This window comes from Streptomyces sp. NBC_00028, assembly GCF_045041065.1.
Lineage (GTDB): Bacteria > Actinomycetota > Actinomycetes > Streptomycetales > Streptomycetaceae > Streptomyces.
Window position 1 is genome coordinate 9252893 of record NZ_CP108293.1, and the last position, 55870, is coordinate 9308762.

Annotated in this window: 53 protein-coding genes and 1 pseudogene (2 of these 54 cut by a window edge); 19 read left to right on the forward strand and 35 right to left on the reverse strand. The window is 72.6% G+C overall.

Annotated features, from left to right (window positions below):
* From OG885_RS41940 to OG885_RS41950, 3 genes and pseudogenes are all read right to left on the reverse strand, one after another.
* Positions 1-410: the 5' portion of a maleylpyruvate isomerase family mycothiol-dependent enzyme gene (locus tag OG885_RS41940; RefSeq protein WP_405741691.1), read on the reverse strand. Its footprint begins 67 nt before the window's first position; 410 of the gene's 477 nt are visible here — the first part of the coding sequence; its start codon is at positions 408-410; its stop codon lies off the left edge, out of view.
* A pseudogene (locus tag OG885_RS41945) lies at positions 395-694 on the reverse strand (maleylpyruvate isomerase N-terminal domain-containing protein); the annotation flags it as partial. The pseudogene OG885_RS41945 and the gene OG885_RS41940, both read right to left, overlap by 16 nt.
* 202 nt (positions 695-896) lie before the next feature.
* Positions 897-1373, reverse strand: coding sequence for an ArsI/CadI family heavy metal resistance metalloenzyme (locus tag OG885_RS41950; RefSeq protein ID WP_405741694.1), 477 nt, complete (start codon positions 1371-1373; stop codon positions 897-899).
* A gap of 79 nt (positions 1374-1452) precedes the next feature.
* Here OG885_RS41950 and OG885_RS41955 point away from each other — a divergent pair, with 79 nt between their 5' ends.
* From OG885_RS41955 to OG885_RS41980, 6 genes are all read left to right on the forward strand, one after another.
* Positions 1453-1833, forward strand: coding sequence for an ArsR/SmtB family transcription factor (locus OG885_RS41955; protein WP_405741697.1), 381 nt, complete (start codon positions 1453-1455; stop codon positions 1831-1833).
* A complete protein-coding gene (locus OG885_RS41960) occupies positions 1830-2573 on the forward strand; it encodes an aquaporin (RefSeq protein WP_405741700.1) in 744 nt (247 codons plus the stop codon). Before OG885_RS41955 ends, OG885_RS41960 begins: the two co-directional genes overlap by 4 nt.
* 29 nt (positions 2574-2602) lie before the next feature.
* Complete coding sequence (locus OG885_RS41965; protein ID WP_405741703.1) at positions 2603-3019, forward strand: arsenate reductase ArsC; 417 nt, start codon at positions 2603-2605, stop codon at positions 3017-3019.
* 2 nt (positions 3020-3021) lie between these two features.
* Positions 3022-3528 (forward strand): GNAT family N-acetyltransferase, encoded by a 507-nt coding sequence (locus OG885_RS41970; protein WP_405741706.1) that lies wholly within the window; start codon positions 3022-3024, stop codon positions 3526-3528.
* 49 nt (positions 3529-3577) lie between these two features.
* On the forward strand, positions 3578-3727 hold the full coding sequence (locus tag OG885_RS41975; RefSeq protein WP_405741709.1) for a hypothetical protein: 150 nt from the start codon (positions 3578-3580) through the stop codon (positions 3725-3727).
* A gap of 114 nt (positions 3728-3841) precedes the next feature.
* On the forward strand, positions 3842-4597 hold the full coding sequence (locus tag OG885_RS41980; RefSeq protein WP_405741712.1) for a hypothetical protein: 756 nt from the start codon (positions 3842-3844) through the stop codon (positions 4595-4597).
* A 49-nt stretch (positions 4598-4646) separates the two neighbouring features.
* Here the strand turns inward: OG885_RS41980 and OG885_RS41985 are convergent, their stop codons facing one another.
* The 3 genes from OG885_RS41985 to OG885_RS41995 form a co-directional block, all read right to left on the reverse strand.
* Positions 4647-5393 (reverse strand): SDR family oxidoreductase, encoded by a 747-nt coding sequence (locus OG885_RS41985; protein ID WP_405741715.1) that lies wholly within the window; start codon positions 5391-5393, stop codon positions 4647-4649.
* A 132-nt stretch (positions 5394-5525) separates the two neighbouring features.
* Positions 5526-6422 (reverse strand): RNA polymerase sigma-70 factor, encoded by an 897-nt coding sequence (locus OG885_RS41990; RefSeq protein ID WP_405741718.1) that lies wholly within the window; start codon positions 6420-6422, stop codon positions 5526-5528.
* A 64-nt stretch (positions 6423-6486) separates the two neighbouring features.
* Positions 6487-7605, reverse strand: coding sequence for an ABC transporter substrate-binding protein (locus OG885_RS41995; protein ID WP_405741721.1), 1119 nt, complete (start codon positions 7603-7605; stop codon positions 6487-6489).
* Between the two features lie 169 nt (positions 7606-7774).
* On the opposite strand from OG885_RS41995, the gene OG885_RS42000 reads away from it, so the two are divergent.
* The 5 genes from OG885_RS42000 to OG885_RS42020 all read left to right on the forward strand — a co-directional run bounded on the left by OG885_RS42000 (position 7775) and on the right by OG885_RS42020 (position 12644).
* Complete coding sequence (locus OG885_RS42000) at positions 7775-8701, forward strand: peptidoglycan-binding protein (protein WP_405741724.1); 927 nt, start codon at positions 7775-7777, stop codon at positions 8699-8701.
* 45 nt (positions 8702-8746) lie between these two features.
* The gene (locus tag OG885_RS42005) at positions 8747-10696 is read left to right on the forward strand and encodes an SMI1/KNR4 family protein (protein WP_405741727.1); all 1950 of its coding nucleotides are present in this window, start codon (positions 8747-8749) and stop codon (positions 10694-10696) included.
* 161 nt (positions 10697-10857) lie between these two features.
* Positions 10858-11403, forward strand: a complete 546-nt coding sequence (locus tag OG885_RS42010) for a SigE family RNA polymerase sigma factor (RefSeq protein ID WP_405741730.1) — start codon at positions 10858-10860, stop codon at positions 11401-11403.
* Between the two features lie 4 nt (positions 11404-11407).
* The gene (locus tag OG885_RS42015; RefSeq protein WP_405741732.1) at positions 11408-12148 is read left to right on the forward strand and encodes a hypothetical protein; all 741 of its coding nucleotides are present in this window, start codon (positions 11408-11410) and stop codon (positions 12146-12148) included.
* Positions 12149-12209: 61 nt separating this feature from the next.
* Entirely contained in the window at positions 12210-12644 is a 435-nt protein-coding gene (locus tag OG885_RS42020; protein WP_405741735.1) for an OsmC family protein, read from the forward strand.
* Between the two features lie 71 nt (positions 12645-12715).
* Here the strand turns inward: OG885_RS42020 and OG885_RS42025 are convergent, their stop codons facing one another.
* The 10 genes from OG885_RS42025 to OG885_RS42070 form a co-directional block, all read right to left on the reverse strand.
* Positions 12716-13105, reverse strand: a complete 390-nt coding sequence (locus OG885_RS42025) for a VOC family protein (RefSeq protein ID WP_405741738.1) — start codon at positions 13103-13105, stop codon at positions 12716-12718.
* Positions 13106-13202: 97 nt separating this feature from the next.
* Positions 13203-15008 (reverse strand): RICIN domain-containing protein, encoded by a 1806-nt coding sequence (locus OG885_RS42030; protein ID WP_405741741.1) that lies wholly within the window; start codon positions 15006-15008, stop codon positions 13203-13205.
* A gap of 31 nt (positions 15009-15039) precedes the next feature.
* Positions 15040-17166, reverse strand: a complete 2127-nt coding sequence (locus OG885_RS42035; RefSeq protein ID WP_405741743.1) for a beta-galactosidase — start codon at positions 17164-17166, stop codon at positions 15040-15042.
* A 30-nt stretch (positions 17167-17196) separates the two neighbouring features.
* On the reverse strand, positions 17197-18126 hold the full coding sequence (locus OG885_RS42040) for a carbohydrate ABC transporter permease (RefSeq protein ID WP_405741746.1): 930 nt from the start codon (positions 18124-18126) through the stop codon (positions 17197-17199).
* The gene (locus OG885_RS42045; RefSeq protein WP_405741749.1) at positions 18123-19001 is read right to left on the reverse strand and encodes a carbohydrate ABC transporter permease; all 879 of its coding nucleotides are present in this window, start codon (positions 18999-19001) and stop codon (positions 18123-18125) included. The genes OG885_RS42040 and OG885_RS42045 overlap by 4 nt, the downstream gene beginning before the upstream one ends.
* 1 nt (position 19002) lies before the next feature.
* The gene (locus tag OG885_RS42050; protein ID WP_405741752.1) at positions 19003-20394 is read right to left on the reverse strand and encodes an ABC transporter substrate-binding protein; all 1392 of its coding nucleotides are present in this window, start codon (positions 20392-20394) and stop codon (positions 19003-19005) included.
* A 328-nt stretch (positions 20395-20722) separates the two neighbouring features.
* Entirely contained in the window at positions 20723-21790 is a 1068-nt protein-coding gene (locus tag OG885_RS42055) for a LacI family DNA-binding transcriptional regulator (RefSeq protein ID WP_405741755.1), read from the reverse strand.
* A gap of 190 nt (positions 21791-21980) precedes the next feature.
* Positions 21981-22487: a DinB family protein gene (locus tag OG885_RS42060; RefSeq protein ID WP_405741757.1), complete on the reverse strand. Its 507-nt coding sequence runs from the start codon at positions 22485-22487 to the stop codon at positions 21981-21983.
* On the reverse strand, positions 22484-23128 hold the full coding sequence (locus OG885_RS42065; RefSeq protein ID WP_405741760.1) for a dihydrofolate reductase family protein: 645 nt from the start codon (positions 23126-23128) through the stop codon (positions 22484-22486). Before OG885_RS42065 ends, OG885_RS42060 begins: the two co-directional genes overlap by 4 nt.
* Before the next feature lie 95 nt (positions 23129-23223).
* Positions 23224-24156, reverse strand: coding sequence for a LysR substrate-binding domain-containing protein (locus tag OG885_RS42070; protein WP_405741763.1), 933 nt, complete (start codon positions 24154-24156; stop codon positions 23224-23226).
* Between the two features lie 159 nt (positions 24157-24315).
* On the opposite strand from OG885_RS42070, the gene OG885_RS42075 reads away from it, so the two are divergent.
* Positions 24316-26019, forward strand: coding sequence for an NAD-dependent malic enzyme (locus tag OG885_RS42075; protein ID WP_405741767.1), 1704 nt, complete (start codon positions 24316-24318; stop codon positions 26017-26019).
* Between the two features lie 39 nt (positions 26020-26058).
* Here OG885_RS42075 and OG885_RS42080 read toward each other — a convergent pair whose 3' ends face one another.
* From OG885_RS42080 to OG885_RS42140, 13 genes are all read right to left on the reverse strand, one after another.
* Complete coding sequence (locus OG885_RS42080) at positions 26059-26799, reverse strand: metallophosphoesterase (protein ID WP_405741769.1); 741 nt, start codon at positions 26797-26799, stop codon at positions 26059-26061.
* Positions 26796-27053 (reverse strand): BON domain-containing protein, encoded by a 258-nt coding sequence (locus OG885_RS42085; RefSeq protein WP_405741772.1) that lies wholly within the window; start codon positions 27051-27053, stop codon positions 26796-26798. The genes OG885_RS42080 and OG885_RS42085 overlap by 4 nt, the downstream gene beginning before the upstream one ends.
* Positions 27050-27772: a nucleotidyltransferase family protein gene (locus OG885_RS42090; RefSeq protein ID WP_405741775.1), complete on the reverse strand. Its 723-nt coding sequence runs from the start codon at positions 27770-27772 to the stop codon at positions 27050-27052. Before OG885_RS42090 ends, OG885_RS42085 begins: the two co-directional genes overlap by 4 nt.
* 63 nt (positions 27773-27835) lie before the next feature.
* Positions 27836-28063 (reverse strand): DUF6480 family protein, encoded by a 228-nt coding sequence (locus tag OG885_RS42095; protein WP_405741778.1) that lies wholly within the window; start codon positions 28061-28063, stop codon positions 27836-27838.
* A gap of 3 nt (positions 28064-28066) precedes the next feature.
* Positions 28067-28267, reverse strand: a complete 201-nt coding sequence (locus tag OG885_RS42100; protein WP_405741781.1) for a hypothetical protein — start codon at positions 28265-28267, stop codon at positions 28067-28069.
* 170 nt (positions 28268-28437) lie between these two features.
* Positions 28438-30339 carry a hypothetical protein gene (locus tag OG885_RS42105; RefSeq protein WP_405741784.1) on the reverse strand — a complete coding sequence of 634 codons (1902 nt, stop codon included), beginning with the start codon at positions 30337-30339 and terminating at the stop codon, positions 28438-28440.
* Complete coding sequence (locus OG885_RS42110) at positions 30336-33857, reverse strand: vWA domain-containing protein (RefSeq protein WP_405741787.1); 3522 nt, start codon at positions 33855-33857, stop codon at positions 30336-30338. Before OG885_RS42110 ends, OG885_RS42105 begins: the two co-directional genes overlap by 4 nt.
* On the reverse strand, positions 33854-35014 hold the full coding sequence (locus OG885_RS42115; protein WP_405741790.1) for an AAA family ATPase: 1161 nt from the start codon (positions 35012-35014) through the stop codon (positions 33854-33856). The genes OG885_RS42110 and OG885_RS42115 overlap by 4 nt, the downstream gene beginning before the upstream one ends.
* 135 nt (positions 35015-35149) lie before the next feature.
* A complete protein-coding gene (locus OG885_RS42120) occupies positions 35150-40057 on the reverse strand; it encodes a DNA-binding protein (protein WP_405741793.1) in 4908 nt (1635 codons plus the stop codon).
* Positions 40054-40920: a DUF4132 domain-containing protein gene (locus OG885_RS42125; RefSeq protein ID WP_405741796.1), complete on the reverse strand. Its 867-nt coding sequence runs from the start codon at positions 40918-40920 to the stop codon at positions 40054-40056. The genes OG885_RS42120 and OG885_RS42125 overlap by 4 nt, the downstream gene beginning before the upstream one ends.
* Before the next feature lie 290 nt (positions 40921-41210).
* Positions 41211-41702: a hypothetical protein gene (locus OG885_RS42130; RefSeq protein WP_405741799.1), complete on the reverse strand. Its 492-nt coding sequence runs from the start codon at positions 41700-41702 to the stop codon at positions 41211-41213.
* 86 nt (positions 41703-41788) lie between these two features.
* Positions 41789-43834: a DUF1996 domain-containing protein gene (locus OG885_RS42135; protein ID WP_405743134.1), complete on the reverse strand. Its 2046-nt coding sequence runs from the start codon at positions 43832-43834 to the stop codon at positions 41789-41791.
* Between the two features lie 200 nt (positions 43835-44034).
* A complete protein-coding gene (locus OG885_RS42140) occupies positions 44035-45120 on the reverse strand; it encodes a DUF5937 family protein (RefSeq protein WP_405741801.1) in 1086 nt (361 codons plus the stop codon).
* A 98-nt stretch (positions 45121-45218) separates the two neighbouring features.
* Between OG885_RS42140 and OG885_RS42145 the strand changes: the two genes are divergently transcribed.
* From OG885_RS42145 to OG885_RS42155, 3 genes are all read left to right on the forward strand, one after another.
* Positions 45219-46526, forward strand: a complete 1308-nt coding sequence (locus tag OG885_RS42145) for an MFS transporter (protein WP_405741804.1) — start codon at positions 45219-45221, stop codon at positions 46524-46526.
* On the forward strand, positions 46516-47004 hold the full coding sequence (locus tag OG885_RS42150; protein ID WP_405741807.1) for a DUF5709 domain-containing protein: 489 nt from the start codon (positions 46516-46518) through the stop codon (positions 47002-47004). Before OG885_RS42145 ends, OG885_RS42150 begins: the two co-directional genes overlap by 11 nt.
* Positions 47005-47283: 279 nt before the next feature.
* On the forward strand, positions 47284-48537 hold the full coding sequence (locus OG885_RS42155) for a sulfite oxidase (RefSeq protein WP_405741810.1): 1254 nt from the start codon (positions 47284-47286) through the stop codon (positions 48535-48537).
* Between the two features lie 17 nt (positions 48538-48554).
* Here OG885_RS42155 and OG885_RS42160 read toward each other — a convergent pair whose 3' ends face one another.
* Positions 48555-49625 (reverse strand): Glu/Leu/Phe/Val dehydrogenase dimerization domain-containing protein, encoded by a 1071-nt coding sequence (locus OG885_RS42160; protein ID WP_405741812.1) that lies wholly within the window; start codon positions 49623-49625, stop codon positions 48555-48557.
* 79 nt (positions 49626-49704) lie between these two features.
* On the opposite strand from OG885_RS42160, the gene OG885_RS42165 reads away from it, so the two are divergent.
* Complete coding sequence (locus tag OG885_RS42165) at positions 49705-50160, forward strand: Lrp/AsnC family transcriptional regulator (RefSeq protein WP_399962355.1); 456 nt, start codon at positions 49705-49707, stop codon at positions 50158-50160.
* 4 nt (positions 50161-50164) lie between these two features.
* Here OG885_RS42165 and OG885_RS42170 read toward each other — a convergent pair whose 3' ends face one another.
* Positions 50165-51085 carry a glycoside hydrolase family 16 protein gene (locus OG885_RS42170; protein ID WP_405741815.1) on the reverse strand — a complete coding sequence of 307 codons (921 nt, stop codon included), beginning with the start codon at positions 51083-51085 and terminating at the stop codon, positions 50165-50167.
* Between the two features lie 178 nt (positions 51086-51263).
* Here OG885_RS42170 and OG885_RS42175 point away from each other — a divergent pair, with 178 nt between their 5' ends.
* Positions 51264-52421 (forward strand): aromatic acid exporter family protein, encoded by a 1158-nt coding sequence (locus OG885_RS42175; protein WP_405741817.1) that lies wholly within the window; start codon positions 51264-51266, stop codon positions 52419-52421.
* A gap of 79 nt (positions 52422-52500) precedes the next feature.
* On the opposite strand, the gene OG885_RS42180 is transcribed toward OG885_RS42175, so the two are convergent.
* On the reverse strand, positions 52501-52926 hold the full coding sequence (locus tag OG885_RS42180) for a hypothetical protein (protein ID WP_405741819.1): 426 nt from the start codon (positions 52924-52926) through the stop codon (positions 52501-52503).
* Here OG885_RS42180 and OG885_RS42185 point away from each other — a divergent pair.
* Together OG885_RS42185 and OG885_RS42190 are read left to right on the forward strand one after the other, a co-directional pair.
* Complete coding sequence (locus OG885_RS42185; protein ID WP_405741822.1) at positions 52925-53170, forward strand: hypothetical protein; 246 nt, start codon at positions 52925-52927, stop codon at positions 53168-53170. The genes OG885_RS42180 and OG885_RS42185 overlap by 2 nt on opposite strands.
* A gap of 79 nt (positions 53171-53249) precedes the next feature.
* Positions 53250-53684, forward strand: coding sequence for a VOC family protein (locus OG885_RS42190; protein WP_405741825.1), 435 nt, complete (start codon positions 53250-53252; stop codon positions 53682-53684).
* A gap of 6 nt (positions 53685-53690) precedes the next feature.
* Here OG885_RS42190 and OG885_RS42195 read toward each other — a convergent pair whose 3' ends face one another.
* From OG885_RS42195 to OG885_RS42205, 3 genes are all read right to left on the reverse strand, one after another.
* Positions 53691-54539 (reverse strand): YhjD/YihY/BrkB family envelope integrity protein, encoded by an 849-nt coding sequence (locus tag OG885_RS42195; protein WP_405741828.1) that lies wholly within the window; start codon positions 54537-54539, stop codon positions 53691-53693.
* A gap of 128 nt (positions 54540-54667) precedes the next feature.
* Positions 54668-55513 carry an alpha/beta hydrolase gene (locus tag OG885_RS42200; RefSeq protein WP_405741831.1) on the reverse strand — a complete coding sequence of 282 codons (846 nt, stop codon included), beginning with the start codon at positions 55511-55513 and terminating at the stop codon, positions 54668-54670.
* Between the two features lie 48 nt (positions 55514-55561).
* On the reverse strand, positions 55562-55870 hold the end of the coding sequence (locus OG885_RS42205; protein WP_405741834.1) for a phosphotransferase family protein. The gene runs 345 nt beyond the window's last position; the window shows 309 of its 654 coding nt (coding positions 346-654); its start codon lies beyond the right edge, outside the window; its stop codon occupies positions 55562-55564.

The following is a 55870-nucleotide window of genomic DNA, read 5'->3' on the forward strand; positions in this document are numbered from 1 at the left end:
TTCAGCGTGAGGCGGCCCCAGACGAAGAGGAGCAGCTGCTCGGCCGTGCCGGTGGCCGAAGCGGAGGCGGGCGCGGCGCCGTCCGTGAGGGGTGCGGGCCAGGCGCCGGTGTCGTCCAGGGTGAGGAGCCAGGAGCGGCCCTCGGTGGCGTGGTAGTGGATGGTGGCGGGTTCGTGCGGCCAGGCCGCCTGGGTGGAGTCGCAGGTGTCGAGAAACTCGGCCACGCCGTCGATCGCGACATCCGCGGGCATCGGCTGGACGGCGTCTGCGGTGAGCTGGGCGTCGTAGGTGTGCACCAGCACCTCGTGCACCCGGCGCCGGGCAACGCCCCAGGCATTCGCCGGGGAGACGCCGGCGCGCCACCACGCCCAGCACTCGCGCTCCGGGCCGGCCTCGCGCAGCGCACGCACAGCAGCTCGTTCGACTCGGCGTACCAGGCCACCAGCGCCTCGACCTCGCGCGGCGCCTCCGCGGCATCCTTGGCCGGCGGAGCCTCGGCCGGGCCCGCGGCGACAATCGCGGCCCACCAGCGCTGGCCCGTACCCAGGTGCTGCACCAGGTCGAACAACGTCCACTCGGGGCAGGACGGCACCGGCGCGTCAAGGCTGGGCGCGGCGGCAACCGCACTTCGGAACGCGGCGGACCGCTCGTCGATCAGTTGCGGCAGGGCGGAATACTCAAGACTCTCTGTCACATCGCCTGCCTGGCACCCCAGTTCAGCCGACCGGACCCTGTTTCCAGGCCGTCAGTTGAGGGAGATCGGGGCACCTGGCTTCTTGACGACCTGACCTCAGGCTTGCACGCGATAGGCCAGGCAGCCGAGCGGTCATCGTTGGTGGCGTGGTGGTGCGTGCCCGCCGAGCACTCAAGCCGGGGCCCGGGTTCGCATGACGCGATCAGCCGCAGCCGCATCCCGCGGTGGTGGAGGTCGCTTCCGAGTCGGTGGCCTGGCCGGTGCAGCAGCCATCGCCGGTGGTGTCCGGGTCGGCGCTCCTGTCGAGAGTGTCGGCATCGGCCTTGACGACGTACACCTCCCACGGCTCCTGACCGGGACCGTGGACCCACACCTTGTCCTGGACGGCGTAGCAACAGGAGGTGTCGTTCTCGGCGAAGGTGGCCAGTCCGGCGTCCTTCAATCGGGCGGTGGCGGCGTTGACCTGCTCGGTGGACTCGACTTCGACGCCGAGGTGGTCCAGGCGGGTGTCCTCGCCGGCCTCGCCCTCGATCAGGACGAGCTTGAGCGGAGGCTCGGTGAGGGCGAAGTTGGCGTAGCCGGCGCGTCGCTTGGCCGGTTCGGTGCCGAAGAGCTTGGAGTAGAAGGCGACCGACGCTTCCAGGTCACTGACGCGCAGGGCTAGCTGGGCACGGGACATGGCACATTCCCATCTGCTTGCATTGATGTCTGTCGATACAGAGCTTGCGCCCTGAATCGAGAAACGTCAATATAGAAGAATGTCGAAGCACGAGCTTGTGGTCCTTGGCCAGGATGATCTGTCCGCGGCCTGCTGCCCGGAACCGGTCGTGGTGCCCCTGGGCGATGACCAGGCGGCCGAACTGGCGAAGATCTTCAAGGCCTTGGGCGACCCGGTCCGGCTGCGCCTGCTCTCAATGATCGCCACGGGGGCAGGTGGAGAGGTGTGCGTGTGTGACCTGACCCCGGCATTCGATCTGTCTCAGCCGACGATCTCGCATCACCTCAAGCTGCTCCGACTGGCGGGTCTGATCGATTGCGAGCGTCGGGGGACGTGGGTCTACTACTGGGTGCTGCCTGCCGTCCTGGAGCGGTTGTCCACGTTTCTGACCGCCGCGCAGAAGGTGGAGGCGGCCGGGTGAGCGCATCACTCCTGCGCCGGGTTCTCGCCGAGTCGCTGGGGTCGGCCGCCCTTGTCGCGGTGGTGGTCGGCTCCGGCATCCAGGCCACCCAGCTGACCGATGACATCGGTGTGCAACTGCTCGCCAACTCCCTCGCGACCGTCTTCGGCCTGGGCGTGCTCATCGCCCTGCTCGGTCCGGTCTCCGGCGCTCACTTCAACCCGGTCGTCACGCTCGCGGTGTGGTTCACCGGCCGGCGTGCCCACGACGGGCCGACCCTTCGGGACGTGGCCGCGTACCTCCCCGCGCAGACGGTCGGGGCGATCGGCGGTGCTGTCCTGGCCGACGCCATGTTCGCCAGGCCATTGGTGCATTGGTCGACCCATGACCGGTCCGCCGGTCACCTGTGGCTCGGCGAAGTCGTCGCGACAGCAGGGATCGTCTTCCTGATCCTCGGGCTCGCCCGCACCGGCCGGGCCCACTTCACGTCAGTGGCCGTGGCGTCCTACATAGGAGCGGCGTACTGGTTCACGTCCTCCACGTCGTTCGCCAACCCGGCCGTCACCATCGGCCGCGCCTTCACCGACACCTTCGCGGGGATAGCCCCTGCCTCCGTCGCGCCCTTCGTCGCGGCACAGATCGCCGGTGCCGCACTCGGCTCGGGCCTCGTGTCCGCCGTGTTCGCCCGGCCCGCACCTGCAGCGACCGAGGACGGCGCCGTCCAGGGCGAGCCCGAACTCACCGCCCCAGCCATCTCCTGACACTCACCGCGCCCAGAAGGACACTCGCCATGCCCACACCCGCCGAGCGCCCGTCCGTCCTGTTCGTCTGCGTCCACAACGCCGGGCGCTCACAGATGGCCGCCGCCTTCCTCACCCACCTGGCTGGCGATCACGTCCAGGTGCGCTCCGCCGGCTCCGCTCCCGCCGCCACCGTGAATGCCGTCGCCGTCGACGCCCTCGCTGAGGTGGGCATCGACATCTCCGCCGAGGTCCCCAAGGTTCTCACCGTGGAGGCGGTCCAGGCATCGGACGTCGTCATCACGATGGGCTGCGGGGACACCTGCCCGGTCTTCCCCGGCAAGCGTTACCTGGACTGGGAGCTTCCCGACCCCGCCGGGCAAGGACTCGACGCCGTCCGCCCGATCCGTGACGAGATCGAGAAGCGCGTCCGTGAGCTTGTCGACGAGATGACCCGGGTGAGTTGACCATGAGTCCGGCTGACGGGATCCGCATCGCTGCGATGGCGGCCGAGCACGCGGACGAGGTGCTGACGATCTACCGACTCGGCATCGACGAGGGCAACGCCACCTTTGAGACCGCGGCTCCCACATGGGAGGAGTTCGACACGGCCAAGCTGTCCCGGCACCGTTACGTCGCCCTTGCCGAGACCGGCAGCGTGCTGGGCTGGGTTGCGGCGGTGCCGGTCTCGGATCGGTGCGTGTACGCCGGGGTCGTCGAACATTCGGTGTACGTCCATCCCGGTGCTCGCGGCCGAGGAATGGGTAGCGCATTGCTCGACGCCTTCATCATCTCGACCGAGGCGGCGGGCATCTGGACCATCCAGTCAGGCGTCTTCCCCGAGAACAAGGGCAGCCTTGCGCTGCATCTCGCGGCAGGATTCCGCGTCATCGGCACGCGCGAACGCATTGGTCGTCATCATGGAGTGTGGCGAGACGTCGTCATGATCGAACGTCGCAGTCGCGTCGTCCCATGACCGCCGACTGCTGAACAGCAACCGCACGAAATCACCGACCGGCCCCACCGTGTCGAGCGCCTTCGGCACCGACAACGCCCTGCTCAGCCGCCTCCCGCGCAACCTGGAGCGGGCCGAGCGAAACAACCTTGTCAAGAAGCCCACCGACGCCACCTCGCTGTGCGAACAGCGCGCCCCGGGGCGTCACCCACCTTCGTGACGACACCTCGGGAGGGGCCGCCTACCGGGACTACCGGGCGCGGGCGGGCTCGTACCGCTTCGACGCCTGACACCCGCGGACCAGGGGCGTGGCCGGGCCGGTCATACTTCCCGGATGACGACGCAAGCCATGGAGGACGCGCGGCGCTGGCTGGGCGAGCGGGGTGTGCGGCAGGCCGGCGACGGGTGGATCCGCGCCGAGGCGCCCGGTCAGCCGCTCACCGCCGGTCAGGTCGCGCACTCCTGGGCCGAGGAGGTGTTCGCCGACGACGATCTGGACGCGGCCGGTCAGGTGCGGCTGGCGTTCGGACTGCTGGACCTCCTCGACGAGTACTGGGTGACGTGCGAGATCCGTTTCGCCCACCAGGGCCCGGACGGCCCGCTGCCCGCCGACGCGCTGTGGGACGGCTACCGTCGGCGGCTGGAGGCCGAGCGGGACGCCGAGACGGTCACGTACTCGCTGTGGGTCGACTGGTTCGAGGACCGCGCCACCGTCGAGACGGCCTTCGCCGAAGTGCTCGGCAACGATGTCGAGCGGGTGGTGGTGGAAGGTTCGGACGCCCTGGTCCGCCGGGCCCGTCGGGTCCTCGCGTGCTCGGGTCCGGTGCCGTGGCCGGTGAAGGAGAACGCCTACGACACCGCCGTACGCCTTCCCGCCCTGCACCCGGCGCTCTTCGAGGGACTGCTGGCCGGGTACCACGACGTCTACGGCGCTCTGGAACCCGCCGCCGCGCTGGTCCTCCTGGAGCGACTGCGACTGCCCGCGGACACCCCGCACGTCCAGGAGCTGCGGTTCGTCCTCGCCGGGGGACAGGCGAACCACCGGCAGGATCCGGGTGTCTGGGACGCTGCCGTGCAGGCCTGTTCCTGACACGTGGGCGGCAGGCCCCCGCCTCCCGGCAGGGGCCGACCGCGGGGGATCATGCCTGCTGGGCGAGCCAGTCCGCGAACCGGGTCTCGGCGAGGCGGGCGCCCGAGCCCGGCAGGAGGGTGTTCTCCCGCAGCTCGGCGCCCCAGTACGTCGCCTTCGGGTCCGTCACGATCGTGCGCGGGTCGTTCTGGGCGGCGAGCCCCATGCGGATGAACTCCTCCAGCTGGAACACCTCGGGTCCGGCGGTCTCGACCACGCCGTTCACCGGGTCGCCGACCGAGGCGCGGGCGACGGCCGCGGCCACGTCGTCGGAGACCATGGGCTGGATCCTGGCATCGGGCAGACGGACGGTGTCCCCGTCGGTCATGCCGTCGGCGAGGCCCTTCGCGAACTCGAAGAACTGCGTGGCGTGGACGATGGTGTGCGCCACGTCGGACGCCTTGATCAACTCCTCCTGGACCTGCTTGGCACGGAAGTAGCCGCTGGCCTGGAGGCGGTCGGTGCCGACGACGGACAGGGCCACGTGATGGGCCACTCCGGCCTCGGACTCCGCCTTGAGGAGGTTGGCGGTGGAGGTGCGGAAGAACTCCAGGACCGCCGCGTCCTCGAAGGAGGGGGAGTTGGACACGTCGACGACGACCGATGCGCCCTTGAGGACATCGGCCAGCCCCTCGCCCGTGAGGGTGTTGACTCCGGTGCTGGGCGCTGCCGCGACCGCCTCGTGCCCGTGCTCCTCGAGCCGGCCGATCAGCTTGGAGCCGATGAGCCCGGTGCCACCGATCACTACGACCTTCATGACGGAATTCCTTCCGGTGCTGTGCGTGAATGCGTTCTGCACCAGACAAGACCGGACAGCCCTTCCGCCTGTGACACGGTTGCGCCGGACTGGCTGCGCAGAACTTCGGTCACCGGTGACGCGGTGGGTGCCTCAGCCGTCCAGGGAGGCCACGAACGGGGCCAGCTTCGCCGGGTTCAGGACCCACAGGAGGCGCTCGATGCCGCGCTCCGACACCTCGGCGGTGACCAGGGCCAGCACCTTGTCGCCGGCGGTGACGAGGACGGCGGGCCGGCCGTTGGCCTCGACCCAGCGCTCCTCGGTACCCGGCCAGAAGCGCGGCGCGAAGGCGACGATGAACTTGGAGACGTGCGGACGCCCGATGACCGGGATCCTGGAGGCTCCGCGCATCCCGCCGCCGTCGGTGTAGCTGACGACGTCCATGGTGAGGACCTCCTCCAGGACCGACAGCTCACCGGTCCGCGCGGCGGAGAGGAACACCTCCAGCAATCTGCGGTGGGCGGCGGGGCTCACCGGCTCCCGGCGCTCCGCCGCCAGGTGCCTGCGGGCCCGGCTGACCAGCTGCCGGGCGTTGGCGTCGCTGGTCTCCAGCATCTCCGCGATGCGCTGGTAGGGGTAGTCGAAGGCCTCTCTGAGCACGTACGCGGCTCGTTCCACCGGGTTCAGCTTCTCCAGCAGGAACAGCACCGCCAGATCGACCGCCTCCGCCCGCTCCGCGCCCACCTGCGGATCCGCGCTCGTCTCCACCGGCTCCGGCAGCCAGGGCCCGACGTACGCCTCCCGTCGCTTGGGCGCGGACCGGGCGAGGTTGATGGCCAGCCGGGAGGTGACCGTGGCCAGGAACGCGGCCGGGTCCTGGATCTCGGCGTGGTCGGTGTTCTGCCAGCGCAGCCACGCCTCCTGGACGATGTCCTCGGCCTCCACGACGCTCCCCAGCATGCGGTAGGCGATGCCGAAGAGCCGTGGGCGTGCGGTCAGGAACTCGCTGGTGGCCTGGTCGAGAGAGTCCGCGTCGTCTCGGGCGCGCATGCTGTCCTCCGGAAGTGGATCACCATGCTACAAGCCGACGCGCGGACGCGGAGGCGAGGGCCGTTCAGCCGTTGCGCAGGACCCGGAAGCGATCGGGGCGTGCCGGGTCGCGGTCGACGACCTGGATCGATGCCCAGGCCCATTGCCAGACGTCGGTGCCGGGTGTCCGGGAGAACCGGATCAGGCCGCGGGTGCCTTCCACCGCGACGCTCGGCCAGGACGCGGCGATCCGTGCCCGCTCCGTGCCGTGGGCGCGCAGCACCTCGGCGAGGACGACGATCGTGTCGTAGCCCTCGAAGGCGACGAACGAGGGCGCGGCGGCCAGCCGCTCGCGCAGGAGCGTCTCGACCCGGGCCCCCAGGGGCGTGAGGCGCTCGGGCAGATAGCGCAGGAAGGGGATCGCGGTGCCTTCGTCCCCCAGCAGTGCCGCCCATTCGGCGAACTCCGGCTGTCCGGCCGGGGCACCGATCAGGAGGCCGGCGAGGCGTTCGTCGCGGCGGACCGACCGGACGATCGGCACGGCCGGTTCCGGATGGCCGGCCAGCAGCAGGAGCGCTGTCGCGCGCCGGTCGAGGAGTGCGTCGCGGACGGCGGCGGGGGTCAGCTCGCTCAGGTCGAGTTCGGTGACCGTGCCGCCCCGCGCGGCGAAGTGGTCGCGCAGGACGCGGGTCCCGGTCGCCCAGTAGACACTCGGCTGCGTGGCCACGGCGATGCGACGGTGGCCCGCGTCGAGCAGATGGTCCGCGTAGACCCGCCAGCCGCGCGACTGCGGCGGGGAGAGGCGCGCGACCCAGTCCGTCGGCCCCTCGGTGAGCGCGTCGAGCACGGCCGACGAGCACAGGTACGGCAGCCCGAGGGCATCGGCCCGGCCGGCCGCGGCGCGCGCGACCACGCTGTGATACTCCCCGACCAGGGCGGCCACTCCCCGGTCCGCCAGTTCCGTCACGGCCGCCGCGGCCTTCTCAGGGTCGGCCGCGGTGTCCCGGACCACGAGTTCGAGCGGCCTTCCGACGATTCCACCGGCGTCGTTGACCTCGCGAACGGCCAACTCGATCCCCGCGAGCAGATGGTGGCCCGCCTCGGTCCAGCCGGGCCGGGTCAGCGGGGCGAGGACGCCGATCCGGACGGCCGACCCGTCGTGCGGCTCCGCCACGGCCGACGAGGGCGTGGTCTCGGACTTCATACGCAGGCTTCCTCCCCCGAGCGGCTCACGCCGAAGAACCTACCCCGCCCGGCCCCGGTGGCTGAATCCCGGCCGTGCGGACGCCGGGATTCCGATCCTCGAACTGTTGTGCAGGTTGTGTGTGCCATTTCTGTCTAGACTCTGGACCTCGTACGAAGAGGGAGCACGTGTGAGTGAACAGGCAGGCCCTGTCTGCCCGGAGTGCGGAACGGCTCGCGCCGCGGACGGCACCCCGGCGTGCCCCTGCGCTCGCCGTGCGTCCGACGCCCACCGTGCCGAACGCAGCGCTGCGGCAGCGGCCGCGGAGGACTTCGATCCCGTACGCATCCGGCCGTTCGTGGAGGTCGGCACTCCCACCGCGTCACCCGAGACTCCCGTGGCCGCCACCGAGGGCGACCCGACGGCGGAACCGGCCGACGGCGCACGGGAGTTACCGTCGCCGCCCCTCGCACCGGACGACCCCGCCCCGGCGCCGCGTCACCCCACCCCGGACGACACCGCGCGGCAGCGCCGACGCCGACGGGCCCTGCTGACCGCGGGCTGGGGCGGTGCCACGGCCGCCGTGCTCACGGGATGCGTCGTAGGCGGGCTCTACTGGTACGACGGCCCCGACCGCGACGGTTCCCTGCCCGGCGGTGTGCGTGCGAGCCTCCCGGACCCGCGGACCTCCGACGACCGCCCCGCGCCCTCGGCAGGTTCGCCGACGACGCCACCCCCGCGACCGCCCGCCTCGGCCGACGGTTCGGCGGACGCCTCCACCACCGCGAGCCCGACCACCCCGCCCGACACCGCCACCCCGACGCGGACGGCGTCCGGCGCGGCTCCCACCGCCACGGGCGGCACTCCCACACCGAGTTCCTCCGCCGGCCAGGCTCCCGTCCTGCGCCCCGGCGACCAGGGACCGGAAGTCGTCGAGCTCCAACTCCGGCTGCGCCAGGCAGGTTTCTACAGCGGCGACGCCGACGGCACCTACGACAGCCAGGTCGAGAGCGCCGTCCGCGGCTACCAGGTGACCCGGGTGGTCGTGGCGGACGAGTCGGGGGTCTACGGCCCGCGGACCCGCGCCGCCCTCGAAGCAGAGACCTCGGAGCCCTGACGTCCGTGGCTCCCTTTGTCAGTGGCGGCTGGCAGCATCGGCGTCATGGCAGACATGATCGAGGACTGGGGGCCGTTCCTCGCACGGTGGAGCCAGGAGTGGGCGGACGCACAGCAGTTGGCGCTCCCGCCCGGCGAGCGGAACACGGCCGACGACGAACCCGTGCGCGCGCGATGGCTGGGGTTCCCGGGCGCGTCCGAGGAGCGCATCCGCGAGCTGGAGGAGCGCCTCGGGCACCGACTGCCGCCCTCCTACCGTGAGTTCCTGGCGGTGACCGACGGATGGCGGCACGCGGGCGGGTTCGTCTGGCTGCTCGCCGGGACCGGTCAGGTGCGCCGGCACCAGGACGCGGCGGGCCTGTCCGAGTACTTCCCCGGAGAGGTGGACCACCCCACACCGGAGGACGAGATGCTCGCCGGGATGTGGGGGCGGGCCCTGCAACTCGACGTGGAGTCGGACGCCGTGTACCTCCTGCTGGACCCGGGGGACGTGGACGACGACGGCGAGTGGGCCGTGTACACGTACGCGTCGTGGCGGGCGAGCCCACCCGAACGGTACGCCTCGTTCCGGCTGTTCATGCAGGACATGTACCGGGAGTTCCACCGCCTGCAGATGGACCGCTCGCGGCGGGCCGGGACGGAGTTCGCCAACGCCACCACGCGGGCGCTGGACGCGTCGGTCGAGTCGGCCCGCCTGGACGCCCTGTCCGGCCGGTACGAGGAGGCCGCGGCGGCGCTTTCGGAGGCGGTCGCGTACGGCAGACCCCGGGCGGCGGGGCTGCGCGACCAGATCCGTCGGCTCCTGGGGGAGACCTATCTGGTGTCCTTCCACGAACTGGTGGCCGACCCGCGGTACGCGCTGGAGGCCGTGCCGGTGCTGGCCGCCGAGGACGTCCGGATGAACCGCGAGGACAGGACACTGGCGCAACGCCTGGGGGACGCCACCGAACCGGAGCGCGCCGCGGTCGAGGAGGCCGTGCGCCAGGTGTGGGCCGGGACGTACCGCTACACGCCCGAGGGCCCCTTCGGCGCCGCGGTGGACCAGGCGCGGGAGCACGCCCGCTGGGGCCGGACGGACGAGGCCTGGCACACGCTGCGCGCCGCACTGCCCCGGTGGCGGCCCCTCGGCCCGGAGCACCTCGCCCCCTTCGGCCTGTACGCCGACCCGTTGCTCGGCCCCCTGATCACACCGGAACGGGGCCGGGAGCTACTGGCCACACCGAGAGCCGGTCACAGCGGCAGCGCCCCCGCCCCCACCCCCGACCTGGACCCGCCCGGCCTCGCGTGGCTGGCGGACTCACAGCCCGGCAATGTCCTGACGTCGTACCGCTTCCTCCTCGTCGAGGGCGTGGAACCGGCCGAACTCCCGGGCCGGATCGGCGCCGAAGGCACCACCGCCCTGGACGAGCCGGCGATGGTGTGGGAGTCGCGGACGCGGCCGCGCGGCGGCCACGGCGGCGAGCCGTGGGCCGACGAACCGCAGGTCTCCGTCGGCCACGCGGGCGAGGGGTGGAGCTTCGCCCTCCAGGCCCACCCGGGTGCCTCCTTGGACGAGCGGTGGTTCGTCTCCCCGGGCATCGCGGCCTCCCGCAGCATCGCCGCGTCCCAGGGCACGGCCGCCTCTCCGGGCACCCGGGTGGTGACGGTGTGGAGCGAACCCTTCGACGGACAGCGCCCCGGCGTCTTCCACGTGTCGGTCGCCGAGAACGGCGAGGAGTCGTACGCCTTCACCGTTCGACCGACCACGACCAGCAGACGAGGCCCCGTGCCGAGCGGCCTGGACCCGGATCTGCTCTTCCGACCGGACGCACCGCGCGACGGACGCCAGGGCGAGCGGCACGCCCTCGACGCCGTCGCGGCCGAATTCGGCGTCCGGCTCCCGCGGTTCGCCCTCACCCAGGGACGACTGCACACCGTCCGCACCCGCTCCTGGCGTCGACCACCGGGGCCGGGCGAGGGATACGTGACCATCGGCGTGGTGGGGCGACGACCCTAGCGGTCGCCCCTGGGCCGCGAGCACGCATCCGGATCCGTGGCGCAGGCAACCTGAGGTCTCCGCGCGGGGTGTTACTGGGAGAAGCTCACGCGCGCCTGACCTGCGCGCGGCAGCGGAAGGAATCGGGGGAACTCAGGGTGCGCGCGATCACCAGCCCATGTATGGGAGGGCGCTACGAAGGCGAGCCACCGCAGGACGATCTTCGGGACTTCGAGACGTACGCCGCCGTCCGGTGGCCACGGCTGGTACGCACCGCGTATCTGCTGACCAACGGCGACCATCACGAGGCGGAGGACCTCGTCCAGGTGACGCTGGCGAAGGTTTATCTGCGCTGGCATCACATACAGACCCTGGACGCGCCCGACCAGTACGTGCGACGGGCGCTCATCAACAACAACACGACCCGGCAGCGCAAACGACGGGTCGTACAGCTTCTGACCCCTCACCTGCCCGAGCAGCGCGGCCCGTCCGGGTGCGAGAACTACGAGACGCGCTCGGAGCTGTTCGACGCGCTCGCCACGCTGCCGCCCCGCCAGCGGGCCATCGTCGTGCTCCGCTACTGGGAATGCCAGAGCGAACAGCAGACGGCGGACCTCCTCGGCTGCTCCGTCGGCACCGTGAAGAGCCAGGCCAGCCGGGCGCTGAAGAAGCTGCGCTCCAGCGCGGCCCTGTCCGAGTACGCCGCCACCATGACCCACGGGGAGTAGGGGAGTGTCCGACATGCAGGCCGACCTCTCGCCACAGCCGCCGGGGCCCGAGCTGTGGCGGGCGCTGGACGAGGCCGCGCGGGGCTGCGCCCCCACGCCGTTCCCGAGGGACCGCGTCGTACGCCGGGCCGCGACCATCAGACGGCGTCGCAGGCTGGTGACCGTCGCTCTGGCCGCGCTGCTGCTGACCCCCGCGGCCGGCGAACTGGCCCTCGACCAGGAGTCCACCTCCTCCCACGCGGTCACCGGAACCGACAGGCAGCAGTCCCCGCGGCCCTCCGCCTCACCCGGGACGGCCGACGTCCGGTCCCCGGTACGGGTCGTCCGGCCCGGAGAGCGGATCGATGTCGGACTCGGCGTCTGGTACCTGCTGAAGCCGCGGGAGTTCTGCCCGAAGCACCCGATCGACAGGAAACCGAGCTGCGTGGGCCCGCTGGACCGGCAGCAGCCGGGCGACATACCCATGACCCTCAACTGGTACCCCTTCCCCAAGGGAGTGGTGACCGTCCTCGCCTACACAGGGAAGACGCCTGCCGCCCGCATCACGATGACGGACCACGGCCGCACCACCGTGCTCCCCGTCGTGCGGCTGTCCGGAGACCCCGCCTATGTGAGTTCCTACGCCATCAGCTCTCCCGTCGAAGGGAGCTACGAGAACAGCCCCGAGGGCTCGAGGTCGTTGAACCTCCCTGTCTTCCGCGCGTACGGCGCCGACGGCGAGGAACTGGCGGAAATCGGGGGATGAGCGGCCACGGACGTGTGCGCGGCTGCCAGGACATCCGGGCCGTGCCCTTAATGTCGACGGCATGACCGACAACCCCGTGCGTACCGTCACCGTCGAACGAATCAGTACCGGCCACTTCACCGCGACCAACACCCGCGGCGGCACCGTCAGCTTCGGTACCGGTGCCGACGGCGACACCGAATTCACCCCCGTCGAGCTGCTGCTGGCGGCACTCGGCGGCTGTACGGCCGTGGACGTGGACATCGCGACCAGCCGCCACGCGGAGCCCGCCGGGTTCTCCGTGACGGTCGTCGGCAACAAGGTCGGCGACGACCTCGGCAACCGGCTGACCGACCTCACGGTCACCTTCCAGGTCACGTTCCCGGACGGCGAGGGCGCCGACCGGGCGCGGGCGATTCTTCCCCGGGCGGTCAAGACCTCCCACGACCGGCTCTGCACGGTCAGCCGCACGGTGGAGATCGGCACGCCCGTGACGGCGACGGTCGAGGACGCCTGACCCGGACCTGAGGCGTCCGGATGCCGAAGGGCCGCACCCCGAGTACGGGGTGCGGCCCTCGACGCGTGCGGTTACTCGCCCCAGCCGCCGTAGGGAACGGTGATGAGTTCCATGGCGTGGCCCGACGGGTCCATGAAGTACACGCCGCGGCCACCGTCGTGATGGTTGATGGTTCCGGGCTGCTGCCGCATGGGGTCGGCGTAGTGCTCGATGCCGCGCTCGCGGATCTTCGCGTACGCCGCGTCGAACTCCTCCTCGGAGATCAGGAACGCGTAGTGCTGGGAGGTGATCTTCTCCGCGGGGATCGTGGCGAAGTCCAGCGTGACGCCGTTGCTCAGGGCGATCGCGATGAACGGGCCCCACTCGGTGGTGATCTCAAGGCCCAGCAGGGCGGCGAAGAACTCGGCCGACTCCCGGTTGTCCCGGGCGTGCACGATGGTGTGGTTCAACTGAACTGACAAGGAATGCCTCCGAAGGCATCTCCTGACACCTCCATGCCTCACCCAGCCGGTGACCGACACGCGATGTCGGCGTAGATCGTAGCCGATGCGGGAGGGGCTATTCGATGAGTTCCCAGTCCTGTGAACCGTCCGAAGCGGCGCTCTGCAGGGTGAGCGGGGCGCCGGCGGAGGCGCCGGTCAGATACAGGCTGTGGTTCTTGACCGACTGGAGTTGGTAGAAACCGTCGGCGGTCCTGACGAGGTTCCAGCTGCCGGTGGAGCTGTTGTCGACCCACTGGCCGATCCGCTGTCCGGCCGTGGCGTTGCCGGTCCAGATCGCCGCCGCGCGGCCTCCCGACTTGTTCAGCAGACTGACGCCGCCGTTCGGCTCGGTCACCACGTGCCAGAACTGGGTGTCCGGGTTGCCGGCGGACCCGGCGTCCTCCAGCCGGACGTCGGGCACGTCCCCGTTCCCGAGGTTGGCGTCGTTGGTCTTGTCACCGGTGCCGATCACCTGGTCGGTCCTGCGGTTCACCAACTGGAAGTAGGCGCCCGCGGAGTGGCCGAGGTCGACTTCCGCGAAGGCGATGGTCGACGTGCCCTGGTTGTTGAGGATCGCGACCCGGCCCGTGCCGTCCACGTACTGGAGGTCGCGGCTGTAGCCCGCCTGAGACGTGGTCTGGTACTCCTTCCAGACGCCGTCGCCGCGACCGCCGTCGTTGACCCAGACGCTGCCGCTGCCGGCCGCGTTGTAGACCAGCCGCCCGCCGGGCAGCCGGATCAGGACCGGGCTGCCGCCGGTGGCGAGCGGGCGGCTGCCGGGGGAGACCGGCAGCGAGGTGACGGCGTCGCCCGTGGGGGACCCGGTGAAGAACTTCAACGGGTCGGCGGCGAGCCGGTACCGGGTGTTGGCGCCACCGCCCCAGTACTCGTACGTCAGCAGCCACTTGCCGTCCGTCGTCCGCACGACGTTCGCCATCCCCGGCCGTCCGCCGCCGATCTCCGTCTTGCCGCCGCCCATGTCCTGGGTGAGCCCGGCGATGTCGACGACGGGGCTGCTCCACTGGGCGCTGCGGCCGTCCCAGATCTTGTGGGCGAGGATCTGCCCGTGCGAGTCGGGGGCGGTGTCATTGGCGGGGTCCAGGGTGGGGACGCCGGTGACCGGGTCGAAGCCGGTGTAGTCGTTCTCGTCGGAGTAGTAGCAGACCAACTTGCCCTTGTGGACCATCAGATACGGCTCCCAGACCGGGTCCACCTGCCTGGTCGTGTTCGCCGCCGCGACGTTCTGCCCGATCGCGCCCGCGCTGCCGCCCTGCCAGCCGCCCGTGGCGATGACGTTCACGACGTTCCAGCTCGCGCCGCTGTCCGTGCTGGAGTACAGGGCGATCGCCAGGTCGCTGCGGTCGCCGTCGTTGGACGGCGTCCAGTTCGGGTCGGCGGCCTTGTGCTCCTTGTAGTAGGCGTCGTCGCCGGACACGACACTCGCCAGCAGCAGCGTCCCCTGCTTGAGGTTCCCGACGTCCTGCGGGAGGACGTAGAGGTAGGGGTTCGTCCAATTGCTCGTGTACTTGGCGTACTTGGGGTCGCTGGACAGGTACGCCGGTGCCTTCACGTCGGACAGCGGCTGCCAGGACGTGCCGTGGTCGTCGCTCTTGTAGACGGGCAGGGTCTGCCGGTCGGCGGAGCCGGTCGCCGGGACGACCGTCGACTTCTCGAACGAGGCGACGAGGCGTCCGCCCGGCAGTTGCGCCGACTTCGGGTAGACGGCGCAGTTGCCCCGCCCCTTCAGACACGGCTCGCTGCCGAGTTGGTAGAGGATGCCGCCCGTCGGGTTGTACGCGTGGGCACTGGCCATCGGCATCGCCAGCAGCGCCGACGCGGCCAGGACGGTGCCGAGTGCCTGGGCCGGTCTTCTTCCGTGCATGTCTCTCCTCCTTGAGGGCCGTGCGGTGGGTTCAGACGACCAGGACGCGTACGTCCCACGGGCCGAGGTCCAGCGCGGTCCCGGCGGGGACGGCGGCGCCGGTCAGCACATCGGTGAGGTCCGACGGGGCGTGCACGGCGACCGGTTGCCAGCTCCAGTTGTGGACGACGTGGATACGTCGGCCGTCGGTGGCCGTGGCGGTCGTCGCGGTGACGGAGTCGGGGAGGTCACGCCACGCTCCGGGCGCCGCCGGTGCCAGCCAGGCGGCCAGTTCCCGGGCGAAGGCGCGACCGGGGGCGGTGCCGACACAGGTGATCCGGCCCGCGCCGTGGCGCCGGGTGGTGGCAGCCGGCCAGCGGCCGAAGTGCGGGTGGTCGTAGGCGGCGAGGACGTCGGCGTCGGCGACGGTGAGACCGTCCGCCCAGCGGGTCGCCGCGGCGTCGGCGGACAGGCGCAGCGGGCTGTCGGGTGCGGGGCGCACCGGGATGTCCTGGGTGAGGTTGCTGAACTCGTCGTAGGACACGCCCGCGGCCTCGGCGAGCCGTCCCGGGGCGCGTTCGGCGCGGGCGCGGGCCTCGTGGTCCGCGTAGCCGGTGCGGGGACCGAGGACGAGGTGGCCGCCAGCGCGGGCGTAGGCGGCGAGCCAGTCGAGGGTGGAGTCGGCGGCCAGATACAGGGCCGGGACGACCAGGACGGGATGGCGAAGTACCGCGTCCTCGGGGCTCAGGCCCTCCCTTTCGCCTTCCGGGTCGTGGAGTTGGCGTGCGTGGACGATGCGCACCTGGCGCCCGGCCTCGAACGCGCCGCGGTAGAACGGGTCGAAGAAGCGGTGGTAGGCCGCCGGGTCCGGGCTGCCGTCCGGCTGGGCCAGCGGCGGGTACTTCTGCATCAGCCACTTGCTCGGGGTCGAGTAGACCATCGTGATGTCCGCGTCCGGCTCAAGACCGGCGACGAGCGGCCCGGCGGTCTCGAACTCCGCGCCCAGCCGGGCCAGTTCGGCGTACGTCCGGCCGGGCTGTCCGGTGTGCGGGAGGATGCCGCCCCAGTAGGTCTCGGCGCCGAAGTGCAGCGTGTGCCAGTGCCAGTACTCGATCATGCGGGCGCCGCGGGCGACCAGCGCCCAAGCCGCCTGACGCCACTGCCCGTCGTAGCCGGGGCGGTTGTCCCACGGGAAGCCGATGGAGCCGGCGTTGGTCTCGGTGACCAGGAACGGCTCCTGGCGGGAGGAGAACATCCAGTCGGCGGTCTGGTACAGCGCCCACACGCCGGTGGTCTTCCAGATCTGCTCGTGCGAGTCGGGCGTGGGATCGGGCAGGCGCAGGCCGTCCTGCATGTCGTAGTACGGGTTGCCGGAGGCGATGTCGAGGCGGTCGGTGAGCTCGTCGTCCGCCACACCGGGGCGGGTGTAGGAGATGCAGGTGGTCACGAACTGCTCGGGGGCGGCGTACTCACGGACGATGTCGGCCTGCCAGCCGATGAACTCCGTGACCTGCGCGGCCTGGAACTCCCGCCAGGCGACGTCGTACTGGGGCTGCTGGTTGCCGTCCGGCGTCCAGAGGTCGGCCCAGGTGGACAGACGGTGCGACCAGTAGACCAGGCCCCATTCGCGGTTGAGGGTCTCGACGTCGCCGTACTTGTCGCGCAGATGGTCGACGAAACGCTGGAAGACGCCGTGGTTGTGGAAGAGGTGCAGGCCGGGCTCGTTGTCGACCTGGAAGCCGATGACGGCCGGGTGGTCGGCGTACCGGGCGACGATCTTCCGGATGACCCGCTCGGCGTGGAACCGGAACGCCGGGTGGGTGAAGTCGGCCTCCTGACGGCCGCCCCAGCCGATCCGCTCGCCGGTGCCTCCCTCGCCGGTGATCTCCGGGTACTGGCGGGCCAGCCACGGCGGCACCGCGTAGGTCGGGGTGCCGAGGACGACGGAGATGCCGCGCTCGTGGGCGCCGTCCAACACCGGTCGCAGCCAGTCGAGTGCGAAGCGGCCGTTCTGCGGCTCCCAGGTCGACCACACCGACTCGCCGACCCGGATCACGGTGATATGGGCGTCGGCCATCAGGTCCAGGTCGGTCTTGAGGCGTTCGGCGGGGTGGGGGTGGGGCTGGTACTCGTGGTAGTACGCGGCGCCGAACAGGACGCGGGCAGGCAGAGCCGCCATGAAGGAGACCTCCGAAGGATGGTTGAGGGGTTACTGCTTGATGCCGCCGGCGGCCAGACCGCTCTGCCAGTAGCGCTGGAGCATCAGGAAGGCCACGACGAGCGGCACGATGGAGAGCAGCGAGCCCGTCACGACGAGCGCGAGCATGTCGCTGCTGGCCCCGGCCCCACCGTTCTGGGCCTGCGCGGCCCAGGAGGCCAGCCCGACCGTGATCGGGTACAGGTTGGGGTCGTTGAGCATGATCAGCGGCAGGAAGTAGTTGTTCCAGGTCGCCACGAGCGTGAACAGCAGCACCGTGACCAGGCCGGGGCCAAGGAGGCGCAGGGCGATCCGGAAGAAGATGCGGGCCTCGCCCGCGCCGTCGATGCGCGCGGCCTCAAGGAGGCTGTCGGGGACGGCGTCGGCCGCGTAGATACGCATCAGATAGAGGCCGAACGGGTTGACCAGGGACGGCAGGATGATCGCCCACGGGGTGTTGACCAGACCGGCCTTGGCGAAGAGCAGATAGGTCGGGATCGCCAGGGCCGTGGTCGGCACCATGACGGCGCCGAGGACCAGGTTGAAGGCGAGCCGGTCACCACGGAAGCGGAACTTGGCGAACCCGTAGCCGCCCGCCGCCGCGAGGAGTGCGGCCCCGAGGGCGCTGACGACGGCGTACAGGGCCGTGTTGAGCAGCCAGTGCACGAAGACGCCGTCGTCCTGGGTGAACGTCTCCTTGACGTTGGTCAGCAGCTGCGGGGCGTGGGAGAACCACAGGCCGAAGCTGTTGAACAGGTCCTGCGTGCTCTTGGTCGAGGCGATGAGCAGCCAGCACAGGGGGAGCAGGAAGTAGCCGAGCGCGGCCAGCATGGCGATGGTCAGCGGGGTGCTGCGGCGGGAGCGGTGCCGTGTCCTGCGGGGAGTGGGCTCGGCTGCGGTGGCCTTGGGGGCCGTGGTGGCCGGCGGGGTCGTGGTCGTCACGGGGTCCTCCTGCGGTTCGCGGTGAGCAGGACGGCGTAGGAGGCGAACACGATGACGAGACCGAGGAGGAAGGAGACCGTGGCCGCGTAGTTGACCTGCTGGCCGGTGAAGGCGAGGGAGTAGGCGTAGAGGTTGGCGGTGTAGGAGCTGCTGATGACGTCCGGGGCGATCTTCATCAGCAGGTTGGGTTCGTTGAACAGCTGGAAGCTGCCGATGACGGAGAACAGCAGGGTGAGCAGCAGCGCGGGCTTGAGCGCGGGGAGCTTGACGGACCAGGCGATCCGCCAGGCGCCCGCTCCGTCCATCGCGGCCGCCTCGTACAGCTCCTGCGGGATCGTGCGCAGGGCGGCGTACAGGATGATCATGTTGTAGCCGACGAACTCCCAGGTCACGATGTTGGCGAGGCTGCCGAGCATCCAGCCGTCGCTGAGGAAGTCCGGTGCGGGCAGCCCGAGGTCGTGGCTCAGCTGGGCGAACGGGCCGAAGTCCGGCCCGTACAGATAGCCCCACATGAGCGCGGCGACCACGCTGGGCACCGCGTACGGGACGAAGATGCCGAGCCGGATCAGGCGGGCGAGGCGCAGCAGGCCGCTGTCGAGGGCCAGCGCGAACAGCAGCGCCAGCAGCAGCATCAGCGGCACCTGGATGACGAAGAACAGCGCCACCCGGCCCACGCCGTGCAGGAGTTGGGGATCGCCCAGGGCCTGGGTGTAGTTGTCGAGGCCGACGAAGACATTGCCGCCGATGAGCCGGTTCTGGAACAGGCTGAGGTAGGCGGCGTAGCCGAGCGGCGCGAGGAAGAGCAGCAGGAACAGCGTCAGGAACGGGGCGACGAACAGCGGCCCCGCCATCCGGCGGCGGCGAACGGCGGACATCTCAGCCCCCCTTGACGGTGAAGCCCTGGTTCTTGGCGTACGTCGTCAGCCGCGACTGCCAGCTGCCGAGCGCGCGGACGGTGTCGGTGTGGTCGGCGAGCGACTTGCCGACGGTCTCGGTCCAGTCGGTCGCGGCCTGGTCGAGGAACGGGGGCCACTGGAAGGAGGAGTTGACGGTGGAACTGACGTCGGCGAACACCTGGTTGACCTTCTGGCCGCCGTAGAAGGAGGGCGCGTCGCCGACGAACTCGGCGTCCGTGAGCAGGGCCTTGGTGGCAGGGAAGAAGAACTGTTCGGTCGCGAACATCTTCGCGCTGGCGGGGTCGCTGTTGAGGAACTGTGCGAACACGGCCGCGGCGATCGGGTTCTTGGTGGAGCGGATGACCGCGGTGGTGGAGCCGCCCCAGTTGCCGGAGCTCGGCTTGGCGGTGTCCCACTGCGGCAGCGGGGCCGCCCGCCACTTGCCGGCCGTGGCCTTGGCGGAGCCGGACAGGAACACCGGGCCCCAGGCCGCGGTGATCCAGGTGGCGTACTTGCCCTTGTTGAGGGCGGCGTACCAGGAGTCGGTGAAGTCGGGCTCGACGCCGATGACGCCCTCCTTCGCGAGGCCGCCCCAGTAGGCGCCGAGCTTGCGGGAGACGGCGTCGTCGACGCTGATGGTGATGTCGCTCTTGCCGGAGGTCGCGTAGGGCTTGGCGCCCGCCTGCCAGAGCAGACCGTGCCAGGCGGCGACCTGGTTGGCGGCGAGGTTGGTGAGATAGACGTCCGGGTCGGCCTTGTGGAGCTTGCGGGCGGCGGCGGCGAACTCGGCCCAGGTGGTGGGCACTTCGATGCCGTGCTTGTCGAAGATGTCCTTGCGGTACAGCATGCCCATCGGCCCGGTGTCCTGCGGTATCGCCCAGATCTCCCCGTCCGTTCCGCTGACCTGGCCCCAGGTCCAGTCCACGAAGGTCGACTTGAGCGCAGAGGCGCCGTACGGGCGCAGATCCAGCAGGCTGTTGGTGATCGTGAAGGTGGGGATGGCCTGGTACTCGATCTGGACCATGTCCGGAGCGCCGCTGCCGGCCTTGAGGGCCGTGCGCAACTTCGTGTACTGGGGCGTGCCCTGACCGGCGTTGACGACCTTGATCTTGACGGCCGGGTACTTCTTCTCGAACAGCGCGACCTCCTTGGCGATGTTCGGGACCCATGTCCAGAACGTCAGCTCGGTCGGCGTCTTCATCGCCTTGTCGATGTCGGCCTGGGCGACCGGCTTGGCGGCGGCGGAGGAACCGCCGGAATCACCGCCGCCGCACGCGGTCAGGGCGGCGCCGAGCGACAGGGCGCCCGTGGTGCTGAGGAACAGCCGACGGCTCATTGGCGAAGGGGTGGACGCAGAAGCGAAGTTGGGCATGGTGAACTCCCGCCGGAGGCGAAGATGGCGGCACGCCTGGCGAGGGCGTGCGGGCATGGTGAGATGGAGGAAGAGGGCGCACGGGACGGCCGGGGCGCGAAGGCCGGAACGGGGCCGGGCGTGCGTACGGAGTCAGAGGAGGCCGGTGCGTACGTCGCGTACCGCGGAAGTCGCTGTCGCGGCCGGGTGGGGCGGGCCGCGGAAGGTCGGGGAAGACCTGGTGGTGCGGCCCGTCGTGTTCAGGTGCGGCTCGGCCGGCGTGGCCCGGGGCGTGGTCCCGACGGTGCGGTGTGGCGCCCGGGTCGAGGTGCCGGAGGTCAGATGGCGGTCACTGTCCGGTGTCCCGGCCTCCCTTCGCGGGCGGTGCGCTCGACGCCCTGACGACGAGGTCGACCGGCGGGTCCCCGGCCGGCATCGGTGTCGCGTCCGGGTTCTCGATGGCGTGCACCAGACGCTTGAGCCCTTCCTGGGCCACGGCGTCGAAGGGCTGGCGCACCGTGGTCAGGGGCGGGGTGACATAGGCGGCGACGGGGATGTCGTCGAAGCCGACGACGGCGACGTCCTGCGGCACCCGCCGCCCGGCCTCGGTCAGCGCCCGGACGAGACCGATCGCCATGTCGTCGTTGGCGGCGAACACGGCGGTGACCTCCGGGTCCCGGGCCAGCTCCCGGCCCGCCGCGTATCCCGACGCGGCCGACCAGTCGCCCTCGCAGACCTCGGGCACGGTCCGGCCGTGCGCGGTCAGCGCCGCCCGCCACCCCTCCAGGCGGTCGCGGGCGGCGTACCACCGCTGCGGACCGGCGAGGTGATGGACCGTCTTGTGTCCGAGTTCCAGGAGGTGTTCGGTGGCGGCCCGGGCCATCGGTCCGGCGCCGCCGCCCGCGGTGAGCACCAGGGGCGCGGTCACCGGCGAGGGCGCGCCCAGTACGAGGACGGGTACGTCGACGCGAAGGGGGGTCTCTCCCTGGTCGCCGTCCTCCTCGATGGGTTCGGAGATGACGATGCCGTCCACGCCCTGGTCCAGGAGTGAGCCGACCGCGCCGGCGACGCCCGCCGGATCGCCTTCCATCGTGTTGACCACGCGCAGCGCGTACCCCGTGTCCCGTACGGCCCGCTCGACGCCCATGAGGAGCGAGGCGGGGCCGTAGAGGGCCGTGCCCAGGGTGACCACGCCGATGGAACGGGTGCGCCCCGAGGCCAGCGCCCGGGCGGCGTTGTTGCGCCGGTACCCGAGCTGTTCGGCGGCGTCGAGGACGCGTCGGCGCACCTCGGCGGAGACGTACGGCTCGTCGTTGAAGACCCGGGAGACCGTCTTCTGCGAGACCCCGGCGAGCCGGGCCACGTCCACGCCGCTCGGCGCCGCGGAGTTACCGCCGCGCTTCGTCCCTTGCGTCATGGTGTGTCTCCCGTCGACCGGCTGATCGCATCCGACTGTCGGCAGGCATCCTTCCAATGACTGCGCAGTCATGTCTACGCGGACATGTCTACGCAGTCATGCGAGGCGCGTCAAGGGTTCGGAACGGATGAAGTTGCCGGCCGGCCCGCGGGCTCGCCGGGGCCGGCCGGTACGAGGGAGGTGTGTCAGGTCATGTCAGGACCAGCCAGCGGCGCCCGTCGATGAGCTCGCGTGCCGCGTCGAGGTGTCCGGCGTGGCACGCGGTCTCGGCGATGACGTGCAGCAGGACGTCCCGCAGGCTGTGCAGGTGAGGCTCGCCGAACAGGTCGTGGGGCCACCACGCGAGGGGAGTGTCGGCAAGGGTGGACGTGATGACGGCGTCGGCGTTTTCCGCCTCCAGTCGGTAACCGTCGAGTACCTCCAGGGTCGGTAGGTCCGGGGCCACCCTCCACGCCTCGTCGCCGCTCGGCAGGTCCCGGATCACCTGCTCGTCCCCCGCGACGACGGCCCGGAACCAGAAGCGCTCGACGTCCAGGGCGAGGTGCTGGACCAGTCCGAGGCAGTGCCATCCTGACGGCAGCACGGGACGTCGTAGCGCCTCTGCGTCCAACCCGTCGAGAATGCCGAGCACATGGCGGCGCTGGGCGTGCAACACCCTCAGAAGCGTGGTGACTTCGTGGTCGGCGGCCCCGGTCACTTGCGCCAGAACAGGTGGTGGGTCACGCCGCTCGGGCTGGGCACGACCTCCAGGTGGAACCGGTCCCGGAGTTCGTCGGGCGAGTCCCACAGCCGCAGCCCGGACCCGAACTTCACCGGGGCGACCGCCACATGCAGGGTGTCGACGAGGTCGGCGTCGAGGAACTGGCGGACGGTGGTCACCCCGCCGCCGAGCCGGACGTCCTTGCCCTCTGCCGCCTGCCGCGCCTGCTCCAGGACGGTGGCCGGGTCGGCGTTCACGAAGTGGAAGGTGGTGTCGGAGAGGGTGATCGAGGGGCGCGGGTGGTGGGTCATCACGAACACCGGGGTGCGGAAGGGGGGTTCGTCGCCCCACCAGCCCTGCCACTCGTGGTCCTGCCAGGGACCGCGCTGGGGCCCGAACTTGTTGCGGCCCATGATCTCGGCACCGATGTTGTGCGTGAAGTCCCGGGTGAAGTAGTCGTCCAGGCCGCGGCTGCCGCCGGGATCGGTGCGGTTGGGCCAGCTCGCCGTCGCCCCGGCCCAGGAGAACAGCCGCTGGGCGCCGTCGAGACCGAACGGGTTCTCGAGGGTCTGGTCCTCGCCGGCGGCGACGCCGTCGCTGGAGACGTTGAAGTTCTGGACGCGCAATAGCTGGGGCACGGGTTCCTCCGGTGGCCATGACGACGGTGGTGTCGACAACAGTGGTGAGACTCTCCCGGTCCGGAAAACTCATCGCCACCCGAGTCGGCGAGGGCTCACGTCTCCTGCGTGGGTATGTGCTCCTGCTCCTGCCGGGCCACCCCCGCCGCGTGCGCCAGGGCGTGGTCGATGAACCGGCGGGAGTTGGCCGGCAGGGTGCGGGACGTCAGCCAGGCGATGCCGATGTCGCGGGTGGCCTCCACGTCGGTGACCTGGAGATAGGTGGGGGCGCGACGGGAGGGCGGCGGGGCGGCCGAGTGGGGGCGGGGGAGGAGCGAGACGCCCAGGCCCGCCGCGACCAGGCCGCGCAGCGTGGCCACCTCGTCCCCCTCGAAGCCGGCGTGCGGAGTGAACCCGGCCGTCCGGCACAGGGCTTCGGTGACGGCACGCAGGCCCTGCTCATGGCGCAGCATGATGAACGGCTCGTCGGCGACCTCGGACAGCCGGGCCCGGCGGCGCTGGGCCAGCCGATGCCCCGGTGGCACGGCCAGCCACAGCGGCTCGACCAGGAGGCGCCGCCAGGTGACCAGGGCATGGCCGGGGTCCTCGGCGGTGAGGAGCAGGTCGGCCGTGCCGTCCAGGAGGGCCTGGAGCAGGACGGCCTCGCCGCCCTGGCGCAGTTCGAACCGGGCGAGGGGGAACCGCTCCCGGTAGCCGGTGATCAGCGGCGGCAGCAGCCAGGTGCCCAGCGAGTGCAGGAACGCCAGCGGGATCAGGCCGGACTCGGGGGACACGGTCTCCCGCACCGCCCGCAGACCATGGTCGATCCGGTCCAGGGCCGCGTCGACGTGCTCCTTGAAGACCTGGCCCGCCGGCGTCAGCCGCAGGACCCGGCCCACCTGCTGGAACAGCTCGGCCCCCACCTCGCGCTCCAGCCGTCGCAGGGCCCGCGAGAGGGCCGGCTGGGTCAGATGCGCCTGTGCCGCGGCGTGCGTCACGGTCGCGCCCTCGGCCACGGCCCGGAACGACCTCAGTACCTGCACGTCCATGAAAACCATGCTACTGACGCATGAGTTTCCGCGTATCCAGGCATTGGACGCATCGAATCAGGCAAGACGACGATGAGAGCCGGCCGAACCCCACCCCGATGGAAACCGAATTCCACCTCGATGGAAGCCGAACCCCCCCACCCTTTCCTGGAGAACACGATGAGCACCCGGTGGAACCCGCAGACCCGAGGCTTCGAGACATCGGCCCGTGGCCGCGCCGTCCTCGCCGACCCCCGCCTGAACCGCGGTACGGCCTTCAGCGCATCCGAACGACGCGCCCTCGGCCTCGACGGTCTCATCCCGCCCCGGGCGCTGACCCTGGACCAGCAGACCGACCGCGCCTACGGGCAGTACACCGCGCAGCCCAGCGATCTGGCCAAGCACGTGTACCTGACCGCACTGCACGACCGGAACGAGGTCCTGTTCTACCGGCTGGTGAGCGACCACCTCTCCGAGATGCTGCCCATCGTGTACACGCCGACCGTCGGCACCGCCATCGAGCGCTACAGCAACGAGTACCGGCGCCCGCGCGGCATCTACCTCTCGGTCGACGCCCCGGAAGACATCGAACCCGCCCTGCGCGCCTCCGGCCTCACCGCCACGGACGTCGACCTGGTCGTGGCGACGGACGGTGAGGCCATCCTCGGCATCGGCGACTGGGGCGTGGGTGGCATCGACATCTCGGTGGGCAAGCTCGCCGTCTACACGGCCGCCGCCGGCATCGACCCGGCCCGCACCCTCGCCGTCGTCCTCGACGTCGGCACCAACCGCGAGCAACTCCTCGACGACCCGCTCTACCTGGGCAACCGGCACCCCCGGGTGGACACGGCGACGTACGACGCGTTCGTCGACGCCTACGTCGCCACCGCCGGCCGCCTCTTCCCGGACGCGCTGCTGCACTTCGAGGACTTCGGGCCGGCCAACGCCCGCCGCATCCTCGACCGTTACCGCCAGGAGCGGTTCGTCTTCAACGACGACATCCAGGGCACCGGCGCGGTCAACCTCGCCGCCGTCCTGTCCGGCGTCCGGGCCAGCGGACTGCCGCTGCGCGAGCACCGGGTCGTGGTCCTCGGCGCGGGCACGGCCGGCATGGGGGTCGCCGACCAGCTCCGCGACGCCCTGGCCGGGGACGGGCTCACCCGCGACGAGGCCACCCGCCGGTTGTGGGCCGTGGACCGCCACGGGCTCCTCACCGAGGACCAGGACGGCCTGCGCGACTTCCAACTCCCCTACGCCCGCCCCGCCGCCGAGGTCTCCGACTGGCGGCGTGACGACGAACTGGGCGGCATCCCCCTGGAGGAAGTGGTCCGCAGGGTCCGCCCCACCGTCCTCATCGGCACCTCGGGCCAGGGCGGCGCCTTCACCGAGAGCGTCGTGCGGGCCATGGCCGAGCACGCCGACCGCCCGATCATCCTGCCGATGTCCAACCCGACCCGGCTCGCCGAGGCCGTCCCCGCCGAACTGCTGGACTGGACGGACGGCCGCGCCCTGGTCGCCACCGGCAGCCCCTTCGAACCGGTCACCCGGGACGGCGTCACCCACCGCATCGGCCAGGCGAACAACGCGCTGGTCTTCCCCGGCCTGGGCCTGGGCGCCGTCGTCGCCCGCGCCACCCGCGTCACCGACGGCATGCTCGCCGCCGCGGCCCACGCCGTCGCGGCCCAGGTCGACCCGACCGCGCCGGGAGCGCCCATCCTGCCGCTGACCAGCGAACTGCGAGACACCTCCACCGCTGTCGCCGTCGCCGTGGCCCGCGCGGCGGCCGAGGACGGAGTCGCCCGGGTGACCGTCGACGACACGATCGAGGAACGGGTCCGCGAGGCCATGTGGGAGCCCGTGTACCGACCCGTGAACGCGGTCTGACGGGGTCTGACGGCCAGGTCCGGGGCCGGCCGGCTGCTGCTACCGGCCAGCCTCGTCCGCGGTGTGCAGTTGGTACACGTTGAACGCCCGCCGGATGACGGGCTGGGCGACATTGCGGACGCGTACGCCCCCGGCCGTCGTCCCGTGCTCGGTGCCCATGTGGGCGTGGCCGTGGACGGCCAGGTCGGCGCCGCCGGTGTCGATCGCCTCGGCCAGGAGGTAGCTGCCGAGGAACGGGTAGATCTCCAGGGGTTCACCGGCGAGGGTGTCGGCCACGGGGGAGAAGTGGGTGAGCGCGACCCGCGCCTCGCAGCCCCGCTCCCGCAGCTCGTCGAGTGATTCCCGCAGCCCGTCGGCGCAGCGCCGGGAGTAGCGGACGAACTCCTTCATCAAGGGCTCCCCGAACTCGCCCGCGCTGCGGCCCACGAACCCGCCGCCGAACCCCTTGGTCCCGGCGACTCCGACGCGCGTGCCCGCGCAGTCGAAGACCGTCGCCTGCCCCTCGAGAACGGTCACGTCGGCGTCCTGGAGGATCTCGGTGACCTTCTCGGGCTGCTCGTCGTGGTGGTCGTGGTTGCCGAGCACGGCCACGACCGGCACCGCCAGCCCCCGTACCTCCCGAGCCACCACACCGGCCTCCTCCGGTGTGCCGTGACGGGTGAGGTCACCGGCGAGCAGCAGCAGGTCGGCACAGTCGGGCAGCGTGTCGAACGCGGGCCGCAGCAGCCCCTGGCTGTCGGCGCCCATGTGGATGTCGCCCACGGCGGCGACGCGGATCACGGCAGCTCCTCGGCATGATCGGGCGAGGTGTTCTCGGCGACGACGACATCGCTGTGCACGGCGAGGTCGGCCAGTTCCTGGCGGGCGGTGTGCAGCAGGATGTCGCGGCACTGGGCGGAGGGGACCGTGCCGGTGAGCACCACCATCCGGCCCCGCACCTCCACGCGCACGCCCAGTTCACCCAGCTCCCCGGCGGCCAGGCGCTCGCGGAGGTGGGCGACGCGGTACTCGACGTTCTCGGCGGGGTCGGTCATCGGGGCACCTCCTCGCGCTGCTGGGGTGGGATGACGTCCAGCCGTTCCAGGAAGTAGAGGAAGGCGTCGGGCATCGGGGCGCCCGCGCAGGTGCGGCGTACGTCGTCCCAGTCGATCTTCTCGCGCAGGGTGCGGGCGATCGGCAGCACGGCGCCGAAGTCGCAGTGGTGCTCGGAGAAGGCCGCCATCAGGCTGCGGATGAGGTCGGTCGGAGCCAGGACCGGCATGTGCACGGACTCCACGGACAGTTCCTCGGCCCGGGCCAGCAACTCCGCGGTGACCGGCTGGTGGGCCAGCTCGAAGATGAGGTCGACCTGCTGGCCGAGGCAGGTGGCCTTGAGAAGCCAGTCCTCGGGCGGCCTGCGCACCGGCAGTCCGGCCGCGCGCAGCGCCTGCGCCACCGCCTCGGCGTCCTCGGGGCGGATGCAGAAATCGACGTCGTGCTGGAGGTTCTGCACACCGCCGTGCGCGTACACGGCGACACTGCCGGCCAGGGCGAACGGATATCCCGCCTGCTTGAGCAGCGCCCCGGTCCGTTTCGCGGCCCGCAGGATCGCCTGGTTGCGGTCGAGCGGGAGCTGCTCGACGTCGGTGTCGTTCGCGAGGGCGTCGTGCGCGGACGCACGGCCCCGGAGGGCGGTCTGCGGTTCCTCCGGGGCGAGGTGCAGTTCGGCCACGTCGGTGCGTCGGCCGGACGGGTCGTCGCCGTGCTGCGTCATCGCTGCCCCTTCCTGTCCGGGCGAGGGTGTCCCGAGTACCCGCCGCACGGTCCCCGACACGGGCTAGGCGATCAGGGCCACGGCCATCCCGATCAGCCCGACCGCGATCAGGGCCACCAGCAGCAGGATCAGGACGAGGGGCACGGGGCCCCAGGCTTTGCGCAGCTCGGGCGGCTCGGGATGGGAGATCCCGGACATGCTGGACTCGCCGGGCGGCGTCTCACCGGGCGGTACCCCGCCCCCGGGTTCGAGTCCCGTGGTCCGCCGCGGCTCAGGGTCGGGGCTGGTCATGGCTCACGCTCCTGTCGACTCTCCGTCACCGCCCGCGCCGTCCGCGCTGTCTGTGCCGTCTGCATCGGACGCGTCGGGCGCCTCGTCGCGTTCGCCCTCCGCCTGCGAGGGCGTCGTACGCTCCGGGGCCGGACCGTCGGTCCGGTTGCGGGTTTCGGCCTCCTCCCGTTCGCCCTCGGCCTGTGACGGGGTCTGGTCGCTCATCGTGATCACTCCTGATGGGGTGCCGATCGACCGCCCGGGTACCCCGGTCGGCGGCGGGCGACACGAAGGTGCGGGGCGGCCGGTGACACGGGCGGCCGAGGGCGCGGGGCGGCCGGGGGGCACGGGCGGGCCGAGGGTGCGGGGCGGCCGGGGGATCGACGGCCGCGTGCTCACCCCACGGCCGGGGGATCGACGGCCGCGTGCTCACCCACGGCCGTGGCAGGCTGCCACGTCGCCTCCACCAGGGCCCGCTCCGTGCCGGTCAGATAGACGGCCGCGGCGAGCCATGCCCGCGCGTACCCGTCCGGATCGGACTGCCGGGTCCGACCGAACACGTCGCGGCTGCGCCGGTCGGCCTGCGCGGCGAGCGCGTCGGCCAGGTCCGCGGCCGTCCGGAAGCCGCTGCGGCGCAGGGCCGCGGCCCCCGAGGCCCGGTCACCGTCGCGCGCGGGCTCGGCGGCGGCCCGGCGCCCACCGGACACGGCGACCTCGACCAGCCGCCGCAGCCGCCACAGCGGCGCCTGCGCCACCGGGTCCGGCGGGAGCTCGGACAGGCCCGTCACCGGCGGCAGTTCGTCGGCCGGCGGGAAGTGGACGCCTTCGAGGCGGTCGTAGCCCAGATCGGCGTGCCCCCGCCACTCCGGCGGCAGCCGCAGGGTCGCCGAACCGTCCGGCAGGGGGCCCACCGCGAGCGGTCGCAGCGTCGCCGCGCGGTCGGGGTCGAGACGCCCCACGACCCGCAACCGCAGCCCCGGCCGCGAGGCCAGCTTGCGGAAGTTGACCGCATGGGCCAGGCCGGGGTGACTGTTGGCCGGCACCAGCCGGATCAGCAGGCCCTCCTCCGTGGCCGCCCCGTCGGGCCGCACCTCCCGTGCGAACAGGTGGTCCTCGTTGGCTCCTACGACGACCAGGTCGCAGCCGATGAGTTCCTCCGCCTGCTGCCCCGACCGCTCCGGATCGGTCGCCGTGCCACTCGCAAGCCGTGCCGCCGCGGTCTCGGCCAGCGGTCGGGAGAAGAGGCCGCCGAGCGGGTCCGACGTCCAGGACAGACCCGGCACCGGAGTCGCGCGCACTCCCTTGCCCGCGCCGAGGCGACCGTCCGGGGAGAGTGTCGCGCCGGAGATCAGCAGCCCGCCCCGGGAGAGCTGTGCGTGATCGAGGCTGCCGGAGCCGAGTGCGACGGTGGCCGTGGCGGCGCCCCGCGCCCGGGAGGGGCCGCCGGGCTTGACGTCGGCCACGGAGAACCAGCGCCCGTCGTCGGCCAGGACATGGGTGACGACCCCGCCGTAACCGGTCGCCGAGATCACCGGCTCCCGGCACACCCCGTGCACCCGCAGCCCACCGCCGGGCCGGTAGGCGCGCCGCGCCGTGCCGACCAGGGCCGGGTCGGGGTCGGCGGCGGCCAACAGGCCGCTGGTGAGGAGCAGTTCGCGCAGTGCCGCCACCAGGTCGGTCAGCCGGTGCCCGTCATGACGGGCGCGGGCGGCGCGCACCGCCCGGACGACCCGCAGGGCGGCGGCCTCCGGTCGGTGCAGCCCGGCGAGCCGAGCGGTGTGCGCGGCCCGGAGCAACTCGGCCTGGGGCACGGCGCCCGCCCCGGGCACCCCGGCGGCCAGCATCGCCGCGGCCGCGGCCCACAGCGCGGTGGCGGCCGTCACCTGCGCGGGGGTCGGCCCAGGGGCGGGTACGTCAGCTGCCGCCGCCGGGCCCTCGTCCCCCTCGGGCGTCCCCATCTCGCCCTCCTGGCAGGGGGAGTTGGGCGTCTCGGCGACCGTGTCCGGGTCGGCCACCGGAGCGGCACCGAGGACCGCCGCGCGATGCAGGCACCGGGGCGCGAGCAGACAGCTGCACCGGGCCTGATCGTCGTCCGTGACCGCGCCCGAGGGTCCGGGCATGAGCGTGACCTCGGCGTCCTCACCGCAGCGCACACGCCGCAGGCCGTTTTCGACGGTGACGGGCAGCGCCGTGTACGCCTCGATCGTGGCGTCCAGCTTCTTGCGCAGCCGGGACGTGAGCTGTTCCACGGCGGCGGCGACCATCTCGGGTGCCACGGGAGGCAGTTCGGTGTTCAACGGGTCTCTCCGCGCAGACGGTCGCCCACCCAGCGGGCGAGGGCGAGGGGGCTGAGGGCGGCGACCGGCATACCGGCCGCGACGAGCTGCCGGGCCACCGGGACCGAGTAGCGCGGGGTGCCGGTGTCGTCGAGGGCGGCGCAGCCCATCAGCTGCACCCCGGAGTTGGCGAGGGCGCGTACCTCGCCGAGGAGTCCGCCGAGCGGATACCCCTCCTCGAAGTCGCTGACCACCACCACGAGGGTCCGGCTGGGGACGGTCACCAGGGACCGGGCGTGGGCCAGGCCCGTCGCGATGTGCGTGCCGCCGCCGACCCGCACCTCCAGCAGCAGCGACAGCGGGTCGTCGACGCGGTCCGTCAGATCGATCACCTCCGTGGAGAAGGCGAGGAAGTGCGTGCTCAGTGTGGGCACTCCACCGAGGACGGCCGCGGTGAGCGCCGACCAGACGACGGACGCCTCCATCGATCCGGACACGTCGACCACCAGGATCAGCCGCCAGTCCGCCTCCCGGCGGGAACGGGTGCTGAACACGGGCCGCTCCGGGACGATCAGGGTGCGGCCGTCCTCCGTCCTGCGGGCGTGGGCGAGGTTCGCCCGCAGGGTGCGCGGCAGGTCGATCCGGCCTCCCGGACGGCGTGTGGGACGCGGGGTGGCCAGGCCCGTCAGGGCCGGACGCAGACGGGTGGCCAGTTCCTTGGCCAGCTCGTCGACCAGCCGGCGCACCAGCGGCCGCAGCCTGGCCAGTTGCTGCTCGGGCATGCCGCCGGCCAGATTCAGGACGGACGTCAGCAGGTCGACCGAGGGGCGCACGGCCTGCGGGTCGAGCTCGGTCAGGACGTCGGTGCGGCCCTGGTCGGCGGCTCGGGCCAGGACCTCCTCGCGGACGTCGGCGCCGAACAGCGCGTCGAGTTCCTCGGACCATTCGCGGGCGGTCGGGAAGGACGCGTCCTGTCCGCCGCCCTGTCCGCCCTCGCGGCCGAGGTCCGTGGAGCCCTCGCCGCGTCCGGTGCCGTACAGCTCGTCGAGCGCGTGCGCGTAACGGCGGGCGTGCTGCGGGAGTTTCTCGCTCTCGCGGCCGAGCAGCAGCCGCCAGCGGTCGGTCGGCGTGAGGTGGTGGGCCGAGGAGGGAGGTGGCGTGGCCGGTGTGTCGCAGGCCTTCGGCGCGGGCCCGTCCTCCGCCGTGGGCAGGCTCGTGCCGAGGGGCGGGCGCAGCGACTCGACCGTCCGGCGGCCCGCCGCGTCGGCGGCCGTCCACAGCGCGAGCAAGCGCGGTGAGGCGCCGAGCGCCAGGTCGAGACGGTCGCCCAGACGCTCGGTGACGGTGTCCAGGAGCCGGTCGCGGCCGGCCGGGCTGAGGGTGTCGAACCCACCGCGCAGGGCGGGCAGTCGGTCGAGGAATGCCTGGTCGGCGAGTGTGTCGACGCGGTCCATCAGGGGGTCGAGCGCGGTCGGCGCCGACTGCAGCAGCGGGGCCGCCCCGCCGAGCAGGCCGACGAGACGGCGGCTCAGCGCATGCCGCTGGTCCGGCCCGGTGGCGGTGTCGATCCAGCCGGCGGCCCGGGAACCCAGGGTGTCCGCGTCGTCCAGGTCGAGCAGGACGCGGGCGGCGAGCGCGGCTCCCTGGACGAGGGGGGATCCGGTGCGCGCGAGGTCGTTCAACGCCTCGTCCATGCGCAGGCCGAGCCGGTGTTCGCCCGCGCGTGCGGCGAGGGCGATCAGGGCGCCCGCGTCCTCCGGGTCGTCGCTGCCCGCGAGGCCCGGCAGGGAACGTACGGCCGACTCCAGGAGTTCGGCGGCGAGTTCGGCCGCTGACCGCCGGCTCTCGGGTGTGGTGCCGGGCAGATGGCCTCGGCGCAGCGCCTCCAACAGGTCGAGGGCGGTGAGGAGTTCGGGAAGGGTGCCGCAGGCGGGGAGCACCTCGGCGGCGTCCGCGAGGCGCTCGGCGACCAGCGCGGGCAGGTCGCACCGGGCGGCGCCGCGGAGCCCCGCGAGGACGAGGGCGCTGGTGGGGCCGCCTTCCGCCGACTCCCTGCGGAAGGTCTCCCGCAGGGTGCCCTCGGCGGCCAGGGCCGCGGTGACGCCACGGATGCCGGCCAGATCCAGCCGGACGGGCACGGCAGGGGTCCACGCCAGCCGCCAGCGGGTGGTGAGCGCGGCCCCGTCGCCCGTACCGGACACCTGGACCGGTTCGCCGTAGCCGGTGCCGCAGACGGCGAGGCGTTGGAGGAGGATCTCGCGGCGGCCGTCGAGGGCCGAGCGCAGCGGGTCGAGCCGTAGTTCGCGCGCGGCGGGCTCGTCGGGTCCCGGCAGTCGCAGGGCCGCGAGTTCCGCCTCGACGGCCGGGCCGAGCCCGGAGCGGGGCGTCCCCGGGGCGACCCGGCCCCGGTCGGTGCCTACGAGCACCGTCTCCAGCGCCTGGGCGAGGGCCCGGCCGCGGCCCAGGGGCTCGCCCTGGCCCAGCACGGTCGTCAGCGCCTCCAGCACCTCGCCGCGGCCGGGCGCGGCGAGCCCCCGCAGACGGGCCAGGTCGCCCGCGACCCGTAGGGTCTCCCGGGCCTCGCCGGTGCCGGCCACGTGCCCGGCGGCACGCAGCTCCCGGCACACGTCGGTGATCGCCCGAGCGGCGGCCTCGTACAGGCGCTCGGGATCGCCCGCGGCGGTGAACACCGCCTGCTGCCAGCGCGGATCGCGGATGCCGGCCGGGTATCCGGAACGGGAGTCGAGCAGGTCGAACGCGTAGGGCACGAGTGAGGTGACGACTGAGGGGTGCGCGTCGTCGGGGGCGGGCGCGCCCGGTGCCGATGCCTCGGCGGCATCGACGGCCAAGGCCGGTGCGTGGAAGGCGCCGACGACGGCCGCGACCCGGCGCCCATCGCGCGCGGCGCGGGCGATCGTCTCGCGCATACGGGCCTCGCGGGCAAGGTCCACCGCGGGCACCCCGCCCGTGGACTCGGCGTCCCGGCGCAGCGCCCAGCCGACGCCCAGGGCGGCCCGGCGTACGGCCTCGGGGGCGCACCCCGGGGCGAGGACCTCCACGGCGCGGTCCCACATGTCGTCGCCGTCCCGGCCGGTTCCGGCCGCGGTGAGCGCCGCCGCGAACGCGGTGGGCGCCTCGGCGGCCGGGACGCGGGCGTCGTCCCCGGCCGGCGTCTCGCTCCAACGCGGGTCCGCCATCGGCAGGTCGCAGCACACCACCTCCACCCCGCGCTCCCGGGCCCAGCGGACCGCGGCGAGTTCGGGGGAGAAGTCGGCGAAGGGGTAGAAGCCGAGCCGTCCGCTGTCACCGGCCCCCGCCAGCGCGACCGGTGCCACGGTGCCGGGAGCGCCGAGATGGGTGAGCCAGGGCTGGAAGTCGGCGGGGAGTTCTATGCAGACGACCTCGGCGCCCGAGGCGTCCAGCAGGGCGGGCACCGCGGCGGCGAGCGCCGGGCTGTGGTGCCGTACGCCGAGCAGGTACGGCGCCACCGAGTCGGCGAGGGCGGTGAGGGCCGCCCTCGGTTCCTGAACGCGTGTCACCGAAGGTTCTCCCGCAGGTCCCAGAGCCGGCGCCAGGTCGCCGACCCGTCCTCGGCACGGCGGCGCACCGGACCGTCCCAGTAGCCGAGCAGCCGCGCGTGGTCGGCCGGGTCGTCCTTGCGGACCACGCCCAGCAGATGGCCGGGCACCAGGTCGAGCGAGTCTCCGCCCGGCAGGTAGGCGGCGGCGACGCCCAGGGAGGCGGCGACCTGCACCGCCTCGGCGGTGGACATCACCGTGCCGGGACGCTCCACGTCCCAGCCCTCCACCGAGCGTCCGGCCCGCAGGTCGCGGAAGACGGTGACCAGGACGTCGAGGACCGCGTCGTCGACGCCGAACGCCGCGCCCGCCCGCTCGACGGCCGCCGTGGCCTGCCGCTTGACGAGGGCGGTCTCCGCCTCGACGTCCGCGATCGGGTGCACGGTCTCGAAGTTGAAGCGGCGCTTGAGGGCGGCGGACATCTCCGACACCCCGCGGTCGCGGAGGTTGGCGGTGGCGATGACGGTGAACCCGGGAGTTGCGGCCACCTGGGCGTCCTCGGTGCCGGACAGCTCGGGCACGCTCATCCGCCGGTCGGACAGGATCGACACCAGCGCGTCCTGGACCTCCGGCAGACAGCGGGTGATCTCCTCGACGCGGGCCACCTGTCCGGCGCGCATCGCGGCGAGCACCGGCGAGTCCACCAGCGCCTGCGGGGTCGGGCCCTGGGCGAGGAGCAGGGCGTAGTTCCAGCCGTAGCGCAGCGCGTCCTCGGTGGTGCCCGCGGTGCCCTGCACGGTGAGGGCGCTGGTGCCGCTGACGGCCGCCGACAGCAGCTCGGACAGCATCGACTTGGCGGTGCCGGGCTCGCCGACGAGCAGCAGACCGCGCTCTCCGGCGAGAGTGACCACGCACCGCTCCACCAGGGCGCGTTCGCCGACGAACTTGGGGGCGACGACCAGCTCGTCCGGCAGCTCGGGGTGTGCCTCGGGCAGCTTGAGGGCCTCACCGCCGCTGCCGCACACGAAGGTGATCACGGCGCGGGGCGTCAGCAGCCAGCCGGGCGGACGGGGACCGTCGTCGTGGGCGGCGAGGAAGGCGAGTTCGGTGGCGAAGCGTTCTTCGGCGGGCAGGGTCTGCCGGGGCGGGAGGGCCGTCGCCGTGTCGGTCAGGGGCATGGAGGTCCTTGCTCGATGGGTCGGTCGGTGTGGGTGTGGGTGCGTGGGGTGTGCGTGCGTGGGGGATGGGGGCGCCGCCGCTGAGCGGCGCCCCGTGAGGTGTCGCCGGCGAGCGGCGTCCCGTGTGGTGTCACGTCAGCGGCGGCGTGAGCGCCGCGCCTTCTTCAGCTCATCGAACCGGGGAGCGTCACCCTCCTGGACGCGCTGCCAGGCCCGGCGGTACAGGTCCGCGGCCGGTGCGAGCGGCACGATGAGGCCGAACGGCGTGTGCTCGGCGGTCGTCTCGCCGAACAGCGGCAGTTTCCAGCGCTCCAGCGGAACGCGCGGCGCCGACTGCTCGGCCCAGCCGCCCGGCAGGAACAGGGACCGTCCGGCCCGGGTCCGGGTGGCCTCGACCACGAGGTCGCCGGCGGCGAGCTCGGCGCGCGCAGCCTTGAGCCGAGCCGGCTTCCAGCCCGTCCAGCGGGCCGTCATCCGGTCGGTGGGGTCGGGCATGGCGAGCAGCATCAGATAGAGCGTGGCGGCGTCCTCACCGAGGCCGTACTCCTTGGCGGCCTCCGTCACCAGCTCGGGATCCGAGCGGCTCGGGTCCTGCGGCCACCACGTGCCGTCCTTGTCCCGGGTGCCCGCGATCGGCTCACCGGGGTCGGCGAGGAGGGCCGCGAACGCCTGGTCGCGGACCAGGCGCAGGGCCACTTCGGCGGCGTAGGGGCGCTGGTCGTCGACGCGGACCGCGGGCAGGTACGGGTCCTGGCCGGCCTCGTCGAGGAGGTCGACGCGCAGGCCCGGGGCGGGCTGGTCGTCATGGGTGGCGAGGACGACCGCGCCGTACCGTTCGAAGCCCGGGCCGGTCTCCGTGGGGGTGCCCGCGGTCTTCCGGAAGTCGGGCAGGCTGATGTAGCGGCCCAGGTCGAGCATCAGCCCGGGGTGGGCCAGCCGTTCGCGCAGCGCGGTGAGCGCCGGGGGCAGCGCGGCCCTGACCGGGTCGCCCGCGGGCAGCCGGTGGGCGAGCCAGGAGACGAGGCCGACAGATCCGGTCAGCGTGTCCGCCGTGAAGCCGTCCTTGTCGTCCCCGACGGGCCGTACCCGGTCGCCGCTGACCGCCCACTTCAGGTCGCGGCTGAGCTGGGGGGAGGCGGACGGGTCCAGCAGCGCGGGCAGCGCCTGCCGCACCGGCCAGGACGTGTGCCGGAAGGCGCGGACCGCGTCGCTGAGCAGTTCCTCGGGCACGGCCACCCGCTTGCCGACCTTGTCGTTCCATACGGCGGCGGCAGCGGTCACGTCCGGTCCCTCGGTCCACAGGCGGGCCGGTTCGGCGGGCAGCAGCGCGCCGACGACCGCGGCCCGGACCGCTCCGTCGACGCCCCTCAGCTCGTCCTTGGCGACCGCCGCCGGGGCGACCTTCACCCCGATGTGGGTGCGGGCCTCGGTGCTCAGGAAGGTCCGCTGGTAGCCGTCGACCCCCGGCAGACCGGCGACGACCAGCCGGGCCATCGTGTCGGTCACCCCGGTCAGCCGGGCGAACTCCTCGGCGGCCTCCGGGAACCAGGGCGCGGGACCGCGTGCCGCCAGCTCGGTCAGGAAGGCGCCGAGCCAGGCAGCGTCCGACCCTTCACCGAGCGGCGTCGACGACAGCGCCCGGTAGGGCTCGGGCGTGTCGAACCGGCCTGCTGGGTCGTGGAAGTAACCGCTGAACGTGCCGCCGTCGTCCTCCAGCGAGCGGCGTCCGGTGACGGCGAGGAAGGCGCCGTCGGCCAGCGGGAGCAGCCCGTTCCACGAGCCGCCGCGCCAGTCGCCCGCGGGTGTGCGCAGCGGGGCCGCCGGCACGTGCAGGGTCACCTTGCGCCAGTGGGCGGACGCGGCCGGGACCAGCCCGAGGCGGTCGAACTCGGCGAGCAGGGTGCGCAGTACCTCACGGTGCTGCTCGGTGGTGGTGCCGGAGGCCGCCCGGTAGGCCAGGGAAGCCGTCCGCTCCAGCAGCGACTCCAGGTCGGGCTGGCCGGTGGGCAACGGGTGACCGTCGAGGTGGAGCCGGGCGTCCGCCCGCTCGGGGAGCGCCGCCCCGGTGAGCCCGGCGGCCCGGGCCAGGACCCGCAGGGAGCGGAAGGCGGTGTCGGCCTCGGAGTCGCCGTTCCACCAGTAACCCCGCGAGGTGCCCAGTCCGTTCGTCGCCTCCAGGAGCAGAGTGTCCGCCGGGCCGGCCGGACCCTCGTCCTCCATGTCGCCTGCGAGGGCACGGGTGAGCCGGGTCGCCGCCGCGTCCAGCACGGCCTGCTGTCCCGCCGCGTAGCGCGCGACTCCGGCGATGCCCTTCACGAGTGCCTCGTGCGTGACGGGAAGGAGCGCCCGGACCGCGTCGGGCAGGGCCTTCTCGTCGTTGTCCGCCGCGGCGGCGAGCAGGGCCGCGGCCGTCTCCGGTTCCATGGCCCGCAGCGCCTTGGAGCCCTCCGGGTCGCGCGCGGTCAGGCACTCCCAGTACTGCACGGGCGGCAGCAGCAGCGTGCCCTCGCCGAAGACTCCGGGGGTGCGGTCGGTCTTGCCCCAGGCGGTCACGACACCGTCGGCGTCGACCAGTTCGAGCTGCCAGTTGTTGCGCACCACGGCGGTGGCCCGCTCGGCGCCGGGGAACATGACGACCGCGGTCGGGCGGCCCGCCTGTGCGGGCACGGTGACCGTGTGCCCGGCGAGATCCTCGGCTCGCCGGGAACCGTCCGGCAGCTCCACCACCCGCAGGCCGGTCAGCCCGTTCACCGGTGTGCAGACCGGGGTGGGTCCGGCGGTGGGGGCGGGGCGCAGCCTGCCGCCCGCGTAGCGGCTGCCCTCGGGCGCGTCACGCAGCGCGTCGGCCAGGAAGGCGGGCCTGCTCATGCGGCCGCGTTCGTTGGTGGCCGGGTCGTACTCGTACCAGCCGCGCGCCTCCTGGTCCTCGGAGTCCGCGTGCCAGACCCAGTACGAGGAACCGTCGAAGAGCAGCGGCCGTTCGTCGGGCAGTGTGGTGTCGCCCGCGTGCAGGACGCCGCGACCGGTGGTCCGGCCGCCATCCGCCAGGGGCAGCGTGATCGGGAAGTCGCCCCGGTACCAGTCCATCTCGGTGCCGCGGGTGCGGTGGGAGCCCTGGAGGGATTCGACGCGGTCGGCCCGGGAGTGCCAGTAGCCGCGCAGGCCGTCCTTGCGGGAGTTCCAGTAGACGAGGAGTTCGCCGTCGACGTGGTGGAAGCCCGGGTCGCCCGCCACGTCGTTCGCGGGCAGCCGCAGGTCGTGGGTGAGCAGGGTGCCGTCGGCGCCGATCACCCGGGCCTGGGCGCCTCCCGCCACGACGAGGTGGGGCCAGGCGTCGGCGACGATGACGTCCTCCACCCGGTCCTTGGGCACGAGCGCGGCCGTCGCCTCCTCCCAGGCGGGCCAGCCGAGTTCGTCGAAGAGCCCGGCCCGCAGGGTGCGGGCCAGCACCGGCGCGAGGTCCGTGCCGACCGCGGCCCGGACGTCGTCCTCCGCCAGCGCCAGCGCCTCGGCGGGCAGCCAGCCCAGCCGGTTCAGCGCGTTCGGCAGCCCCGGCAGACCGACCGCGGTGAACTGCCCCACGACCGAGCTCACCCACTCCGCCAGCCAGGGGCGGCCGCCGGGGGAGGCCGCCAGCAGGCGGATGGCCCGCAGGCCCTGGTCGCTGTTCTGGAACCGGTCGGCACCCTGCAGGAAGGCGTCCCGGAACCGGACGTCGGCGCCGAACAGCACCAGCTCCCGCTGCCCCTCGCCCATGGCCCACGCCATCAGCGGCAGATACTCGCCCTTGCCGGGAGCGGCCACCGGCACGTCCAGCGACAGCAGCAGATCGATCAGGTCGATGTCGTGCAGCACCCTCAACGCGCCACCGGACGCACCGAGTTCGGCGCGCAGCCGGTCCGCGGCCCGCTCCACCAGCGGATACAGCTCCGGCATCCGGGTGGACTCGCGCCAGGACCGGGCCCGCTCGCGGAACGCCAGGAAGCGCTCCAGCCAGCCCGCCGTGCCGTCACCCGGCCGCTCCTCCGCGGGCAGCGCACCGTCGCACAGCCCCGCCGTCGCCCCGGACGCCTCCAGCACCTGGAGCCACATCGCGGGCAGCTCACGGTCCGCGCCGGCGGGCAGCATGTCCAGCAGCACGCCCCGCACCCGTCGTTCCCGCTCCGCCAGCGCCACCAGGGCCGTCCGATGCCCCTTCCACCAGCCGGCCGCCGCGCGCAGCGTCGCCGGCAGGCTCAGCAGCTCGGCCAGGTAGTCCTGCTCCGCGCGGTCAGCGTCCTGACCCGCGGCGCGGGCGAGCCGGCGCAGGTCGTTCGCCATCTGGGCGGACGGCGGCAGACCACCCGCGGTACGGCGCAGACACAGCCGGGTGAAGCGGCGCAGCGCCTCCTGCGGCGACACGCGCGCGGCCAGCTCCTTGCCGTACGCGGACAGCACCTTGACCGGCAGCGCACCGGCCAGCGCGAACTCCAGGAACACCGCGTCCAGGCGCTCCTCCTCCACCGTCAGCCCGTGCTCCGCCTCGGCCTTGCGGGCGCGGGTGAACAACTGGGCGGCGTAGGTGGCGTTCTCCTCGGCCAGGAACACCCGCCCGGCCTGCTCGTAGAACGTGGGCAGGAAGTGCGGCACCGCCGCGGCCAACCGCTGACCGAGCTCCAGATAGGCGTCCAGGGCGGCCTTCGGCCGGGACTTCGCCTGCCGGGCCGCGCGCTCCAGATCCGGTACGACGCCCAGGGCGTGGTGGCCGTCCTCGGGGTGGTGCACCAGCACCCACTCAGGGAAGCCCAGCGACTGGCGCAGCCCCAGCCCCACGACGGCCGGCTCGGCGTCCTGCTCCATACCGAGGAACCCGGCGGCCAGGTCCTCGGCCGCGCCCAGTTCACCGGCGACCAGGCGCACCACCACACGGTCGTCGAGCCCCGGGTGGCGATAGGTGCGCGCCGTCAGCGGCACCGCGCGCTCGCCGGCCCCCTCGACGTCCGGCGGCAACACCGCGCCCGCCGACAGCAGTTCCTCGTACGACACCTGCGTCCCCCCGCTCATGCGTTCTTGCCTTCCTCGATCACGCGCCCCGCGTACAGCGCCGCGGCCATCCGCATCCCCTCGGACCAGGCCACCGGCCCCACCTCCCGCAACGGCAGGGCCCGCCCGTCCTGGTCCTGCCAGGTGAGGCTGCCGGTCTCCACCGTGTCCTCCCAGTACGGCTCCCCGATCCACACCGAGGCCTCGACGGTGCGCCCGCCGTCGCGCACCCGGGCCGTGGAGTAGCCCCCGGAGACGCGGTAGCCCAGCGAGCTCGCGCGGGCGGCGAGGGCGAAGCGGGAGCGGAAGGAGCCGCCGGTGAACTCGCGTATCTCGGTGGCCTTCGGATCGAGGTCGGCGGGCCGCTGCCAGGTCGCGCGGTGGATCTGCTCGACGCGCTGGACGATCCCCAACTCGGCCGCGAACTCCCGGATGTCCTCCAGGTCCGGCAGCAGCACCGGGTGCGGCAGGGTCACCGTGCGCGGCGACAGCCGTACGGTCTCGCCGTCCAGGTTCACCACCCGCAGCTCGCCGTCCTCGGTGGCCCCCCGCAGGAACCCGACCTCGTCCGGGTCGTCACCCACCACGGCCATGTCCCGCAGCGCGGACTGCCAGGCCTCGTCCGGCCACACCCGGGCCAGCAGACCGGTGGGCACGGGCAGCGACGACACCATCCAGGCGTCGACCTGTGCGACACAGGCCGTGGCGTGCCGATCCAGCCATTCGGCGAACCGCCGCAGCCGGTCCACCTCCGGGTGGTCACGCAGTGCGCGCGGCAGCGACTTCAACTGCCGCCCCGCCGCCCGCCCCGAGGTGGCACGCGCCGCCACCCGCCCGTCCACCAGGGCGACTTCATACCCGTCACCCGCCGAGAGCCAACCCACGAGTCCCCGCCTTCCGCAACAAGACAGCAAGAAGAAAGCACAGTTCAACCGGGGACATCCCGGCGCCAGTGCGACGATGCGAGGAACGTTAGCGGCGATCACTGACAATCGGTTCCGCAGGCCGGATTCCATGCCTCGACAGAGGATCGCGGAGGCGGGGACGAGCGCGTGCGCGGGAGGCTGCGGGCGGGGTCAGTGACGCTCTGCGGGGGCCGTGCGGGGGCGTGCGGTTTCAGCCAGGTCGAGACACGTCGGTCGAGACAGTAAGTGAGAGCGTGCCCCCGGCGCGGTCAGGCGGTGTGCTTGTACATCGCCAGGAGGTAGTGGCGGCCCGGGTGCGGCACCTGGTCGTCCCGGCCGCGGAGGCCGAAGACCGCGTACACGTCGGCGGGCCGGGTGAGGATGCTGGACTGCTTGCCGAAGGTGAGCCTGTCATTGAGGTGGCGCTCACAGCCCACGGCATCCAGCGCCGCGAGCAGTTGCTCACGGTCAACGGTGGACGTGTACGACTCCGCGTCGGGCAGGACGAGTTCGGGCAGATGGGCGGTCGATCCGGGGCACAGATTGATCGAGATGCCGCTCACCGCACGCCGGGTGACGTACAGGTTGAGCCCTCCCCAGGCGTACGGGTAGCCGTCGATGTCGGGCCCCTTCAGACGGATGGCCGGATGCGGACGCCCCGGACCGAGGAGATCCTCGGCCTCGGTCAGGGGCATTCCGCACTCCAGGGGCCCGATCCGGCCGGTGCGGGCGAAGCCGGTGAGCACGTCCATCAAGGTCATGCCGGCGACTGTGCCAGCTCCCGCGGCCTGCCCGCACTCGGATATCGTCCCCGCGTCGCTCAGTGTGCCGGTCGACGACTGAAACCTCACATGTAACGGCGCCTGGTGCGTCGCAGGAGCACGAACCCGGAGATCAGGAGCACCGCTCCCGCCGCGGCGGGCCACAGCTGGGTGCCGGTCTCGGCGAGGCTGCCCCCGCCGCCCTGCGGCTCGGTCTGGGACTCCGCCGGAGGCTGCGTCACGACACCGGGCGACACGGTCTGGGAGGCGGCGGGGTCGCTGTCGTCCTCGGGGGACTGTGTGGCGGGCCGCTGTGTGGCGGAGGGCGAGGTGTACGTCTTCGGCTGGTCGGCGCCGGGCGCGGTGCTCTCGGCAGCGGTCGGCTCCTCGGCGGCCGGCTCTTCGGCGGTCGCGGTCGGCTGCTCCTGGGGCTCGTCGTCGGAGCCGCCGTTGTCATCGGAGCCGCCGTTGTTGTCGCCGCCGGAACCAGGCGCAGGGGCGGTGGTGTTGTCCCCGCCGGACCCCGGCTCCTGGGTGGCGCCGTCGTCCGAGCCGTTGCCGTCGCCGGTGTCACCGCCGCCGTTGCCGTTGTCGCCCCCGCCGTTTCCGGGCTCCTCGCCTCCGCCGTTGTCGCCCCCGCCGTTTCCGGGCTCCTCGCCCCCGCCGTTCTCGCCGCCACCGTTGCCCGCGTCACCCGCGCCGCACTGCCGGCCGTCGTTGATGCAGCCGACCATCTTGGTCATCAGGTCCTCGTCGAAGACGTTGATGAAGTCGCCGTGGTCGGTGACGGGCTTGTGGAGTTGCTCGGGGAAGGCGTCCACGGCGAACAGCGGCGTGGTGCGGCCGCCGTCCTGAAGGCTCGGTGCGTCGATGTCGTAGACGATCCGCTGGACGAGTTGCGGGATGGCCCGGAAGCCGGCCGGGCAGGCGCCGTCGAGCTGGGCGAAGGCCACATGGGTGCGGTGGTTGGCGCTGTCGATGTTGCGACCGTCCCAGCAGCTCTGGAACTTGAACGTCCGGACCACGTCACTGCCCTGCGGGCACAGCGGGTACTTGTCCTTCAACTGGCGGTCCTCGAACCCGGTGCAGCTCCAGGACGCGTTGGCGTTGGCGGTGCCGTTGACGAACGCCTTGGCGTCGCCGGTGATGATGCGCAGCAGCCGTGGCATGGCCGTGACCTTGCTGTTGGGGCTGCCGACAAAGGTGAGGGTGACCTCCTTGGGCGTGACGATCTCGCCCGCGTTGCCCTCGATGCCGCCGCCCGGGGCGCCCGCGTCCTGCTCCTGGGTGCCGTTCTGCAGGCGCACGACGGGCCAGTAGTAGGAGGACTTGTCGCCCTTGTCGACGCAACTGGTGTCGCCGGCGGCCAGTTCGTTGTCGTCGGCGAAGGCGTTGTTGGCCTGGTTGCCGACGTAGTCGTGGAAGTGGTGGGCGCCGTTGGAGACGCCGGGGGCCACGATCACGTTGTCCGAGTTGAACAGGCCGTTGGCGTTCACCCCGCAGCTGGTGACGAAGGTGCCGCTGGAGGCGTCGGCGCCGGGGTTCGGGGCCTGCGCGGCGGGCGGTGCGGTCGTGATGTCGGCGTAGTCGGCGGCGACGGGTCCGTTGCCGGACTGGCCGCCGTTGCCCTGCTGTTGACCGTCCTGGCCGTCCTGGCCGCCGCCTTGGTCGCCCTGACCTTCTTGGCCTGCCTGACCTTCCTGGCCCGCCTGGTCCCCGTTCTCCCCACCGGTGGCCTGGGCTTCGGGTTCGCGCAGCGTGCACGTGGCCAACTTGTCCAGGCCTTCGGGGCGTTCACCCGTGCGGTCGAGGGCGGCGGCTATGCGCTCGATCGTCGAGGCCCGGTTCTCGGAGAGCGGGTCCACGATCTGGCTCTGGGCGGCCTCCCGGCCCTGGACCGCAGGGTTCTGCAACGCCTGGTAGGCCTGCGCCGTCTGCTGGTCCAGCTGGGCGAGTTCCTTGTCGACGTCCGCCCTCGCGTCGTCGGGGACGCTGGTCAGCGCGTCGCCCACGTCCGGGCAGTCGATCGTGCCCGCTCCCCAACCGTCGTCGGACGACAGGGTCGTCGGAGAGGTGTCCTCGGTGGCGGACGCGTACACGTTCGCGGCCACCAGGCCGCCACCTCCCAGCATGAGAGCCACGGCGGCGAAGGTCGCCCGCCGTGCACCTGTCGGTCGTCTGCGCTTGCTGCGTCCCACGGAAGTACTCCTGCGCGTGTCGTCCGTTCCGGGCATGGAAATCCCCCGGCCCCATACGGATGCGGAGCGACCTGTGTTCAACCGCCTCGGAAATTCACAGCACCCTCATATGCGATCCGGGGCGTTCAGCATGGTCAGCGCAGTACCGCCGCCAGCAGATCGGTGCCGAGGGCCGTCAGGTCGGGCAGGCTGAGGGTGTGGCGGACGTAGCGGCCCTGCCGGCGGGCCGTGAGCAGGCCCGCGCGGCGCAGGACGGCGAGGTGCCGGGAGACCTCCGGGCGTGACAGGTCCCAGAAGTGGGCCAGCTCGCTGGTGGTGTGCGGGCCGCGGGCCAGCGTGCGCAGCAGCCGCAGTCGCACCGGATGTGCGAGGGCCTCCAGCCGGAGGGTGACCGTCTCCAGGGAGACGGGCTCGGCCGGACCCGGTGCGGCGACGGGGTACTGCACCACCGGATGCCACCCGGGCGCGTGGACCGCCACCAGGTGCGGACGGCCGAAGACGCTGGGGATGAAGGTGACCCCGGCCTCGCGGGCGGTGGTCGCCTTGTCCTGCACCTTGTCCACGATGATGCAGTCGCCGTCCGCTGCCAGGGTGATCGCGCCGGAGACCGAGGCGAGGGCCGCTTCGACGCCCTGACGCCTGAGCAGTTCGTTCTTGAGCCGCAGATCGGCGGCGAGTTGTACGGCGACACCCGCCCAGGCGCCGTCGAAGAACGCCTCGGCGCACTCCTCAAGGGTGTGGCGCACCCGTGCCCGGACCGCGGCCGGGTCCGCGAGCAGCCGTTCCGCGAACGCCTCTTGTAGAGCGCCGCGGGCCTGCGCGACGTCCAGGGCCCGCTCACGCGCCGTCGGGTCGGTGAGCGGTGAGACGCCGGGGAAACGGACCCGGCTGCTCCCGCAGGTGGTGACGAGCGCGGCGGTCACATAGGTCTCGTCGTCGATCAGGTCGACGGCGTCCAGCTCCTCGGCGAGGGTCGGCCTGGGCCGGGCGGGGATCAGGAAGTCCGCCTGTGAGGAACGCCAGAGGAACTCCGCCTCCCTGAGCCGCTCGGCGAGCTCCGGCCGCAGCCCGGCCCAGACCTCACCGGCCCAGTCGGCGAACTGCGGATGGTGGCCGGGCTCGGCCAGCACATGCAGCATCGCGGTCAGTTCGGCCAGCGGCGAGGCGGCGAACCGCAGCCGTTCGGAGGGCAGCCCGCTGATGTCGATCCTCAACGTCACCCCTCATTCTCACCGGTCGGCCGGGCGGTGACGGCGCCGGTTGACGGTATCCGTCAACCGACATGGCGGAGCGGGCGGTCGGCCGCACCTTTCACTCCATGGCAACCACCCCCAAGATCCGCCCCCGCGCTCTCGTCCGTGCCTCCGGCGGCCCCCGCTACGCCGTCGCACTCGCCGTGGACGCTCTTGGCACCGGCCTGCTGCGGCCCTTTCTGCTGCTGTACGGGGTGACCGTGCTGAGGCTGTCCGCGCCGGCCACCGGCGTCGCCATGACGGTCGGCATCGTCGTAGGGCTTGGGTGCCTGCCCGCGGTGGGCCGATGGCTGGACCGGGGTGCGCGCAGCACGGTCGTGGCGGCGTCGATGCTGGTACGGGTACTGGGCGTGGCGCTGCTGCTGGCGACCCCGGCGGGGCACGTCCAGTCCTTCGCGGCGGCGGCGCTCTTCCTCGGCGTCGGCAACCAGTCCTGGCCGGCCGCCCACGCCGCGCTCGTGGCCACCGTCGCCCAGGGCCGGGACCGCGACGCCGCTCTCGCGGCGGGCCGCGCCCTGCGCAACGCCGGCCTGGGCGTGGGCGCGCTCATCGCCACCGCCTGCCTGGCGGGCGGCACCACCGCACTGCGATCGCTGGCGGCGGTCACCGGGCTCGCCTATCTGATCGCGGCGGCCCTGGCCTGGTCGGTCCACCTGCACGCCCGTCCGACCGTGGCCCGAGGCCAGGCTCCGACCCGATCGGCCCCCGCGCAGCCCGCGCCCCGGATGCGCGCCCTGCTGGCCGCCAACGTGATCTACGTCTTCTGCCTCAACGTCCCCGAGATCGCGCTGCCCCTGGTCCTGGTGACCCAGCTGCACGCCACCCCGGTGTGGCCGGCGGCCGTCTTCGTGGCCAACACGGTGCTGGTGGTCACGCTCCAGGTCCCCACGACCGTCCTGCTGTCCCGCTACTCCCGGCGCACCGTGCTGGCGCTGGCGGGCGTGGTCCTCACCGGGTCCTACCTGGGCTTCCTCGCGGCCACCTCACTGGACCACGGCTGGGGCGCCCCCGCCGTCGCCGCGGTCTCGGTGCTCTGCACGCTCGGTGAGATCGTCTACGCGGGCAGCGCCACCGCACTCGTGACCGTTCTCGCCCCGGAGCACGCCCTGGGACGCACTCTCGCCCGCTTCGAACTCTCCACGGGCCTCGGCCTCGCCGTCTCCCCGGCCGTCATCACCGCCCTGGCCCCGCACGGCCCGGCCGCCCTGTGGGGAAGCCTCGCCGCGGCGACCCTGCTGTCCGCCACCGCCGTCGCCACCGAGAGGGACCACACGGAGGTCTCCCGTCGCGGAGCAGGTGTGACGCCCTGGGTACTCGGTACTCCCCGCAGACGGAAAGACCCAGCACGTCCCGGAGGCGATCATGAGCGATGAGTACATGGCGGACGACGTTCACCAGCCCACGGGCGGCAACGAGGAACAGGAGGACGCCGCTCCGCTGGATCTTCAGGACGCGGTGGACGAGCGCACCTACGACGACATGCTGGACGAGGGCTACTCGCCGCCGGAGAAGCCGCTCGGGGTGACGAAGCCGGGCACCACGGCGGCCGAGCAGCGGGAGGGGGAGTCCCTCGACGACCGGCTGCGCCAGGAGGTCCCCGAGGTGACGGAACCGGCCGGGGACGGGATCGGCGACGTACCGGAAGGAGAGGGCGAACCGCTCGACCCGGAGGCCGGGGAAGACCGCGCCGGCCGGCTGCTGGCGCCGGACGAGGGCGTGCGCGAGGACACCACCAAGGAGCTGGTCGCCGAGGACGAGGGCATCGACGGCGGCGCGGCGGGCGCCGAGGAGGCGGCCATGCACGTCGTACGGGAGGACCGGCTACCGTCGCCGGACGACCAGGAGGACTGAGCAGGAGGACACCGGAGCCCGAGCCGGAACCGGAACCGGAGCCGAAGTCCGAGACGAGGCCGTCTGTTTCCTCGTACGATGGTTCGCATGGTCCTCAGCCGACGCCGCCCCGCCGTTCAGCGGTCCCGCGCGCTTCTCTCGCTCGGCTGTTGTTGATCTTCCCCGTGTAACGACCGGGCCGAACAGGCCGGTTGGCACTTCGTCACGCCTTTTCTTCAGTCGCGCTCCTGCTTCCGTCCTGCTTCCGTCCTGGCCGTTCCCGTGAAAGGGCACACCTCCATGCGCACACCCGAATCCGCCTACGACCGTCGCAGACTCCGGCAGTGGCTGGCCGGCGAGGCCCGCGCGGACGGAGTCTCACGGCGGGACATGCTGCGGCTGCTCGCCGCGGCCGGCGGTGCCCTCGCCGTCCCCGCCGGGCTCAACACCCCTGCCGCGGCGGCGACTTCACCGGGGATCGTCAAACCGTTGCCGGACGACTGGTTCACCGTGCGCGGCACCAACGCGGAGACGCGGTTCGCCGCGCTGGCGGACACCGGCTATCACACGCCCGTCGAGCGCTTCTTCGTCCGCAACCACACCTCCACCCCGGTCCTCGACGCCGCCGACTGGACCCTGACCGTGCACGGCGACGGGCTGGTGCACGGCCGCGGCGTGGAGTTCACCCTCGACGACCTGAAGCGGCTGCCCGCCGTCACCCGCACGGCGTTCGTGGAGTGCGCGGGCAACGGGCGCAGCCTCTTCACCTCCCAGCAGGGCCAGACCGTCACCGGCACCGCCTGGACCCTGGGCGCGATCGGCACCGCCCGGTGGCGTGGCGTGCGCCTCGCCGACGTGCTCCACCGCGCGGGCCTCAGCCGCGCCGCCGTCGACGTGCTGCCCCGTGGTCTGGACGCCGACTACGTGACCGCCGACGGCACCAACCTCGGCCGGGTCCGCCGCCCCCTGCCGCTGTCCAAGGCGCTGGACGACGTGCTGCTGGCGTACGAGATGAACGGCGAGCCACTGCCGTACGACCACGGCCATCCCGTACGGGTCCTCGTGCCCTCCTGGATCGGGATCGCCTCGATCAAGTGGGTCGGCGACATCGAGGTGTCGGCGCAGCCGCTGTACTCGCCCTGGAACACCGACTTCTACCGGCTGTTCGGCGACGCCTACCCCCCGGGCGGCAGCGCCCCGCTGACCCGGCAGACCGTCAAGAGCGCCTGGGAACTCGCCTGGGGCGCCGGACTCGCCGCCGGGCAGGAGCACCGGCTCACGGGCCGCTCCTGGTCCGGGGCCGGCGGCATCGTGCGGGTCGACGTCAGCACGGACGGCGGGACGCGGTGGCGGCGGGCGCGGCTGCACGACACCGCCCACCGCGACGGCTGGGTCCGCTGGTCCACCGACTGGCGTCCGCCGGCGCCGGGCTCGTACAGCCTGCTCGCCCGCGCCACGGACAGCGCGGGCCGCACCCAGCCGGACACGGCCGTGGCGAACACCCAGGGCTATCTCTTCGACGCCGTGGTCCGGCATCCGGTGACTGTGGCGTGACTTCCCGGCCTCCCCGGTCAACGCCGGGGCGTGGCCGGGGAGTTCACCGCCCCCGCCTTCGTCAGGCGGGCCTCGGCGAGCTCCCGGGCGGCCCGTAGCGGGGTCACGCCCGTCGAGCGGGCCAGCTCGAGGACGTGGCTGACGGTGTCGCCGATCCCCTCCACGCGCCGGTACGCCGCCTCGTGGCCGCAGCGGTCCGCTTCCCGGGCGAGCGTGTAGACGATGCCGCCCGCGCTCGCGACGTAGTCCGGGATCCACACGGCACCGTGCCGGGCGAGGGCGTCGGCGACGGACTCCTCGGTGAGCTGGTTGTTCGCGGGGCCTACGACCAGGGGCGCGGCGAGCCGGGGCACGCTCTGCTCGCTCAGGACCCCGCCCACGGCCGCCGGGACGAGGATGTCGGCCGGTACGGACAGCGCCTCGTCGGGCTCGACCCAGCCGAACCCGGCGGCCAGCGCGGCGTCCTTGCGGGCCGGCGCCACGTCCGACACCAGCACCCGAGCCCCCTCGGCGGCCAGCCCGGCCGCGACGCCGCCCCCGACCGATCCGAAGCCGCTGACGACCACCGTGCGGCCGGCGCAGGACGCGTCGCCGAAGACATGCCGGGCACCGGCGTGCAGGGCGGCCAGTACCCCGGTGGCGGTGGGGGCGCCGGAGTCGCCGGTCCCGCCGTGCTCCTCGGGCGCGCAGTACGCGTACGGCGTGAACCGCCTCAGGACCATCATGTCCCGTGGCCCGGTGCCGATGTCGGGGCCGGTCCGGTACGACCCCTGCCAGGAGGCGACCAGTTCACCGAGGTCTTCGAGCGCGGCCTCGCGCAGGTCCGGGGTGAGGTCGGTGTCCCGGCCGAGGACGATCACGCTCTTGCCGCCGCCGAAGTCCAGTCCGGCCACGGCCGCTTTGTAGGTCATGGCCTCCGACAGGCGCAGGGCGTCGGCGAGTCCGTCCCGCCAGGTGTCGTAACGGCGCATCCGGCACCCGCCGACGGCCGGTCCCAGCGCCCGTGAGTGGACGGCGACGATGATCGGCAGCCCGGACCGGGCACCGCGGCGGACGACGACCTCTTCATGGGTGAATGCTTGGCTCATGGAGCCGAAGCTAGGCTCGTGCACGGCCCAACCGGCCTTCGGCCGAAGGAAATTCGGAATGCGACGCGTGGAGGCAGCCATGGACGAAGTTGATTCGGCGATCGTGCACCATCTGCAGGTGGACGGCCGGCTCTCCAACCGCGCGCTCGCCGAGAAGGTCGGCATCGCGCCCTCCACCTGTCTGGAACGCACCCGGCTGCTCCAGCGGCGCGGCGTCATCGAGGGGTTCCGGGCGCAGGTCTCCCTGCGCGCGCTCAACCGGCCGGTCCAGGCGATGGTCGCCACGCAGATCCGGCCGCTGCGCCGCGATGTCGTGGCCGCGTTCGAGCAGTCGGTGACCCGGCTCCCGGAAGTCGTCTCCGTCTACACCATGGCCGGCAGCGACGACTTCCTCGTCCATGTCACCGCCCAGGACATCGACCACCTGCACGCCTTCCTCCTGGACCAGTTCACCGACCGCCGCGAGATCGTCGGCTTCCGCACGTCGATCATCTACCAGCACCTGACCAACCCGGTCCTCGATCCGCTGCCGTGAGCCGCTACGCCTTCCAGTCGTAGGCGTACGCCGCGACCCAGGTGATGTCGAGCTGTGCGCTGCTGCCCGGCGCGGCCCCGGGGCCTTCGAGCGCGCTCTCGTTCTGCAACACCCAGGACAGGGGCTGGTCGGGGACCTCGCGGGTGTCCTGCCCGATCTGCCGGCCGTCGACGAAGAAGCGGACGTGTCCCGGCGTCCACTCCGTGGAGACGGTGTGCCACTCGGTCCAGTCGTCAGCGCCCGGGAAGGAGCCCTGCTCTCCGCCACCGCAGGGATGATGGAAGGCCGTCAGCGACCCGGTCCACTCGCCCTCTGGATGGTCCATCTCGCAGCCACCGCCGTAGTGCAGCCAGGCGGACTTGTAGCCGGGAGCCGCCTTCGTCACCTTGATGCGCGCGCTGTACTTGCCGTACGCCATCTCCATCACGGCCCGTGGAACCACTGCGGCGGCGTGTACGGGGCCGCCGTCGGCGGGCCGCCACATGCGGATGGTCATCCGTCCGTCGCCGTCGGCGGCGGGGCCGACGCTCACGGTGTCCTCGGGGTGGTAGACACCGACCACGTCCCGGTCCCGGCTGTTGGCGGTGTCGCGCCAACCGGTCGGATACGCCCACCAGTTGTCGCGGTACGCGCCGCTCAGACCCCCGCAGTAGGCCGCGGACGTGTCGACGTGGTGCTCGCAGTCGCTGAACGCGCCCAGCGGCACCTCGTCACCGTTGAAGTCCTCCGCGAGCACCTGCCAGAAGGGCCCGCAGTCACCACGGGGCAGGCGCACGCTCGTGGTGCGGCAGGCGTCGGCGGCCCCGTCCGCCGAGGGCGCCCCGTCCGCGCGGGGGAGCCCCAGCAGTCCGGCCGCGGTCAGCACGACCGCGGAGGAGATCAGAAGTCCCTTTTTGTGGTGGTGCCGCGCCGCGTGTGAACCCATCCCGAGGCTCCCTCGATGCTCACCGGCTCTCAAAGGCCCGAGGAAGCATCCTCGCGCGCGGGGCCGTGCCGGAGCCACCCCCGCACCGGCCCCGGAACCGGACCCCCGCACTCCGCCTTGGGGCCGCGCGCGAGATCTCGAAGGTGCGTCTCGGGCCAGACGTGGCACTTGGTGTGCCATGGAGTGGATCGGCAGGACGTTCCGGGCGGTCAGATGGCGAGCCGGGGCCGCGGCGCATGCCGTACGGCGGGCGTGGGCGGGCCCGGGGCGGGAACGGGACATGGTCGCGCAGGCCTGCAAGGCGGCGCTGGCGGCCTGGGTGGCGTGGGCCGTGGCGGGCTGGTGGCTGGCGGCCCCGATGGCGTTCGTGGCGCCGTGGGTGGCGGTCGCGCTGGTGGAGTCGACGGTGTATCGGTCGGTCGCGCACGGCTTGCAGCAGCTCGCGGCGATCGCCGTCGGCACGGTGGTGGCGACCGCCACGGCGATGCTGCTGGGGGACGCGATGGTCACGATGGCCCTCGTCCTGCCGGTGGTGCTGCTGCTGGGACAGTGGCGGCGGCTGGGGAGCCAGGGCGTCTTCGGCGCGACCGGGGCACTGTTCGTCCTGACGAGCGGTCCGGTCACGCTCGCCGGGGCGGCGGCGCGGCTGAGCGAGGCGGTGTTCGGCGCGGTGGTCGGGGTGGCGGTCAACGCGCTGGTCAGGCCCCCGACGTACCTGCGGGACACGCGCGCCGCCCTGGCGGAGGCCGCCGACGAGGCGCGGGACATCCTCGACGCGGTCGCGGACGGGCTCACCGACGCCGCGTGGGACGATCACGAGGCCGGCCGGTGGCACGAGCGCGCCCTGCGCCTGGGACGCCTGGTCGACCAGGCGAGGTCGGCGATCGGCTGGAGCGAGGAGAGCCTCAGGGGCAATCTCCTGCGCTCCCGCCGCCGCGGCGCCGCCCCGCACGGCACGACGTACGACGACGCGCTGGCCGTGCTGGACTACGTCGCCGTCCACACGGCGGGCGTGACCCGCACCGTGCGGGAGGTGGCCGAGGGCACGACGGCCGAGCCGGCCGCGGGCGTCACCGGCGCCTACGCCGACTTCCTCCGCGACACGGCACGCGCCGTCCACCTCTACGGCCGGTACCGGTTCGCCGCGCACGGCCCCGACGAGAGGGCCGCCACGGCACTGGACGAAGCCGCCGCGGACCTGCGACGCACCCTCGACACCCTGCGCCAACAGCTCCCGGGCGCCGCACCGGACGACCCCGACGCGCTGGTCACCTACGGAACACTGCTGGCCCAGGCACACCGCCTGGCCGACCATCTGGGTGTGAAACGGGTGTGAGGCCGGTAGCCGCTCACCCGGAGGTAGAGACGGGAATGGGTCTGGAGAACCAGGCCCCCAAGCCCATCATGGCGATCATCTACAACGGCATCTGACCTTCCCGGAGGGCCGGCGCCAGTACCCCTGGCGTCGGCCCCGGCGACAGCGGGGTGCGGCGCGCGGCGGGGACGATCCTCAAGAACCACCTCGGTGACATCCCGTCCTGCCCCTGTCTGGCCGCACTGGTACCGGACGACCGCGAGCGGGCCCGGGAGGCCGCGCCGTGTTCGGCGACCAGGCCGCCGGATTCCTCACCGACGACCCGGAGTTGGCCGAGTGGCTCGCGGAGCGGGGACTGCCCGCCGCCACCTTCGACGCGGTGCTCTCCGGCCGCGACCGGCCGCCGCCGCGCGCCGTCGCCGTCCCCCTCGACTACGGCAGACTGCCGCCCCGCCTCGACCTGCGCGGTCGCGGCCAACCGGAAAGTCATCGCACGGCTGTTGCCGGCCCGCGAGGAAATCGGCATGCACGGACCGGGAACGGACCTCACCCTGCGTCTCCCCGAAGTCCTCCAACTCTCCAGCCGCACCCGCACGGAACTCCTCCCCGACGAGCACTCCACCGGGCACCTCGACCCCGCCCGCGTCGACGGGAGCCTGAACTGCCTCCTCAACGAGGGCGCCGCCGGAGTCCACCTCGGCGTCGGCAACGGCCTCGACGGCGTGCACTTCGACTTCATTTCCACGGAGGCCCGCCTTGTCACCCGCTGACACCCGACTCCGCCTGGTGGACTCCCTCCATCTGCAGACCGAACCCGACGGCACCGGCCGCGCTTGCTAAGGTGCGCCGATGTCAACGATCAAGCAGGTCCAGATCACCTTCGACTGCGCGTCGCCCCAACGCGTCGCCCGCTTCTGGTGCGAGGTGCTGGGGTACGTGCCACCACCGCCACCGGCGGGGTTCGCCGGCTGGGACGAGTTCAACGACGCCCAGGCCCCGGAGGACCGCGACACGTGGTTCGCCTGCAGTGATCCCTCCGGTGCGGGCCCGCGCCTGTACTTCCAGCGCGTTCCCGAGGGCAAGGTCGTCAAGAACCGGGTGCATCTCGACGTACGGGTCGGCACCGGGCTCGTGGGGGAGGAGCGTTTGGCCGTGCTCGAGGCCGAGTGCGCACGGCTGGTCGCGCTCGGCGCGGTGCGCGTCCAACTGCTGCGCGCCGATGGCGTCAACGAGTCCTGCATCACCATGCAGGACGTCGAGGGCAACGAGTTCTGCCTCGACTGAACACCCTCACGGACGGCCAGGAGGGGAGCCGTCGCGCCACAGGAACCGGTCGAGTGGCGGTTCCCCCGCCAGCACGGCGCCGATCGTCACCGCGAAGGTGATCGTCGCGCACAGCAGGATCAGCCAGGACAGCAGCGTCAGGACCAGGCCGAGCGAACCGTAATCCTCCAGGGTGCGGTTGAGCGCGCCGGGCATGTAGAGGCGGGCGGTCAGGCCCAGGGCGCTGGTCGCGGCCGAGGCCAGCACCGCTCCGGGCAGCAGCGGCAGCCAGGGGACGCGCCCGGCCAGCAGCAGACGCTGCGTCCACAGCCACACGCCCGTGCTCACCAGGAAGTAGAGCGGGATCCCCAGCCATCCGCCCAGGCCGAAGCCGGTGCGCAGGGGGCTCTGGAGCAGGACGACCAGCATCAGCACGAGCAGCCACACCAGCCAGCGCCATGCCGCGACCCTGGTCCCCGCCCTCGGCAGCCGCCAGGCCCGCTCGCAGACCCGGGCCATGGCCCGGCTGAAACTGGTGGCGGAGACCAGCGCCACCACCAGCCCGAGGGCGCCCGTGGTCTCGCGCAGACTGTCGTCGACGGACTGGCCCAGTACCTGCTGGAGTTCGAGATCCGACCGGCCGGTGAGACCGAACATGGCGCGCAGTGACTCCCGCAACTGCTCGCGCACGCCGAGCGGGGCGAAGGCGGCGAGCGCGAACAGCAGCGGCACCGCGGCCAGGAACGCCTGAGCCGCGAGCCTGGTCCCGGCGTCCAGCAGATTCGCGGTCAGCAGCCGGCCCGTCAGTTCGCTCACGACGGGGAACCGCTGCTCGGCGCGGTCGCGCAGACGCTCCAGACGCGCCGTCCACGCCATCGCGCCTCCCACCTGTGCGCCGCGCCGTCGAGCCCAGTCAAGGCGCGGTGCCCCGGGGCGTCGAGCGGAGCTGACCCGATCGGGGCGTCCGGCTGTCCGAGCGGGCGGAGCGATGACGCAGGTCGTCGTCAGTGGTCGGATCGCCACAGCCAGCGCAGGGCGTCGGGGAGCAGGACTCCGCCGTGGTTGGGGCTGTGGCCGCCGTCGCCCAGGACGAGGCGGAAGTCGTAACCCGCCTCCGCGAGTGCGGCGGCGACGCGCAGGTTGTCGGCGAGCCAGTTGCCCTCGGGCTCGTTCCAGCGCAGGTCGCGGTGGCCCGCCTGGAGGAAGACACGCAGCGGTTTGCGCGGGACGCCGGGGATGAGTTCGGGGTAGGGGTTGCCGCCCGGCATCTGCGGGAAGCTCGACAGATAGCCGATGACGCGGCGGAACCGGTCCGGGCGCAGCCACGCCGCGGTGAAGGCGCAGTTGCCGCCGCTGCTGCCGCCGCAGATACCCCACCGGTCCGGGTCCTCGGCGATGGTGTAGCGCCGCGTCACCTCCGGGATGATCTCGTCCAGGAGGAAACCCACGTACCGGTCGTCGAACGCGTCGTACTCGGTGTTGCGGTTCTTGGGATGCTCTGCGCCGGGGAAGACGCCGGGGTCGACGAACACGCCGATGGTGACCGGGATGTCGCCGCTGTGGACGAGGTTGTCCAGGACGATCCCGCCTCGGACCTCTCCTTCGGGGTCCAGGTACCACCACCCGTCCTGGAACACCATCAGCGACGCGGGCTGCGCGGGGTCGTACCGGGCGGGCACATGAACCCAGAACCTGCGGGTCGTGCCCGGGTAGACCGTGCTGTCGCGCCAGTCGAACGCGATCGTCTCGCCGGCCGGCACGCCGGCCTGGACCACCGAGTCGGGACCGTGGACATAGCGGACGTCCGACTGATCGACCGGCAGCGACTGATAGGGCACCTGGAACGTCACGCGGGCCAACCTAGGAGGGATCATCAGCCGCCTCAAAGGATTTACCGCTCACTCCCGCCAGCCGCTGGTCAGCGTGGTGCGCTCCTGCCACAGCCGTTCCCCCGGACCGTCCGGCTCCCCGTCCGAGCAGAAGCGGCGCAGCGCCTCGCACCGGTCCAGCATCGCGCGCCTGCGGACCGGCCAGGGCGGCACCTGGGCGTCGTACGCCCGGAAGAACGCGGGGAGGTGATGGCGGTGGTGTGGGTGGTGCATCCGTACGATCCACTCGCACCACGTCAGATCCTCGACCGGATCGCCGACGTGGGCGAACTCCCAGTCGACCACCGCGGTGACGGCGAAGGTACCGGGATCGAGCAG

Excerpts from the sequence above, each read along its gene's own strand:
- OG885_RS42135 (WP_405743134.1), bottom strand. The coding sequence starts at position 43,834 with ATGCTGGGAGGTGGCGGCCTGGTGGCCGCGAACGTGTACGCGTCCGCC.
- OG885_RS42160 (WP_405741812.1), bottom strand. The coding sequence starts at position 49,625 with ATGAGCCAAGCATTCACCCATGAAGAGGTCGTCGTCCGCCGCGGTGCC.
- OG885_RS42005 (WP_405741727.1), top strand. The coding sequence starts at position 8,747 with ATGGCAGACATGATCGAGGACTGGGGGCCGTTCCTCGCACGGTGGAGC.
- OG885_RS42095 (WP_405741778.1), bottom strand. The coding sequence starts at position 28,063 with ATGACCAGCCCCGACCCTGAGCCGCGGCGGACCACGGGACTCGAACCC.
- OG885_RS41955 (WP_405741697.1), top strand. The coding sequence starts at position 1,453 with ATGTCGAAGCACGAGCTTGTGGTCCTTGGCCAGGATGATCTGTCCGCG.
- OG885_RS42050 (WP_405741752.1), bottom strand. The coding sequence starts at position 20,394 with ATGCCCAACTTCGCTTCTGCGTCCACCCCTTCGCCAATGAGCCGTCGG.
- OG885_RS41990 (WP_405741718.1), bottom strand. The coding sequence starts at position 6,422 with ATGCGCGCCCGAGACGACGCGGACTCTCTCGACCAGGCCACCAGCGAG.
- OG885_RS42090 (WP_405741775.1), bottom strand. The coding sequence starts at position 27,772 with ATGACGCAGCACGGCGACGACCCGTCCGGCCGACGCACCGACGTGGCC.
- OG885_RS41985 (WP_405741715.1), bottom strand. The coding sequence starts at position 5,393 with ATGAAGGTCGTAGTGATCGGTGGCACCGGGCTCATCGGCTCCAAGCTG.
- OG885_RS42155 (WP_405741810.1), top strand. The coding sequence starts at position 47,284 with ATGCGCACACCCGAATCCGCCTACGACCGTCGCAGACTCCGGCAGTGG.
- OG885_RS42070 (WP_405741763.1), bottom strand. The coding sequence starts at position 24,156 with ATGGACGTGCAGGTACTGAGGTCGTTCCGGGCCGTGGCCGAGGGCGCG.
- OG885_RS42195 (WP_405741828.1), bottom strand. The coding sequence starts at position 54,539 with ATGGCGTGGACGGCGCGTCTGGAGCGTCTGCGCGACCGCGCCGAGCAG.
- OG885_RS42075 (WP_405741767.1), top strand. The coding sequence starts at position 24,316 with ATGAGCACCCGGTGGAACCCGCAGACCCGAGGCTTCGAGACATCGGCC.
- OG885_RS42190 (WP_405741825.1), top strand. The coding sequence starts at position 53,250 with ATGTCAACGATCAAGCAGGTCCAGATCACCTTCGACTGCGCGTCGCCC.
- OG885_RS42045 (WP_405741749.1), bottom strand. The coding sequence starts at position 19,001 with ATGTCCGCCGTTCGCCGCCGCCGGATGGCGGGGCCGCTGTTCGTCGCC.
- OG885_RS42085 (WP_405741772.1), bottom strand. The coding sequence starts at position 27,053 with ATGACCGACCCCGCCGAGAACGTCGAGTACCGCGTCGCCCACCTCCGC.
- OG885_RS41970 (WP_405741706.1), top strand. The coding sequence starts at position 3,022 with ATGAGTCCGGCTGACGGGATCCGCATCGCTGCGATGGCGGCCGAGCAC.
- OG885_RS41965 (WP_405741703.1), top strand. The coding sequence starts at position 2,603 with ATGCCCACACCCGCCGAGCGCCCGTCCGTCCTGTTCGTCTGCGTCCAC.
- OG885_RS42185 (WP_405741822.1), top strand. The coding sequence starts at position 52,925 with ATGCACGGACCGGGAACGGACCTCACCCTGCGTCTCCCCGAAGTCCTC.
- OG885_RS42115 (WP_405741790.1), bottom strand. The coding sequence starts at position 35,014 with ATGCCCCTGACCGACACGGCGACGGCCCTCCCGCCCCGGCAGACCCTG.
- OG885_RS42020 (WP_405741735.1), top strand. The coding sequence starts at position 12,210 with ATGACCGACAACCCCGTGCGTACCGTCACCGTCGAACGAATCAGTACC.
- OG885_RS42145 (WP_405741804.1), top strand. The coding sequence starts at position 45,219 with ATGGCAACCACCCCCAAGATCCGCCCCCGCGCTCTCGTCCGTGCCTCC.
- OG885_RS42175 (WP_405741817.1), top strand. The coding sequence starts at position 51,264 with ATGGAGTGGATCGGCAGGACGTTCCGGGCGGTCAGATGGCGAGCCGGG.
- OG885_RS42100 (WP_405741781.1), bottom strand. The coding sequence starts at position 28,267 with ATGAGCGACCAGACCCCGTCACAGGCCGAGGGCGAACGGGAGGAGGCC.
- OG885_RS42170 (WP_405741815.1), bottom strand. The coding sequence starts at position 51,085 with ATGGGTTCACACGCGGCGCGGCACCACCACAAAAAGGGACTTCTGATC.
- OG885_RS41995 (WP_405741721.1), bottom strand. The coding sequence starts at position 7,605 with ATGAAGTCCGAGACCACGCCCTCGTCGGCCGTGGCGGAGCCGCACGAC.
- OG885_RS42130 (WP_405741799.1), bottom strand. The coding sequence starts at position 41,702 with ATGACCTTGATGGACGTGCTCACCGGCTTCGCCCGCACCGGCCGGATC.
- OG885_RS42010 (WP_405741730.1), top strand. The coding sequence starts at position 10,858 with ATGGGAGGGCGCTACGAAGGCGAGCCACCGCAGGACGATCTTCGGGAC.
- OG885_RS42165 (WP_399962355.1), top strand. The coding sequence starts at position 49,705 with ATGGACGAAGTTGATTCGGCGATCGTGCACCATCTGCAGGTGGACGGC.
- OG885_RS41950 (WP_405741694.1), bottom strand. The coding sequence starts at position 1,373 with ATGTCCCGTGCCCAGCTAGCCCTGCGCGTCAGTGACCTGGAAGCGTCG.
- OG885_RS42120 (WP_405741793.1), bottom strand. The coding sequence starts at position 40,057 with ATGAGCGGGGGGACGCAGGTGTCGTACGAGGAACTGCTGTCGGCGGGC.
- OG885_RS42030 (WP_405741741.1), bottom strand. The coding sequence starts at position 15,008 with ATGCACGGAAGAAGACCGGCCCAGGCACTCGGCACCGTCCTGGCCGCG.
- OG885_RS42035 (WP_405741743.1), bottom strand. The coding sequence starts at position 17,166 with ATGGCGGCTCTGCCTGCCCGCGTCCTGTTCGGCGCCGCGTACTACCAC.
- OG885_RS41980 (WP_405741712.1), top strand. The coding sequence starts at position 3,842 with ATGACGACGCAAGCCATGGAGGACGCGCGGCGCTGGCTGGGCGAGCGG.
- OG885_RS42055 (WP_405741755.1), bottom strand. The coding sequence starts at position 21,790 with ATGACGCAAGGGACGAAGCGCGGCGGTAACTCCGCGGCGCCGAGCGGC.
- OG885_RS42180 (WP_405741819.1), bottom strand. The coding sequence starts at position 52,926 with ATGCCGATTTCCTCGCGGGCCGGCAACAGCCGTGCGATGACTTTCCGG.
- OG885_RS42150 (WP_405741807.1), top strand. The coding sequence starts at position 46,516 with ATGAGCGATGAGTACATGGCGGACGACGTTCACCAGCCCACGGGCGGC.